56 protein-coding genes and 1 riboswitch (1 of these 57 running past the window's edge) are annotated in these 57,314 nt (G+C 41.1%); of the genes, 41 read left to right on the top strand and 15 right to left on the bottom strand.

Features of this window, described 5'->3' with window-relative positions:
• Positions 1-873 carry the 3' end of an aspartate--tRNA ligase gene (gene aspS, locus QM917_RS08310; protein ID WP_414285449.1) on the top strand. Its footprint begins 891 nt before the window's first position, so the window shows 873 of its 1,764 coding nt (coding positions 892-1,764); the start codon falls outside the window, past its left edge; it ends in the stop codon at positions 871-873.
• Entirely contained in the window at positions 851-1,792 is a 942-nt protein-coding gene (locus tag QM917_RS08305; protein WP_414285448.1) for a YitT family protein, read from the top strand. The genes aspS and QM917_RS08305 overlap by 23 nt, the downstream gene beginning before the upstream one ends.
• A gap of 122 nt (positions 1,793-1,914) precedes the next feature.
• Here QM917_RS08305 and QM917_RS08300 read toward each other — a convergent pair whose 3' ends face one another.
• From QM917_RS08300 to QM917_RS08280, 5 genes are all read right to left on the bottom strand, one after another.
• Complete coding sequence (locus tag QM917_RS08300) at positions 1,915-2,901, bottom strand: LacI family DNA-binding transcriptional regulator (RefSeq protein WP_311522485.1); 987 nt, start codon at positions 2,899-2,901, stop codon at positions 1,915-1,917.
• A gap of 9 nt (positions 2,902-2,910) precedes the next feature.
• A complete protein-coding gene (locus tag QM917_RS08295) occupies positions 2,911-3,711 on the bottom strand; it encodes a DUF1189 domain-containing protein (RefSeq protein ID WP_414285447.1) in 801 nt (266 codons plus the stop codon).
• A gap of 208 nt (positions 3,712-3,919) precedes the next feature.
• Positions 3,920-4,762 carry a sugar ABC transporter permease gene (locus tag QM917_RS08290; protein WP_006149616.1) on the bottom strand — a complete coding sequence of 281 codons (843 nt, stop codon included), beginning with the start codon at positions 4,760-4,762 and terminating at the stop codon, positions 3,920-3,922.
• Between the two features lies 1 nt (position 4,763).
• Positions 4,764-6,053: an ABC transporter permease subunit gene (locus QM917_RS08285; RefSeq protein WP_414285446.1), complete on the bottom strand. Its 1,290-nt coding sequence runs from the start codon at positions 6,051-6,053 to the stop codon at positions 4,764-4,766.
• Positions 6,054-6,149: 96 nt separating this feature from the next.
• Positions 6,150-7,418: an extracellular solute-binding protein gene (locus tag QM917_RS08280; RefSeq protein ID WP_414276417.1), complete on the bottom strand. Its 1,269-nt coding sequence runs from the start codon at positions 7,416-7,418 to the stop codon at positions 6,150-6,152.
• A 418-nt stretch (positions 7,419-7,836) separates the two neighbouring features.
• Here QM917_RS08280 and malQ point away from each other — a divergent pair, with 418 nt between their 5' ends.
• From malQ to QM917_RS08265, 3 genes are all read left to right on the top strand, one after another.
• Positions 7,837-9,354: a 4-alpha-glucanotransferase gene (malQ, locus tag QM917_RS08275; RefSeq protein WP_414285445.1), complete on the top strand. Its 1,518-nt coding sequence runs from the start codon at positions 7,837-7,839 to the stop codon at positions 9,352-9,354.
• Between the two features lie 22 nt (positions 9,355-9,376).
• Positions 9,377-11,635, top strand: coding sequence for a glycogen/starch/alpha-glucan family phosphorylase (gene glgP, locus QM917_RS08270; RefSeq protein WP_414285444.1), 2,259 nt, complete (start codon positions 9,377-9,379; stop codon positions 11,633-11,635).
• 278 nt (positions 11,636-11,913) lie between these two features.
• On the top strand, positions 11,914-12,120 hold the full coding sequence (locus QM917_RS08265; RefSeq protein WP_033675785.1) for a hypothetical protein: 207 nt from the start codon (positions 11,914-11,916) through the stop codon (positions 12,118-12,120).
• Between the two features lie 355 nt (positions 12,121-12,475).
• Here QM917_RS08265 and QM917_RS08260 read toward each other — a convergent pair whose 3' ends face one another.
• Entirely contained in the window at positions 12,476-13,324 is an 849-nt protein-coding gene (locus QM917_RS08260) for a putative RNA methyltransferase (protein ID WP_414273097.1), read from the bottom strand.
• Positions 13,325-13,580: 256 nt separating this feature from the next.
• Between QM917_RS08260 and QM917_RS08255 the strand changes: the two genes are divergently transcribed.
• The gene (locus QM917_RS08255) at positions 13,581-13,859 is read left to right on the top strand and encodes a DUF6110 family protein (RefSeq protein ID WP_000910903.1); all 279 of its coding nucleotides are present in this window, start codon (positions 13,581-13,583) and stop codon (positions 13,857-13,859) included.
• A 1-nt stretch (position 13,860) separates the two neighbouring features.
• On the top strand, positions 13,861-15,924 hold the full coding sequence (locus tag QM917_RS08250) for a heavy metal translocating P-type ATPase (RefSeq protein WP_414285443.1): 2,064 nt from the start codon (positions 13,861-13,863) through the stop codon (positions 15,922-15,924).
• Positions 15,925-16,001: 77 nt separating this feature from the next.
• Here QM917_RS08250 and tyrS read toward each other — a convergent pair whose 3' ends face one another.
• Complete coding sequence (gene tyrS, locus QM917_RS08245; protein ID WP_414285442.1) at positions 16,002-17,258, bottom strand: tyrosine--tRNA ligase; 1,257 nt, start codon at positions 17,256-17,258, stop codon at positions 16,002-16,004.
• Positions 17,259-17,441: 183 nt separating this feature from the next.
• Here tyrS and mutL point away from each other — a divergent pair, with 183 nt between their 5' ends.
• From mutL to QM917_RS08225, 4 genes are all read left to right on the top strand, one after another.
• Complete coding sequence (gene mutL, locus QM917_RS08240; protein ID WP_414285441.1) at positions 17,442-19,391, top strand: DNA mismatch repair endonuclease MutL; 1,950 nt, start codon at positions 17,442-17,444, stop codon at positions 19,389-19,391.
• A gap of 119 nt (positions 19,392-19,510) precedes the next feature.
• Positions 19,511-20,104 (top strand): Holliday junction branch migration protein RuvA, encoded by a 594-nt coding sequence (ruvA, locus tag QM917_RS08235; protein WP_281335264.1) that lies wholly within the window; start codon positions 19,511-19,513, stop codon positions 20,102-20,104.
• 9 nt (positions 20,105-20,113) lie between these two features.
• Positions 20,114-20,677 (top strand): DNA-3-methyladenine glycosylase I, encoded by a 564-nt coding sequence (locus QM917_RS08230; RefSeq protein WP_281335265.1) that lies wholly within the window; start codon positions 20,114-20,116, stop codon positions 20,675-20,677.
• Complete coding sequence (locus tag QM917_RS08225) at positions 20,674-21,348, top strand: lysostaphin resistance A-like protein (protein ID WP_414276423.1); 675 nt, start codon at positions 20,674-20,676, stop codon at positions 21,346-21,348. Before QM917_RS08230 ends, QM917_RS08225 begins: the two co-directional genes overlap by 4 nt.
• Before the next feature lie 45 nt (positions 21,349-21,393).
• Here the strand turns inward: QM917_RS08225 and QM917_RS08220 are convergent, their stop codons facing one another.
• The 4 genes from QM917_RS08220 to QM917_RS08205 all read right to left on the bottom strand — a co-directional run bounded on the left by QM917_RS08220 (position 21,394) and on the right by QM917_RS08205 (position 24,681).
• Positions 21,394-22,431: a S66 family peptidase gene (locus tag QM917_RS08220; RefSeq protein WP_414285440.1), complete on the bottom strand. Its 1,038-nt coding sequence runs from the start codon at positions 22,429-22,431 to the stop codon at positions 21,394-21,396.
• Positions 22,432-22,586: 155 nt separating this feature from the next.
• Positions 22,587-22,850, bottom strand: coding sequence for a SemiSWEET family transporter (locus QM917_RS08215; protein WP_004250486.1), 264 nt, complete (start codon positions 22,848-22,850; stop codon positions 22,587-22,589).
• 199 nt (positions 22,851-23,049) lie between these two features.
• Positions 23,050-23,724 (bottom strand): DUF1129 domain-containing protein, encoded by a 675-nt coding sequence (locus tag QM917_RS08210; protein ID WP_006146142.1) that lies wholly within the window; start codon positions 23,722-23,724, stop codon positions 23,050-23,052.
• Between the two features lie 12 nt (positions 23,725-23,736).
• Entirely contained in the window at positions 23,737-24,681 is a 945-nt protein-coding gene (locus tag QM917_RS08205; RefSeq protein ID WP_000815631.1) for a magnesium transporter CorA family protein, read from the bottom strand.
• A gap of 142 nt (positions 24,682-24,823) precedes the next feature.
• Between QM917_RS08205 and uvrA the strand changes: the two genes are divergently transcribed.
• The 10 genes from uvrA to QM917_RS08155 all read left to right on the top strand — a co-directional run bounded on the left by uvrA (position 24,824) and on the right by QM917_RS08155 (position 36,175).
• Entirely contained in the window at positions 24,824-27,655 is a 2,832-nt protein-coding gene (gene uvrA / locus QM917_RS08200; protein ID WP_414285439.1) for an excinuclease ABC subunit UvrA, read from the top strand.
• On the top strand, positions 27,648-28,709 hold the full coding sequence (locus QM917_RS08195; protein ID WP_414285438.1) for a M24 family metallopeptidase: 1,062 nt from the start codon (positions 27,648-27,650) through the stop codon (positions 28,707-28,709). Before uvrA ends, QM917_RS08195 begins: the two co-directional genes overlap by 8 nt.
• Positions 28,710-28,762: 53 nt before the next feature.
• Positions 28,763-28,916, top strand: a riboswitch (M-box (ykoK) riboswitch).
• A 192-nt stretch (positions 28,917-29,108) separates the two neighbouring features.
• Positions 29,109-31,769: a magnesium-translocating P-type ATPase gene (gene mgtA / locus QM917_RS08190; RefSeq protein ID WP_414285437.1), complete on the top strand. Its 2,661-nt coding sequence runs from the start codon at positions 29,109-29,111 to the stop codon at positions 31,767-31,769.
• Between the two features lie 135 nt (positions 31,770-31,904).
• Positions 31,905-32,303, top strand: coding sequence for a transcriptional regulator Spx (gene spx / locus QM917_RS08185; protein WP_000591165.1), 399 nt, complete (start codon positions 31,905-31,907; stop codon positions 32,301-32,303).
• A gap of 66 nt (positions 32,304-32,369) precedes the next feature.
• Positions 32,370-32,942, top strand: a complete 573-nt coding sequence (locus QM917_RS08180) for an SP0191 family lipoprotein (protein WP_414276427.1) — start codon at positions 32,370-32,372, stop codon at positions 32,940-32,942.
• 96 nt (positions 32,943-33,038) lie between these two features.
• Complete coding sequence (locus QM917_RS08175) at positions 33,039-33,305, top strand: IreB family regulatory phosphoprotein (RefSeq protein WP_000507060.1); 267 nt, start codon at positions 33,039-33,041, stop codon at positions 33,303-33,305.
• A 3-nt stretch (positions 33,306-33,308) separates the two neighbouring features.
• On the top strand, positions 33,309-33,728 hold the full coding sequence (gene ruvX / locus QM917_RS08170) for a Holliday junction resolvase RuvX (RefSeq protein ID WP_153224566.1): 420 nt from the start codon (positions 33,309-33,311) through the stop codon (positions 33,726-33,728).
• Between the two features lie 15 nt (positions 33,729-33,743).
• The gene (locus QM917_RS08165) at positions 33,744-34,055 is read left to right on the top strand and encodes a DUF1292 domain-containing protein (RefSeq protein WP_414285436.1); all 312 of its coding nucleotides are present in this window, start codon (positions 33,744-33,746) and stop codon (positions 34,053-34,055) included.
• Positions 34,056-34,421: 366 nt separating this feature from the next.
• Positions 34,422-35,660: a bifunctional folylpolyglutamate synthase/dihydrofolate synthase gene (locus QM917_RS08160; RefSeq protein WP_414285435.1), complete on the top strand. Its 1,239-nt coding sequence runs from the start codon at positions 34,422-34,424 to the stop codon at positions 35,658-35,660.
• Between the two features lie 77 nt (positions 35,661-35,737).
• On the top strand, positions 35,738-36,175 hold the full coding sequence (locus QM917_RS08155) for an SP_0198 family lipoprotein (protein ID WP_414285434.1): 438 nt from the start codon (positions 35,738-35,740) through the stop codon (positions 36,173-36,175).
• 126 nt (positions 36,176-36,301) lie between these two features.
• On the opposite strand, the gene QM917_RS08150 is transcribed toward QM917_RS08155, so the two are convergent.
• Positions 36,302-37,114: a Cof-type HAD-IIB family hydrolase gene (locus tag QM917_RS08150; RefSeq protein ID WP_414285433.1), complete on the bottom strand. Its 813-nt coding sequence runs from the start codon at positions 37,112-37,114 to the stop codon at positions 36,302-36,304.
• Positions 37,115-37,310: 196 nt separating this feature from the next.
• On the opposite strand from QM917_RS08150, the gene QM917_RS08145 reads away from it, so the two are divergent.
• The 7 genes from QM917_RS08145 to QM917_RS08115 all read left to right on the top strand — a co-directional run bounded on the left by QM917_RS08145 (position 37,311) and on the right by QM917_RS08115 (position 43,707).
• Positions 37,311-38,732 carry an NCS2 family permease gene (locus tag QM917_RS08145; RefSeq protein WP_414285432.1) on the top strand — a complete coding sequence of 474 codons (1,422 nt, stop codon included), beginning with the start codon at positions 37,311-37,313 and terminating at the stop codon, positions 38,730-38,732.
• A gap of 85 nt (positions 38,733-38,817) precedes the next feature.
• Positions 38,818-39,261 (top strand): tRNA (adenosine(37)-N6)-threonylcarbamoyltransferase complex ATPase subunit type 1 TsaE, encoded by a 444-nt coding sequence (tsaE, locus tag QM917_RS08140; RefSeq protein ID WP_153224560.1) that lies wholly within the window; start codon positions 38,818-38,820, stop codon positions 39,259-39,261.
• A complete protein-coding gene (locus QM917_RS08135) occupies positions 39,251-39,772 on the top strand; it encodes a GNAT family N-acetyltransferase (protein WP_281335277.1) in 522 nt (173 codons plus the stop codon). Before tsaE ends, QM917_RS08135 begins: the two co-directional genes overlap by 11 nt.
• A gap of 4 nt (positions 39,773-39,776) precedes the next feature.
• Positions 39,777-40,796, top strand: coding sequence for a biofilm formation/cell division transcriptional regulator BrpA (gene brpA, locus QM917_RS08130; protein WP_315640337.1), 1,020 nt, complete (start codon positions 39,777-39,779; stop codon positions 40,794-40,796).
• A 79-nt stretch (positions 40,797-40,875) separates the two neighbouring features.
• Positions 40,876-42,144: a competence/damage-inducible protein A gene (locus tag QM917_RS08125; RefSeq protein ID WP_414285431.1), complete on the top strand. Its 1,269-nt coding sequence runs from the start codon at positions 40,876-40,878 to the stop codon at positions 42,142-42,144.
• A gap of 41 nt (positions 42,145-42,185) precedes the next feature.
• Positions 42,186-43,340 (top strand): recombinase RecA, encoded by a 1,155-nt coding sequence (gene recA, locus QM917_RS08120; RefSeq protein ID WP_049502853.1) that lies wholly within the window; start codon positions 42,186-42,188, stop codon positions 43,338-43,340.
• Between the two features lie 172 nt (positions 43,341-43,512).
• Complete coding sequence (locus QM917_RS08115; protein ID WP_075232348.1) at positions 43,513-43,707, top strand: PspC domain-containing protein; 195 nt, start codon at positions 43,513-43,515, stop codon at positions 43,705-43,707.
• A 355-nt stretch (positions 43,708-44,062) separates the two neighbouring features.
• On the opposite strand, the gene QM917_RS08110 is transcribed toward QM917_RS08115, so the two are convergent.
• Complete coding sequence (locus tag QM917_RS08110; RefSeq protein ID WP_049549179.1) at positions 44,063-44,617, bottom strand: GNAT family N-acetyltransferase; 555 nt, start codon at positions 44,615-44,617, stop codon at positions 44,063-44,065.
• A 121-nt stretch (positions 44,618-44,738) separates the two neighbouring features.
• Between QM917_RS08110 and QM917_RS08105 the strand changes: the two genes are divergently transcribed.
• Positions 44,739-46,109, top strand: coding sequence for an MATE family efflux transporter (locus QM917_RS08105; protein WP_414285430.1), 1,371 nt, complete (start codon positions 44,739-44,741; stop codon positions 46,107-46,109).
• Between the two features lie 96 nt (positions 46,110-46,205).
• Positions 46,206-46,922, top strand: a complete 717-nt coding sequence (locus QM917_RS08100; protein ID WP_045762594.1) for a YebC/PmpR family DNA-binding transcriptional regulator — start codon at positions 46,206-46,208, stop codon at positions 46,920-46,922.
• Between the two features lie 221 nt (positions 46,923-47,143).
• Here QM917_RS08100 and QM917_RS08095 read toward each other — a convergent pair whose 3' ends face one another.
• Positions 47,144-47,803, bottom strand: a complete 660-nt coding sequence (locus tag QM917_RS08095) for a hypothetical protein (protein WP_075232351.1) — start codon at positions 47,801-47,803, stop codon at positions 47,144-47,146.
• A 197-nt stretch (positions 47,804-48,000) separates the two neighbouring features.
• On the opposite strand from QM917_RS08095, the gene QM917_RS08090 reads away from it, so the two are divergent.
• The 11 genes from QM917_RS08090 to QM917_RS08040 all read left to right on the top strand — a co-directional run bounded on the left by QM917_RS08090 (position 48,001) and on the right by QM917_RS08040 (position 57,169).
• Positions 48,001-48,462, top strand: a complete 462-nt coding sequence (locus QM917_RS08090) for a MarR family winged helix-turn-helix transcriptional regulator (protein ID WP_075232352.1) — start codon at positions 48,001-48,003, stop codon at positions 48,460-48,462.
• Entirely contained in the window at positions 48,446-50,215 is a 1,770-nt protein-coding gene (locus QM917_RS08085) for an ABC transporter ATP-binding protein (RefSeq protein WP_075232353.1), read from the top strand. Before QM917_RS08090 ends, QM917_RS08085 begins: the two co-directional genes overlap by 17 nt.
• Positions 50,205-51,965, top strand: a complete 1,761-nt coding sequence (locus tag QM917_RS08080) for an ABC transporter ATP-binding protein (protein WP_414276432.1) — start codon at positions 50,205-50,207, stop codon at positions 51,963-51,965. The genes QM917_RS08085 and QM917_RS08080 overlap by 11 nt, the downstream gene beginning before the upstream one ends.
• 64 nt (positions 51,966-52,029) lie before the next feature.
• Entirely contained in the window at positions 52,030-52,386 is a 357-nt protein-coding gene (locus QM917_RS08075; protein WP_153224548.1) for a DUF2200 domain-containing protein, read from the top strand.
• A 2-nt stretch (positions 52,387-52,388) separates the two neighbouring features.
• Entirely contained in the window at positions 52,389-52,892 is a 504-nt protein-coding gene (locus tag QM917_RS08070) for a phosphatase PAP2 family protein (protein WP_414273116.1), read from the top strand.
• 118 nt (positions 52,893-53,010) lie between these two features.
• A complete protein-coding gene (locus QM917_RS08065) occupies positions 53,011-53,457 on the top strand; it encodes a LytTR family DNA-binding domain-containing protein (RefSeq protein WP_006155797.1) in 447 nt (148 codons plus the stop codon).
• Positions 53,458-53,461: 4 nt separating this feature from the next.
• Positions 53,462-54,136, top strand: a complete 675-nt coding sequence (locus QM917_RS08060; RefSeq protein ID WP_414276433.1) for a LiaF transmembrane domain-containing protein — start codon at positions 53,462-53,464, stop codon at positions 54,134-54,136.
• 108 nt (positions 54,137-54,244) lie between these two features.
• A complete protein-coding gene (rpmB, locus tag QM917_RS08055) occupies positions 54,245-54,433 on the top strand; it encodes a 50S ribosomal protein L28 (protein WP_001140948.1) in 189 nt (62 codons plus the stop codon).
• A gap of 150 nt (positions 54,434-54,583) precedes the next feature.
• A complete protein-coding gene (locus QM917_RS08050; protein ID WP_000216431.1) occupies positions 54,584-54,949 on the top strand; it encodes an Asp23/Gls24 family envelope stress response protein in 366 nt (121 codons plus the stop codon).
• 2 nt (positions 54,950-54,951) lie between these two features.
• Positions 54,952-56,616: a DAK2 domain-containing protein gene (locus QM917_RS08045; protein WP_248034428.1), complete on the top strand. Its 1,665-nt coding sequence runs from the start codon at positions 54,952-54,954 to the stop codon at positions 56,614-56,616.
• 10 nt (positions 56,617-56,626) lie between these two features.
• Positions 56,627-57,169, top strand: coding sequence for an SP0191 family lipoprotein (locus tag QM917_RS08040; protein WP_248034427.1), 543 nt, complete (start codon positions 56,627-56,629; stop codon positions 57,167-57,169).
• A gap of 49 nt (positions 57,170-57,218) precedes the next feature.
• Here the strand turns inward: QM917_RS08040 and QM917_RS08035 are convergent.
• The coding region (locus tag QM917_RS08035; RefSeq protein WP_414267217.1) for an IS3 family transposase at positions 57,219-57,314 on the bottom strand (96 nt) is incomplete at its 5' end.

Raw genomic sequence — 57,314 nt, 5'->3', positions numbered from 1 at the left:
GACTTGACAGATCTTGTCAAGGGTGTAGATTTCAAAGTCTTCTCAGAAGCACCTGCTGTTAAAGCCATTGTTGTCAAAGGGGCTGCGGACAAGTATTCACGTAAAGACATCGACAAGATGACGGAAGTAGCCAAACAGTACGGTGCCAAAGGTCTTGCTTGGGTCAAGGTAGTTGATGGAGAATTAAATGGACCAGTTGCAAAATTCTTGACTGGTATCCAAGCAGACTTGACAACAGCGCTTGGTCTTGAAGATAAAGACTTGGTTCTCTTTGTTGCTGATACACTTGAAGTGGCTAATGCAACACTTGGTGCACTTCGTGGACGTATTGCTAAAGAATTAGGCTTGATTGATCAGGATAAATTTAACTTCCTTTGGGTTGTTGACTGGCCAATGTTTGAATGGTCTGAAGAAGAGGGACGTTATATGAGCGCCCACCATCCATTTACTCTTCCTCAGGCAGATACTGCTCATGAGTTAGAGGGTGATTTGGCTAAGGTCCGTGCCATTGCCTATGATATCGTCCTAAACGGTTATGAACTTGGTGGCGGTAGCCTTCGTATCAACCAAAAAGAACTTCAAGAACGTATGTTCAAAGCTCTTGGTTTCTCAGCTGAAGAAGCAAATGACCAGTTTGGTTTCCTTTTGGAAGCTATGGACTATGGCTTCCCACCACACGGTGGTTTGGCTATCGGTCTTGACCGTTTTGTCATGTTGCTCGCTGGAGAAGAAAATATCCGTGAAGTCATCGCCTTCCCTAAGAATAATAAGGCAACTGACCCAATGACGCAAGCACCATCAACAGTAGCTCTTAAACAACTAGAGGAACTTAATCTACAAGTAGAACAAGATGAAACAAACGAAACTAACTAAAAAGTGGTACTATTATTTGCGCCGCTTTGCTTATCGAGTAAGGATTTTGCGTGTTTTACAAAGTATTTCTCGAGAAAAATACGATGAAAAAATCTCAGCTTCTCTGGTATATGGTTTTCTATCAGCAGTAGCCGTCAATTTCTTTTTCCAACCAGGGCACGTTTATTCAAGTGGTGCGACAGGTTTGGCGCAGATTATATCTGCCCTTAGTAACCACTGGTTTGGTTTTCATTTCCCGATTTCAGTAGCCTTTTATGCCATCAATATTCCTCTCATGATTTTGGCCTGGTATCAAATTGGGCATAAGTTCACGATTTTTACCTTTATCACGGTATCCATGAGCTCGCTCTTTATCCAGTTTGTGCCTGTGGTGGTCTTAACAGAGGATCCCATCATCAATGCCCTTTTTGGGGGTGTTGTCATGGGATTGGGGATCGGCTTTGCTTTACGTCATAACATCTCCAGTGGAGGAACAGACATTGTCAGCTTAACCATTCGTAAGAAGACTGGTCGTAACGTCGGAAGTATCTCTTTCTTGGTTAATGGTACAATCATGTTGATTGCAGGAGTGACCTTTGGTTGGAAATATGCCCTTTATTCCATGATTACCATCTTTGTCTCAAGTCGTGTGACAGATGCAGTTTTCACCAAGCAAAAACGCATGCAGGCCATGATTGTTACTAGCAATCCAGATGCCGTCATTGAGAAAATCCATAATAAATTGCACCGTGGAGCAACCATGATCCATGATGCTGAAGGAACTTATAATCACCAGCGTAAGGCTGTTTTGATTACGGTTATCACTCGTGCAGAGTTCAATGATTTTAAATTAATCATGAAGCAAGTTGATCCAACAGCATTTGTTTCTGTTTCAGAAAATGTTCATATCCTAGGCCGATTTGTCGAAGTCGAAAACTAAAGATTTCAGGACATCTTCAAATTCCATTAGTGATACCTTGCTCTAGTTTACTAATAGTTATTTATAACAATGAATAGAACGAAAAAACCAACTCTTGAACATATTGTCAGAGTTGGGCTTTTTTATTTTTCAACGATTTTGTGGGCAATCAACTGGCGGTAACAAATTTGTTTGTTGTTTTTAGCATCATTGATGATCTGGAGAATAGTTTCAAAGGAAACACGACCAAGCTCCAAACTATTGATATCGACATAGGCCGCCAAGTTGAGCTTGGGATTGACTGAGTCGAAGCTGAGGACAGGGACATCCAGTTGGTGTTTTGCGATGTAATCACAGACCCCTGCAGCAAGGAGACTATCAATGGTAATAATAGCGTCAATATTTGGATTGTGTTTGAAGAGAAGTCTACTAAAGCGATAACCATTATCTTCAAGAAATTCAGTAGCAAAGTAAGTCAGATTAGTATCGAGAGGAAGTTGGTGTTGTTTTAGAGCTAGCTCGTAACCTGTCAGACGGTCTAGTGTTACGAAGAGTCGCTTAGTACCTCCGATAAAGGCAATTCGCTTGCATCCTTTTTTGATGAAATACTCTGTCGCATCAAAACCAGCTTGGACATTGTCATTATCGACAAGTGGAATGAAGGGAGATAGAGATTTACCTAAGATAAGGAAAGGAAATTGCTCGTCTACTACTAACTTAACCAAAGGGTCCTCTTCTTGGGCATAGAGGAAAATCAAACCGTCTACACGCTTACCATAGACCATCTGAGAAATAGCTTTAAGACGCTCTTTGGCATCTTTACCTGTCGCAATCTGAATGGCGTAGTGGTTTTCAGAGGCGACTTGGGCGATACCACGGAGGACAGATGGGAAGAAAGGATTTTGATAGAAGGCATCTGAGTCGTCAGGAAGCACCAAGCCAATAACTTGGGTATAACTGCTTACCAAGCTACGAGCGTTGAGGTTGGGGTGGTAATTGAGCTCCTTCATAGCCTTGCGAACGCGTTTTTTTGTTTCATCGCTAATGGTTGATTTATTTTGAATAACACGGGTTACGGTTGAAGGTGAAACACCAGCAGCCTTGGCCACGTCTTTAATCGTAACAGGCATAATAATCTCCTACTTATGGTAGTCTGGATCACGGAAATGCGTTTTGTAAAAGATAGTGACCAGGTATAGAACAAATAAAATATTTTGAACAGTAATTAAAGTGGCCATATTTTGGCCTAGGAGACCTAGAATCATAGCAAGTAAGGTTGGTAATCCTAAACAGTTCAAAATGAAATGATAGCACTCTTTGTAGCTTTTAAATGAAAAGAGACGCGATTTTTTCGTGAAGTAGAGCAAGAGGCTAGCACCTAAAGCAACAATAAAAAAATTAAGTCCAAAGAGGAAGCTAGAACCTAGCACAAGAAAGAGACTAATATAGACGCGATTCTGTTGATACCAGTCTTTAGAAATGGCTTGTGTTAAGCTTTCCTTGCTTTGGAAGCTCTCAGTCGTTATCGCGTGATAGCGAATGCTGGTCAATTCTTTTCCTTGCTTACTGATGATGAGTTTCTCAGGTTCAAAGTTCAGAAGTAATTCCTCAGGGAAGTTTGAACTAGAAGGGTCTCCGATTTGGATAGAAGCTTGATGAGGAGATGAACCTGCATAGCTCAACTTACCATCTACAATCTTTGCATTGGCAGCCAAATCCTGAACCACACTATCCGTCAAAGGAGTGTAGACATCATTGATGAAAGTTTCTAAAGGATAAGTTTCCTGATAGCTGTTCTGGATGGCAATAGGGATCATCGACAAGCTAATCAAGAAGATACTGGTAAAAATCAGTTGGAACCAGTTGAGACCAAAACGTTGAGATAGGGGCTTACGGAATCCCCAGATACTATTAAAATAAGAAAATGGATATGGCAACATAATTCTCTTTCTAAGGCATTTTTCTATATGAGTATTATATAGAGAAATGTGTTTAATTTCAAGTGGGGCAGGTACAATGCTGGTTGAAAGTAGGCTTTTGCTTTAAATTGTTCACAAACAAGAAGCATAACCTCAGTAAGCTTTTATTTCTCATCAGATTATCTAAGTAAGGACAAGTTTCAAAATGAAAAAGGGTGGCGGGGGTATATTACCCCTTGTCGCCACCGCTTGTAAGTCCTGAAACGAAGTTCTTTTGCAAGAAGAAGAAAAGTGTACAGATTGGAAGAGCGATGAGGATAGCACCTGCTGAGAAGTAGGCAATCTTCAAGTTCTTCGCATTGCTAACGAAGGTTTGTAGACCAACGGCAACTGTAAAGTATTCTTTCTCACGAAGCAAGAAACTAGAGAGGATGTAGTCTCCGAAAGGTCCCATGAAGGCCCAGAGTGCTTGTACCGCCACCATTGGGCGAACAAGAGGGAGAACGATTTGCCAGAAGCGGCGGAAGTGTCCTGCACCATCAAGTTTTGCAGATTCATCAAGAGACATTGGCACGGTGTCAAAGTAACCTTTCATGAGCCAAGCATTCATCGGAATACCTCCACCAACATAAAGGAAGATGAGGAACCAGCTATGGTTAAGGGCATTTAACATGAGGGCCATAACGAAGAAGGCAGTCAAAGCAGCCATTGTTGGCACCATTTGGATAATCAAGAAGAAGACCAAACTTTGTTTACGAGCCAAGAAGTTGTAACGGCTGTAAGCATAACCAGCAAGCACGATAATACTTGTCTGAACGACCATAGTGATCAAAGCGATGATCAAAGTATTAAGGTACCATGTACCGTATAAGGTTTCTGTAAAGAGCCCTTTGAAGTTATCAAGACTAAAGTTGACATTGCTGTCGAGTTTAAAGGCCACAACGTTACCAGCCTTGAAGGCAGACATAATCGTGATTAAAAGAGGATAGATAATGACGATTGAAAGTCCGATCAAGTATAGGTAAGTGAGGGTTTGAGTCAGTCTACGTTTTAGTTTGATTGAGTTATTCATCTTAGACGTCCTCCATATCAAATGCGTGTAGTTTCTTGAAGGCAATCATAGAAATAGAGATGACGATGATTGAAATAATCAAGGTAACGGCAGCTGCCATAGAGTATTGTGGAGCTGTACCGGTTGTCAAACGGTAAATCCATGAGATCAAGATATCGGTTGAACCAGCTCCACCACCGACACTACCAGGACCACCACCATTGAAGAGGTACATGATAGAGAAGTTGTTGAAGTTGAAGGTGTATTGGCTGATCAAAGTAGGTGCCGCAACTGCCAAAATCATTGGGAAAGTGATGCTGCGGAATTTTTGCCAAGCGTTTGCACCATCGATATAAGCTGCTTCATACAAGTCGTTTGGAATAGACTGTAGGATACCGAGAGTAAGGACATAGATATAAGGGAATCCAAGCCAACCTTGCATCATAATCAAGGCAACCTTAGTCCAAGTAGGGTCTGTTTTCCAAGGGATGAGTGCCCCATCGAGGAATGGAAGAACTTTAGCAAAAAGTGGCAAAACTTGAGTATTGATAGCACCAACACTATCGTTAAACATGTTTGAGAATGTCAAGATAGTGATGAAGGCTGGAACTGCCCAAGGCAGAAGGAAGATGACACCAAAGATACGTTTCCCTTTGATGAATGGTTGGTTAGCAATAATAGCTGTGAAGATACCGATTACAATCTGTAAAGTTGATGCAGACAAAGCCCAGATAATAGTCCAAGAAAGAACGGCACCAAAGGCTGAACGGAAGGTACTCAAGCTCCAGATATTTGTGAAGTTGGTCAATCCAACCCAGTCCAACAATTTATTAGGTGGTAAATGTTGGAAATCATAGTTAGTAAAGGCGATCATCAAGGTTACAATAACTGGGAAGATGATGGCAAATGTCATGGCAACGTAAGATGGGATAATGAGCAAGTATGGGAATCCATTTTCATAGATACCTTTAATCATATCCTTAAGTGTCAATGGGACAGGAATGCCATTATTGATACGTTTTGCAATAGTGTGAGCGTCTTTAATATTGAGAATATAAAAGGCTAGATAAACAATTACAAAAATAGAGTGGAATGCACCACGAATCAACATGAAGAGAGAGTTGTCACGGCCAGGTTTTTCACCGAGCGTGATCAAGTTGCTCAATTCAGGTGCTGCAAGTACTATAAAATAGAGGACAAAAACTAAAGTTACAGCAAGGAAGATAAAACCTTTAGCTTTTTGCTTGTTGTAGATTTGTCCCAACCCAGGAATCAATGAAAGCAAGGCTGCTTTTCTTGGTTGTTGTTCCATGAGTACTCCTTTCATAAGATGTGAACGTCAAGCTGAGTTCTGTTAATATCTAAAAATCAAGGGGGATAAGTTTTAAATCCCCCTTGAATCAATCAATTAGTTACCAAATTTTTGTTGGATTGTTTCTTTGATCAATGTTACAGCATCATTTGCAGCTGTTTTAGCATCTTTCTTACCGCTTACAGCGTCAAAGAGCATTGTTTTAGCTGGGTCCCAAACTGTTGACATTTGAGAGATGTTTGGCATTGGTTGAGCGTTCTTGAACTGTTTGATAACAGCAGTAGTCAACTCATCGTTTTTACCTTCAGCGTAAGTACGAGCTTCAGTGTTAGCTGGGATTTCGTTTGTTGCATCGTAGAATGCTTTTTGTTGGTCAGTTGAAACAAGGAAGTCTACGAATTTTTGAGCTCCTTCAAGATTTTTAGTGCTTGATGGGATGATCCAAGCTTTACCACCACCAAAGGCTGCGTAGTTTTTACCGTTTGGAAGAGTTGGGATAGTTGCAACACCGTAGTTTACTTTAGCATCTTTGAATGCTTGAGCTTTCCAAGGTCCATCAATGATAGCAGCTGTTTTACCTTCTTGGAATTGAGTTTGGATCAAGTTTCCAGCACCTTCAGTATCTTGCATACCTTTAGGCCATTTGTCATACCAAGTTTTAGCGTAGTTGATACCTGCAATAGCACCATCGTTAGCAAGACCAATATCTTTAGGGTCTTTACCGTTTTGTCCAAACACGTAGGCACCATTACCAGCAAGAAGTCCATATGCGTAGTAGAAGTTAGTCCAGTCAGCTAGGAAAGCAGTAGTTTTTCCGTCTTCACCAGCGAAGGCATATTTGCTATCTTTAGCAAGTTCTTCCAAGTCAGCAAATGTCTTAGGAGCTTCTTTCACTAAGTCTTTGTTATAGTACATAACAAGTGACTCGATAACGGCTGGAGCCCCATAAACTTTACCACCAACAGTTACAAGAGATTTAGTAGTATCGTCTGTTTTAGCACCGTCACTCAAAGTTACTTCTGAAAGTTGTCCGTCAGTACCAAGGCTACCTACACGGTCGTATGGTGCCATCATGACGTCAGCAGCTTTACCTGATTGGTTATCAAGTGAAAGATTGTCAAGTCCACCTAATTGGTCCCCTGTTTTAATAGTAACTTTTACACCAGCTTCTTTTTCGTAAGCTTTGGCAGCTGATTCTGCAAAAGCTTTATATTGGTCTTCAACATAGAAAGTGATTTCTTGACTTCCTGATGCAGAAGAGTCAGCAGCTTTGTCAGAAGTTTTACTTCCGCAAGCTACCAAAAGTAAGCTAGCAAGAGTAGCAGTACCAAGTACAGCTGCGCTCTTCATGAATTTAGTTGACATAGTGTATTCCTCCTAAAGAATAACAAATTTTGATTTCGAGGAAACGCAAACGTTTTCTCTTATGAACTTAGTATAGCACAAACAGAAAACGGTTGCAAGCGTTTTTTGAAAAAAATTAAAAAAGCTTATAACTGCTTAATCCCTAAAATTGCTTATATAATAGGAAGAAAAAGATGAAATCATATAAATTTCAATTCAAGAATAATTTAAGGGAAACGATTGCATGGTTTGAAGATGTTTTTGTAGAGGTAAAAAAATAAGAATATAGTTTTTTAAAAAAGCTATAAAGTAAATAAATTGAAAAGTTTTTTGTTGAAACGCTTGCATTTCTTTTTGAAATGGGTTATACTTTACTTGGCGCAAACGTTTGCGCCAAGTAAAAATGAAATATTTAACTACAAACACTTGAGGTGCTATTATGAAAAAACGTCAAAGTGGTGTGTTGATGCACATCTCATCGCTTCCAGGAGTTTACGGAATCGGATCATTTGGTCAAAGCGCCTATGATTTCGTTGACTTCTTGGTTCGTACAAAGCAACGTTACTGGCAAATCCTTCCTTTAGGCACAACCAGCTACGGAGATTCTCCTTATCAATCTTTCTCAGCCTTTGCTGGAAATACTCATTTTATCGATCTTGCTATTTTGGTAGAGCAAGGTTTGTTGGAAGCAAGCGATCTTGAGGGAGTAGACTTCGGTAGTAACCCAACTGAAGTTGATTACGCTAAGATTTACTATGCACGCCGTCCGCTTCTAGAAAAAGCAGTTAAACGTTTCCTTGAAGTTGGAGATGTCAAAGATTTTGAAAAATTTGCTCAAGAGAACCAATCATGGCTTGAACTTTTTGCAGAGTATATGGCTATCAAAGAGCATTTTGATAATCTCGCTTGGACAGAATGGCCTGATGCAGCAGTTCGCACTCGTCAAGCTGAAGCTCTTGCACACTATCGTAATGAGTTGGCTGACAAATTGGTCTACCACCGCGTAACCCAATATCTCTTCTTCCAACAATGGTTGAAATTGAAAGCATATGCTAACGAAAACCACATCGAGATTGTGGGAGATATGCCAATCTATGTTGCTGAAGATTCAAGCGATATGTGGGCAAATCCACATCTCTTTAAAACTGATGAAAACGGAAAAGCAACTTGCATCGCAGGATGCCCACCAGATGAGTTTTCTGAGACAGGTCAGCTTTGGGGGAATCCAATCTATGACTGGGAAGCAATGGATCGCGATGGTTATAAATGGTGGATTGAACGCTTGCGTGAAAGCTTTAAGATTTACGACATCGTGCGTATCGACCACTTCCGTGGATTTGAGTCTTACTGGGAAATTCCTGCGGGTTCTGAAACAGCGGCACCTGGTAAATGGGTGAAAGGACCTGATTACAAACTCTTTGCAGCTGTTAAAGAAGAACTTGGTGACTTGAACATCATCGCAGAAGACCTTGGATTCATGACTGATGAAGTCATCGAGCTTCGTGAGCGCACTGGATTCCCAGGAATGAAAGTCCTTCAATTTGCTTTCAATCCAGAACACGAAAGTATCGACAGCCCACACTTGGCACCAGCAAACTCAGTTATGTATACAGGAACACACGATAACAACACTGTTCTTGGTTGGTACCGTGATGAGATTGATGATCCAACTCGTGAGTATATGGCTCGCTACACAAACCGTAAAGAGTACGAAACAGTGGTGCATGCTATGCTTCGTACAGCTTTCGCATCAGTAAGTTTCATGACGATTGCCACTATGCAAGATTTGCTAGAGTTGGATGGTTCAGCTCGTATGAACTTCCCATCTACTCTTGGTGGAAACTGGTCATGGCGTATGACAGAGGAACAATTGACTCCTGCTGTCGAAGAAACTTTGCTTGACTTGACTACAATTTATCGCCGTATCAATGAAAATTTGGTAGAATTAAAGAAATAAGACATTATCAGGAGACACAAAAATGTTACCATTAAAAGAATTTGTACAAAATCGTTACAATAAATCTATCGCAGAATGTAGCAATGAAGAGCTCTACCTTGCTCTTCTTAACTACAGCAAGCTTGCAAGCAGCCAAAAACCAGTGAACACTGGTAAGAAAAAAGTTTACTACATCTCAGCTGAGTTCTTGATTGGTAAACTTTTGTCAAACAACTTGATTAACCTTGGTCTTTATGACGACGTTAAGAAAGAACTTGCTGATGCAGGTAAAGAGTTGATCGAAATCGAAGAAGTAGAATTGGAACCATCACTTGGTAATGGTGGTTTGGGACGTTTGGCAGCCTGCTTTATCGACTCAATTGCGACTCTTGGTCTGAACGGTGACGGAGTTGGTTTGAACTACCACTACGGTCTTTTCCAACAAGTCCTTAAAAACAACCAACAAGAGACTATTCCAAATGCTTGGTTGACTGACCAAAACTGGTTAGTTCGCTCAAGCCGTAGCTACCAAGTGCCATTTGCACACTTTACATTGACATCTACTCTTTACGATATCGATGTACCTGGTTACAAGACAGCAACTAAAAACCGTTTGCGCTTGTTTGACTTGGACTCAGTTGATTCTTCTATCATTAAAGACGGTATCAACTTTGACAAGACAGATATTGCTCGCAACTTGACTCTTTTCCTTTACCCAGATGATAGCGACCGTCAAGGTGAATTGCTCCGTATCTTCCAACAATACTTCATGGTTTCAAACGGTGCTCAATTGATCATCGACGAAGCAATCGAAAAAGGAAGCAACTTGCACGACCTTGCTGACTACGCAGTTGTACAAATCAACGATACTCACCCATCAATGGTGATTCCTGAATTGATCCGTCTTTTGACTGAGCGTGGTATCGAACTTGACGAAGCAATCTCTATCGTTCGTAGCATGACTGCTTACACAAACCACACAATCCTCGCTGAAGCCCTTGAAAAATGGCCTCTTGAATTCTTGGAAGAAGTGGTCCCTCACTTGGTACCAATCATCAAAGAATTGGACCGCCGTGTTAAAGCAGAATACAAAGACCCAGCTGTTCAAATCATCGATGAGAGCGGACGTGTTCACATGGCTCACATGGATATCCACTACGGATACAGTGTTAATGGGGTAGCAGCACTCCACACTGAAATCTTGAAGAACTCTGAGTTGAAAGCCTTCTATGACCTTTACCCAGAAAAATTCAACAACAAAACAAACGGTATCACCTTCCGTCGTTGGCTCATGCATGCGAACCCAAGCTTGTCTCACTACTTGGATGAGATTCTTGGACACGGTTGGCACCATGAAGCAGATGAGCTTGAAAAACTCTTGTCATACGAAGACAAGGCTGCTGTCAAAGAAAAATTGGAAAGCATCAAGGCTCACAACAAACGTAAATTGGCTCGTCACTTGAAAGAGCACCAAGGTGTGGAAATCAATCCAAACTCTATCTTTGACATCCAAATCAAACGTCTTCACGAGTACAAACGCCAACAAATGAACGCCTTGTACGTAATCCACAAATACCTTGACATCAAAGCTGGTAACATCCCTGCTCGTCCAATCACAATCTTCTTTGGTGGTAAAGCAGCTCCAGCCTACACAATCGCTCAAGACATCATCCACTTGATCCTTTGCATGTCAGAAGTTATTGCTAACGATCCAGCAGTAGCTCCACACTTGCAAGTTGTTATGGTTGAAAACTACAACGTTACAGCAGCAAGCTTCCTTATCCCAGCATGTGACATCTCAGAACAAATCTCACTTGCTTCTAAAGAAGCTTCAGGTACTGGTAACATGAAATTCATGTTGAACGGAGCTTTGACTCTTGGTACTATGGACGGTGCTAACGTGGAAATCGCTGAGTTAGTCGGCGACGAAAACATCTACATCTTCGGTGAAGATTCAGAAACTGTTATCGACCTTTACGCAAAATCAGCTTATAAATCAAGCGAATTTTACGCTCGTGAAGCTATCAAACCATTGGTTGACTTCATCGTTAGCGATGCTGTTCTTACAGTAGGTAAGAAAGAACGCTTGGAACGTCTTTACAACGAATTGATCAACAAAGACTGGTTCATGACTCTTCTTGACTTGGAAGACTACATCAAAGTCAAAGAGCAAATGTTGGCTGACTACGAAGACCGTGACGCATGGTTGGATAAAGTCATCGTTAACATTTCTAAAGCAGGATTCTTCTCATCTGACCGTACCATCGCTCAGTACAACGAAGATATCTGGCACTTGAACTAAGATATAAGATTTATACTAATACATTTTGTAAAAGCGAGTTTCAATTGAAATTCGCTTTTTTGAATGTTGTTAAGTTTATGCTGCTATGTCCTAAAAGAAAAGAGAAAAAATTTGTCTATCATTTGTAGCCTTAAGAATCAAACTTTGAAGGCACTAAAATCGCTGGTTTTTACTGTCTTTCAGCCTCATGTTTCTTCTTATTAGGTTACCTCAAATTTCTTGTATTCGCTTACAAATAGTGTTATAATAGTATTATAGTAAAGAAAGAGGGTGTTCTTATGTGGAAAAAATATTTTTCAAAATATAAATGGACGGATTTATTTTGGATTTTATTTGTTATTTTGACCTGCCTCTATATTGGTAACCATGATTTGTTTCCTCTCAATCATCAAGAATTCTCTTTTCGTGGTAGCGTTTGGGGTCTGGTACTGGCCTTATATCACTTATTGTTCATTGATAAGTTTGTAATTTCGAATCGAAAATAAAGTTTAGGGCTATGCTTAGCTGTGTACCTTTAGGATTGATTTTTGGAGGAAGATTTTGTCTCTATTATTTATTATTTTAAATTTGTTTATCTTGTACAAGATCTATTCTTTGAGGCGGGAGAAATCGAAATACTTGATTTATACGGCCTATATCATATTTGGGGTAAATGTAATATATGGTATTCAATGGTTATTAAGAGAACTGATTTCAAAGATTTCCGCTTAATGTGTATAGAAACTCCAGTGATTTTTGCATAACAAAACGCATAAGATTAAGGTTTTTGAGTACCTGTTCTTATGCGTTTTCGTAATATTGAGGATTTTCGGTAAGTTTTATACCTTTGGGAAGTCTAGTTTAGAATGCTTTCCCAACCAAAATCTCTGCTTCAATGGTAATCTCTGTCAGTTGGCTCCAGTCAATCTTGCTCTGGTCGATATGAAAGAGGAGAGGAGTCATACTGAGTAGGGCTTGGAGCTGATCTGGTGTGATAGTCTTAGTCAGAGAGGCCGTTTGGTTAGATAGGATGGTAAAGTGTTCCTGGAAATGTTCCTTGATATCTTGGTTAGAATAATCCTTGTTTGTCAGCTGGTCTTGTACCTTCTGACGGATTTCCTTGAGGTGATTTTCAGTTGGAATAACCTTTATCAAGATGCCGTCTTTGGATAAAACGCGACGAAATTCTCCATAATTGGCAGGGGAAAAGATATCAAGTAAGATATCCATGCTGGCGTCTTTTATAGGAAGACGAGCTAAGTCACCAACGAACCAATTGACTGCCCAGTTGGGTTCGCTCTTGGCAGCGATTTGGACAGAATCTTTGGAAATATCAAAGGCATAGAAGGTTTTGTCAGGATGACTTTCTTGTAGTTTGCGAGAATAGAATCCTTCACCACAACCGATATCTAAGACTGTGGTGCTAGTTTCTGAATTTGCTAACAAGTCAGATACAGCCTCTAAGATAGCGTGGTAAAAGCCAGATTCTAGGATTTGTTGGCGGTTTTGAAAGTTTTCCTTGTCGTAGTTGGCAGATTGCTTAATTTGAGGGGCTAGATTAACATAGCCGAATTTCGCCAGGTCAAAAGAATGGCGATTGTTACATTTGAGACTGTTCTCTAGCAGAGTCAGATTTTCTTGACAGATAGGACAGGAAAAGGCAGTCGCAGAAGCAAAACGCTGAAGTTTGGGTTTGAGATTTGTATTCATAGTTTAAGTGTATCAAAAGAGGCAAATGAAAGCAACTTTAGGAGTAAGTAGATGGGAGATTCAGTAGAAATAAAACTAATACTCTTCGAAAATCTCTTCAAACCACGTCAACGTCGCCTTGCCGTACTCAAGTACAGCCTGCGGCTAGTTTCCTAGTTTGCTCTTTGATTTTCATTGAGTATAATTCTCCAATTTATAAAATAAAATTGCTTTTATATCTAAATTGCTATATAATAATGATAAGGAGGAAATAAGTATGTTAAAAGAAGTATTGAGCGTCGCAAAAGTTGCGAAAAAATCATCACTCTTTTTGGGTGGTGTCGCATTTGGTACCCTTGGCTTGAAAATCTTAGCAAGTAAGGAAGCTAAAAAAGGTTATTCTAAAGCCTTGGCTAAGGCTTATAAGTTAAAAGACGAGCTAGATGCATCTGTTTCTGTTGTGAAGCAACATGGAGACGATGTCTTGCAAGATGCCAAATATTTGTACGAGCAAGAGAAAAAAGAAGAGCAATTAGATAGCCTTATAGGAGAATAATATGTCTTTTAAAGTGCTACATAGAGGATACCAACATATCCGACTATCATCTTCTTTTTCACTCACCTTGGATATTCAAGACTATCTTCGTTCCTTGGCGAGAGATGAAAAGGGGATTGAGTCTATCCAGTTTTACATGGATCAACAGCACTTTACTCTACGTATAAAAGAAGGCTTTTCTGTATTAGATAATGCAGAAGCCTTTTTAAAAAGAATTGATAAAGGGAAAGTTTCTGAGTTGATGACTCTTCCCATTCGTAGAGAAGAGAGTGCTTATTCTATTGTTTCAGGTGCAGCGATTAAGCGTATGATTTTTCGTAGTTTTGTGCCGTATCCTATTCGCTATATATGGACTTGTTATCAGGCTTTGGGTTATATCAGAGAAGCCTATCAAACACTAGCGCGTAAGGAACTAACGATGGAGGTCTTGGACTGTTCGGCGATTTTATTGTCCTTGTTTATGAGCCAATCCAAGACAGCTAGCAATATCATGTTTATGCTTGATTTGGGGAATCATTTAGATCAGTGGTCCTTGAAAAAAACTGCAACAGATTTAGAACAGAGTCTTCTTGCAAAAGAGAGCGATGTATTCTTAGTACAGGGCGATACGGTTGTTAGTATCAAGAGTTCCGATGTTCAAATAGGAGATGTCTTGGTCTTATCTCAAGGAAATGAAATTCTATTTGATGGACAAGTAGTTTCAGGTTTAGGTATGGTCAACGAAAGTTCCTTGACGGGAGAGAGTTTTCCAGTTGAAAAAAGAGAGTCTGATTTGGTTTGTGCAAATACAGTATTAGAAACTGGAGAGTTACGCATTCGTGTAACCGATAATCAGATGAACAGCCGGATTTTACAACTGATTGAGTTGATGAAAAAATCTGAAGAAAACAAGAAAACGAAACAACGCTATTTCATCAAGATGGCGGACAAGGTCGTCAAATATAATTTCTTGGGGGCTGGGCTGACTTACCTATTGACAGGTTCTTTTTCTAAGGCTATTTCTTTCCTATTGGTCGATTTCTCCTGCGCTTTGAAAATTTCTACTCCTGTAGCTTATTTAACAGCTATCAAGGAGGGGTTGAACCGTGAAATGGTGATTAAGGATGGGGATGTTCTGGAGAAATATCTGGAAGTTGATACTTTCTTGTTTGATAAGACGGGAACAATTACAACTAGTTATCCTATAGTTGAAAAGGTGTTACCTTTTGGGGACTATAGTGAGGAAGATATTCTCAGAATCAGTGCCTGTCTTGAGGAACACATTTATCATCCTATTGCTAATGCTATCGTCAAGCAAGCTGAGATAGAGGGAATTGAACATGAGGAAATGCATGGGAAACTCCAATATATCGCAAGCAAGGGGATTAAATCTCATATAGATGGGCAACCAGTTCTTATTGGGAATTATGTCTTGATGCAGGATGAACAGATTCATATCAGTTCAGAACAAAATGCTTTAATTGAAGAGTACAAGAGTCACTACAATCTCTTATTCTTGGCTTATCAGAATGAATTGATTGGAATGTTCTGCATTCATACTCCTTTGAGAAAAGAAGCAAAAGCAGCCTTGGAGAAACTTAAGGCACAAGGGAAAAAATTGATTCTGGCAACAGGGGACACCTTGGTTAGGACAGAGGAATTAGTCAAAGATTTGCCCTTTGATCAGGTCTATACAGACTTGAAACCTGATGGGAAATTTGAGTTAGTAGAGGAACTGCAGAAAGCAGGTCACACTATTTTGATGGTTGGAGATGGATTGAATGACTCAGCGGCTCTAACCCTATCAGATATCGGTGTGGTGATGAATGAGAGTGCAGATATTTCTAAGCAGATGAGCGATATCTTATTGTTAGATAATCGCTTGGATTTCTTCCAAGAGTTGGATTGGTTATCATCATCTTTGAAAACACTCATCAAGAAGAATATTCAAGATACCGTTGTCGTAAATAGTAGTTTGATTGGCTTTGGCTTATTTAATTGGCTCAGCCCTTCAAACCTCTCTATCCTACATAATCTAACAACCTTGCGCATTGTACTGCGTAGCCTGTCTATTAAAAATAGATAGATGAGAGTTATTAACAGCAAAAAGGAGTTACCTTTATCGAGGTTAACTCCTTTGTTTATAGGTAAATGTTGAACAATTTAGTAAGTCAATACAAAATATTTTTTCTTCCCACGGCGGATAACGGTCAGTTCGTTCTCTAACTTATCTGCATCACTTAAGACATAGTCAAGGTCTTGGATACGGTCACCGTTGACATAGATGGCTCCGTTTTGTACGTCTTCACGGGCTTGGCGTTTTGAGTTAACCACACCAGATGATACGAGAAGTTCTACGATATTGAGGTTTTCGTCTTCTTGTACTTGGTAGTTTGGTACACCACGAAGTCCTTGTTTGAGTTCTTTGACAGAAAGGTTTTTGATATTTCCAGCAAAGAGTTGCTCTGTGATGTTAAGGGCTTCTTTGTAAGCTTCTTCTCCGTGAACAAGTGTTACAACTCCACGAGCTAAGACTTTTTGAGCCAAGCGTTCGTGTGGAGCTGCTTCAAATTGTTTGCGGATGTCTTCAATCTCATCCAGTGACAAGAAAGTAAAGATTTTCAAGAAGCGAACAGCGTCAGCGTCCATAACATTCATCCAGAATTGGTACATTTCGTATGGAGAAGTCTTTTCAGGGTTTAGCCAAACAGCATTCCCTTCAGATTTACCAAATTTCTTACCAGTTGCGTCTGTGATGAGTGGGACAGTGATTACGTGACCAGTCTTGTCAGCCTTACGACGAAGCAATTCTGTACCAGCTGTCATATTTCCCCATTGGTCAGAACCACCGATTTGGAGGGTTACATTGTGCTCTTGGTTGAGGACAAAGAAGTCGTAACCTTGCATGATTTGGTAGGCAAACTCAGTGTAAGAAATCCCTGTTTCAATCCGTTTTTTAACAGACTCCTTGCTCATCATGTAGTTGACAGTGAAGTATTTTCCGATATCACGGAGGAAGTCAATGAAGCTGATGCTGCCAAACCAGTCGTAGTTGTTGACCATGACAGCTTTATTTTCACCATTTTCAAAATCAAGAAAGCGAGAAAGTTGTCCTTGGATAGACTTGACCCAGCCATCTACTGTGTCTTTTGTTTGGAGACTACGCTCAGCATCTTTGAAGGACGGATCTCCGATGAGACCTGTAGCACCGCCAACGAGCGCATAAGGTTTGTGACCTGCTAACTGCAAACGACGACTTGTCAAGATTGCGACAAGGTGGCCTAGGTGAAGGCTGTCAGCAGTTGGATCGTAGCCAGTATAATAAGAAACTTGACCTTCTTCTAGGGCTTTACGCAAAGCTTCTTCATCAGTCGTTTGAAAAATCAAACCACGCTCTTTTAGCTCATCAAAAATGTGCATGTGTCTTTTCTCCTTTTTAAAATATTGTTTCTACCTATTGTACCACAAACTTAGTAAATAACCTAGTAAAATCGGGAAGAAAGTTGCTGCTTGGACTTTTTTGGAAACGAGTGAAATATGGTATAATAGCACTAGCTTATTTTCAGAGAAATAGATAAAAATCGTTAAGAAAGGGGCTGAAAGATGTCTCATATTATTGAATTGCCAGAAGTCTTGGCCAACCAGATTGCAGCAGGAGAAGTGATCGAACGTCCTGCCAGTGTAGTTAAAGAGTTGGTTGAAAATGCTATCGACGCTGGCTCAAGCCAGATTATCGTTGAGATTGAAGAAGCTGGTCTTAAGAAAATCCAAATCACAGATAATGGTCACGGGATTGCCCACGATGAGGTAGAGTTGGCTCTCCGCCGTCATGCTACCAGTAAGATTAAGAATCAAGCGGATCTTTTTCGGATTCGGACCCTCGGTTTTCGTGGTGAAGCTCTGCCTTCGATCGCATCTGTCAGTGTTTTAACTTTGTTGACTGCGGTGGATGGAGCAAGTCACGGGACCAAGTTAGTGGCTCGTGGGGGAGAAGTAGAAGAAGTTGTGCCTGCGACCAGTCCTGTTGGGACCAAGGTTTGTGTGGAGGATCTCTTTTTCAACACACCAGCCCGTCTCAAGTATATGAAGAGCCAGCAGGCAGAGTTGTCTCATATCATCGATATCGTCAATCGTCTAGGCTTTGCTCATCCTGAGATTTCCTTTAGCCTGATTAGCGATGGCAAGGAAATGACACGAACAGCTGGTACGGGTCAACTGCGTCAAGCCATTGCTGGAATCTATGGTTTAGCTAGTGCCAAAAAGATGGTTGAGATTGAGAATTCGGACCTAGACTTTGAGATTTCAGGTTTTGTCTCATTGCCTGAATTGACACGGGCTAATCGTAACTACATCAGTCTTTTTATCAATGGCCGTTATATCAAAAATTTCCTGCTCAATCGTGCTATTTTAGATGGTTACGGCAGCAAGCTCATGGTGGGGCGTTTTCCGCTGGCTGTCATTCACATCCAGATCGATCCGTATCTAGCAGATGTCAATGTGCATCCAACCAAGCAAGAAGTGCGGATTTCCAAGGAAAGAGAACTGATGGCGCTGGTTTCAGAAGCTATCGCAAAGAGTCTAAAGGAACAGACCTTGATTCCAGATGCTTTGGAAAATCTTGCTAAGTCTACGGTTCGTAATCGTGAAAAAGTAGAGCAAACCACCTTGCCGCTGAGAGAAAATACGCTTTACTATGAAAAAACGGAACAAACTAGACCTACTCAAGCTGAGGTGGCAGACCATCAGGTAAACTTGACAGAAGAGAAACAGGATTTGAACCTGTTTGCTAAGGAAACATTGGATCAGTTGACCAAGCCAGCTAAACTGCATTTTGCAGAGAGAAAATCGGTCAGCTACGACCAACTAGACCATCCAGAGCTAGACCTAGCTAGTCTGGATAAGGCTTATGATAAGCTGGAGCGAGAAGAATCTTCAAGCTTCCCAGAGTTGGAATTTTTCGGTCAGATGCATGGAACCTATCTCTTTGCCCAAGGTCGAGATGGGCTCTACATCATAGATCAGCACGCGGCTCAGGAACGGGTTAAGTATGAGGAGTACCGTGAGAGCATTGGCAATGTTGACCAGAGCCAGCAGCAACTCCTAGTGCCTTATATTTTTGAATTTCCTGCGGATGATGCCCTTCGTCTCAAGGAAAGAATGTCTCTTTTAGAGGAAGTAGGCGTCTTTCTAGCAGAGTACGGGGAGAATCAATTTATCCTACGGGAACATCCTATTTGGATGGCAGAGGAGGAAATCGAGTCTGGAATCTATGAGATGTGCGACATGCTCCTTTTAACCAAGGAAGTTTCGATCAAGAAATACCGGGCAGAGCTAGCTATCATGATGTCCTGCAAACGGTCTATCAAGGCCAACCATCGTATCGATGACCACTCAGCTAGACAGCTGCTCTATCAGCTTTCCCAATGTGACAACCCCTACAACTGTCCACACGGACGTCCTGTTTTGGTTCACTTTACCAAGTCGGACATGGAAAAGATGTTCCGTCGCATTCAGGAAAATCATACTAGCCTCCGAGAGCTAGGAAAATACTAATACTCTTCGGAAATCTCTCTAAACTGCGTCAGCCTTACCTTGCCTGACTCAAGTTATGCCTACGGTTAGCTTCCTAGTTTAGATTTGATTTTCATTGAGTATAAATTGAAGGGAAAATTATGTACGAATATCTAAAGGGTATTATTACCAAAATTACTGCTAAATATATCGTCCTTGAGGCAAATGGTATCGGTTATATCCTGCATGTGGCTAATCCCTATGCTTACTCAGGACAAGTTAACCAAGAAGCGCAAATCTATGTGCATCAAGTCGTTCGCGAAGATGCTCATCTCCTTTACGGTTTCCGTTCAGAAGACGAGAAAAAACTCTTTCTCAGCTTGATTTCGGTGTCGGGCATTGGTCCTGTATCAGCTCTGGCTATCATTGCAGCTGATGACAATGCAGGGCTTGTTCAAGCCATCGAGACTAAGAATATAACCTACCTGACCAAGTTCCCTAAAATCGGGAAGAAAACAGCCCAACAGATGGTCTTGGACTTAGAAGGTAAGGTGGTTGTGGCCGGTGACGACCTTCCTGCTAAGGTGGCAGTGCAAACCAACGCTGAAAACCAAGAACTGGAAGAAGCAATGGAGGCCATGTTGGCACTGGGCTACAAGGCAACTGAGCTTAAGAAAATCAAGAAATTCTTTGAAGGAACTTCTGATACAGCTGAAAACTACATCAAATCGGCCCTTAAGATGTTGGTGAAATAGGAGATTTCTATGGCAAAACGTTGTGGCTGGGTTAAAATGACCAATCCGTTATATATAGCTTACCATGATGAAGAATGGGGCCAGGCCCTCCATGATGACCAAGCATTGTTTGAGTTATTGTGCATGGAAACCTATCAGGCAGGCCTGTCTTGGGAAACGGTGCTCAACAAACGCCAAGCTTTCCGAGAAGCCTTTCATGGCTATCAAATTCAAGCTGTTGCAGACATGACGGATGAAGAATTGGAAGCTTTGATGGATAATCCAGCCATCATCCGCAATCGTGCCAAGATATTTGCGACGCGAGCCAACGCTCAGGCTTTTCTACAAGTTCAGGCAGAATTCGGAACTTTTGATGCTTATCTTTGGTCTTTTGTAGATGGGAAGACCATTGTGAATGATGTACCTGACTACAGCCAGGCGCCTGCCAAAACAGCTCTATCTGAAAAATTATCCAAAGAATTCAAAAAACGTGGCTTCAAATTTACTGGACCAGTCGCTGTCTTGTCCTATCTGCAGGCTGCAGGTCTGGTTGATGACCATGAGAATGATTGTGAATGGAAGGGGCTTAAATGAAGTCTACAAAATATAAGGGAGTTCTGATTTTTGGGCTCCTATATACAATTCTCTTTGTATTTGATGGCGTTAGATGGTTGGCTTCCCTGATGCCATCTACCATTGCAAATTATCTAGTCTATGTAGTATTAGCACTATACGGCTCTTTCTTGTTCAAGGATCGATTAATCCAACAATGGAATGAGATTAGAAATTCTAAAAGAAAATTCTTCCTTGGCGTCTTAACAGGATGGCTCTTTCTCATTCTGATGACTGTTGCCTTTGGATTTATATCAGAGTTGTTGAGGCAGTTTTTGGGGCTGGTCGGACAAGGTCTAAACCAGTCGAATATTCAAAGTACCTTTCAAGAGCAACCACTACTGATAGCGGTTTTCGCCTGCATCATTGGACCTTTGGTGGAAGAACTCTTTTTCCGTCAGCTCTTATTGCATCACTTGCAGAAAAGTCTGCCAAGTTGGCTAAGCATTCTTCTGGTAGGAATTGTCTTTGCTCTGACTCATATGCATAATGTAAGTTTATCAGAGTGGGTCGGTGCAGTCGGATACCTAGGTGGGGGCCTCGCCTTTTCTATTATTTATGTGAAAGAAAAGGAGAATATCTACTATCCCCTACTTGTTCACATGTTAGGCAATAGCCTCTCCTTTATTATTTTAGCTATCGGTAGTATGTGATGAAAATGCCAGTAATGATAATGAGAAAAAGCTGAGAAATTCATCTCAGCTTTCTTTGTTATAGTCAAAGCGAATGACTTGTTCCTGTGCATCTACATAGGTGTGGACTCCGAAGGGAACAATGGCTCTTGGAGTTGCGTGGCCGACATTCAGATTATAGACAATAGGGATATTGCTGTCAATGATATCCAATAGCGCCTCTTTATAGTCGTCATAGAAAGTTTCATCTATAGGTTTTCCGACCAGGAGTCCACTGATGACCTCGAATATCCCAGTGTTTTTTAAAGTCCGCAACATCTTTTTGAAGTCTTCTGGTTCAGGCTTTTCTTCGCTTGTCTCTAGCAAGAGGATCTTTCCTTCCCAGTCTGACAAGTCAGGGAAAAGTTTGTATTTTTGACAGAGCTCCGTGCTATCTGCGTATCGAGAGTTGTCAAAGATATCGTAGAGGGATTCGAGGCAACCGCCGAGGATTTCCCCCTCGAACTGGGCATTTCCTTGTAACAAGTCAAAACCAGTATTTGCATGACTGACACGAGGTGTCCCCAGAGCTTTGGGACTGAAGTCAGTCCTTTCCTCATACCAAACATCACTAGGGCGGATTTCTGAGATTCTTCCCGTCTCAATCAATTCTTTGAAGTAGTGAAGGCTATAGGGCAACATCTCCTTGTCTAATTCACAAATGTCAGCTAAAAAGGATTGGCCATAAAAAGTCTTGATTCCTAGTTTATGCAACATGAGATGGTTCATGGTTGTATCCGAGAAACCAAGAAATATTTTTTGGTTGATAACCTTTTGTAGTTGGTCATTTTCAAAAAGATAAGGTAGTAAGCGATAGGTATCGTCTCCACCGATGGCGCATAGGATTATGTCGATGCTATCATCAGAAAAGGCATGAATCAAATCCTCTGCACGAGCTTCAGGATGGTCCTTGATAAAGTCTAATCCTTTTTGCGAATAGGGCAAAAAGATAGGATTGAGTCCCAAGTTCTTGAGACGTTGGACACCCAAGTCCACTTCGTGTTTTACAAAGTCCTCTCCGATAATGCCACTAGACAAGCTCACAATACCAATAGTAGAAACCATATCTTATCCTCCGAGAAATAGATTGAGCTTATTTTATCACAAAAGATGAGGGAAAACAACAAGAATTAGAGTCAGAAGAAGACTTTTAGATCAAGAAAGTAGTAAAAAAGCAACCAATCGTGTGGTTACTTTTTCTTTTTATACTAGTTGCATTCTTATAGAGCAGTAAGGAAGGTCAGTCCGCCAAGGATAACCCCAGCCGAGTTTGGAATGATTAGAATCCAGTCTTTCTTAGGCTCTTTTGTCCATCCATAAATGACCCAGATTAAGCAAGAGACAGCTGCTGATAAAGGTTGAAATGGTTGAGCTTTATTTCCTTGTAAATTGGCAAAAATTTGGGGGATGTAGGCTATAAATACAATAATCCCGATAAAGGCACCAATTGAACCAACAATTTGATTAATTCTCTGTTTAGTCATATATATTTCTCCTTATTACTTTATTAGTATAACAGAAAAACAGCTTGGATTCAAGGGTAAAACCTTGGGATTCTAAGGGAGGACTTTACATTAGAATCTTTTTAGACGTTGCGTCTACTTTTCTTTAGAGAATCAAAAAATGATTTGGAACTACAAAAAAGTAGTCTGTCTACAAAACACACTACTTTTATTGTTTATCTTAATATCTAGCTGGTCCTGCACTTGCGCTCTTAATGTTGAACCGTTTTTTGAGGTAGAAACGTAGGGCAAGGAGAGCTCCTCCAATCACCAACAAAACAAGAGGTGGTAAGCTGATGTTGATGGCTTGTGGAAGGAAGTTACTCAAGAAGAGGATGAAAACCCAGGCAAACATGGTTGCTAACATAACCAAAAGTGATTTCCAGAATGGAGGGCGTTGGCTACGGTCAGTATCTGGTCCGTAGTAGCGGTAGATGAAGTGGTAGAGCAGGTAAAAGGCGACTCCACCAAAGGCCCCTACACTGATAAGTGTTACCAAGCCGTAGGCCACAGGTTGGTTTGAGAAGAAGCTCATCAAGGCGCTAACTACTGCAAATAGTCCTGTGATGAAAAGGGCTGAATCCAACATCATCAATTTTGGATCGTCGTTTTCTTTTGGATGTTCTTTTTCGTACTGCTCTTTTTCGCTGAAACTATGAGCCCAGTGAGTTGGTGCTCCGTAGATAGAACGTGCTGTCACTCCTTTTGGTTGCTCCTCAAGGATATGAGGAATGACTTCTTCAAGGATAGCCTTGATTTCAGCATCTGTTTTTCCGTCCTTGAGAAATTGCTGGGTTGCAATATGGATAAATTCCTGGTTTTTCTTTGTTAATTCTTTTAAATCAATCTGTGACATAATAACTCCTGTTTAGAACCATTTTTTATGGATGAGGTAAAGAGTGAGAGAAACACTCATAGCAAAGGCGATAAAGACGATGAGCCAGAAAGCGTGCGGTTCTCCGTTTAAAGGGATTTCATTGTCCTTAAAGTTCATTCCGTAAGCTGAGAAAATCATGGTCGGGATGGACATAACGATAGTCACAAGTGCCAAGGTTTTCATGATATTGTTCTGGTTATTTGAAATGATAGAAGCAAAGGTCTCTGTCATAGAGTGAAGGACGTTTCCATAGATGTCCGCCATCTCGATGGCCTGTTGCGTTTCAATCAAGGTATCTTCCAGTAAGTCTTCATCTTCAAGGTATTTCTTGATATTGCTAGTTGCGCTGGTCAATTTTTTAATCACGCGCTCGTTTGTCTTCAGAGAGGCTTTGAAGTAGACGATGGTCTTCTCCAACTCCATGAGTTCGATCAATTCTTCGTTTCGAGTAGATTTGTGAAGTTGACTCTCGATCTGCTCACTCTTACGTTCAATCGAACGGAGGGCAGTTAGGTAAATCTCCGCATTGCGGTATAGGATTTGGAAGATGAAGCGCGAACGCATGAAGGTATAGAAATTTCGAAGCCTACGATTGATAAAGACATCAAGAAGTGGTAGAGGCTCCAAGCAGGTAGTGATGATAGCCTCTTCTGTGATGATAATCCCCAAGGGAATAGTCACATAGTAGGTCTGGTTATTTCTTTCCTCTGTTATTGGGACGTCTACGATAATCAAGGTGTATTCATCTTCGATGGTGATACGAGACATTTCTTCGGCATCGAGCGGTGCACGGAGATCGGCGATATCAATATCAAAGGCTGAGGCGATTTCCATCGATTCGCTTTGAGTAGGATTGACGAGATTGATCCAAGTGCCCGGCTGGAGCGTATCGATCTCTTTAAATTCAGTTGTTGTTGAGAGAAAGACTTGTTTCATATCTCCTATCCTTTCCTAATCTAATCCGTGTTTCAGTGATTTTTGACACCGTACTATTATACTACAAAATCGGCTTTTTTGGTAATAGAATTTCACTTTTTTTGGTATAATGGAAAGCAACAATGAACTAGAAAGAAGTAATATGCAAGATAAGATTGTCATCCATGGGGCACGCGCCCATAATTTAAAAAATATAGATGTGGAAATTCCGCGTGACAAGCTAGTTGTGGTGACGGGACTATCTGGATCAGGAAAATCTAGTTTGGCCTTTGATACCCTTTATGCTGAAGGGCAGCGTCGCTACGTTGAAAGTCTGTCAGCCTATGCTCGTCAGTTCTTGGGCAATATGGAAAAGCCAGATGTGGATTCTATCGATGGTCTCAGCCCTGCCATTTCCATTGACCAGAAAACGACTAGTAAAAATCCTCGTTCGACGGTTGGGACAACGACGGAAATCAACGACTATCTGCGTCTCCTTTATGCACGTGTCGGAACACCTTACTGTATCAATGGACATGGGGCTATCAAGGCTTCGTCTGTCGAACAGATTGTAGACAAGGTATTGGAATTGCCAGAGCGCCAGCGTCTGCAGATTTTGGCTCCTGTTATTCGTAAGAAAAAGGGTCAGCATAAGACGCTGATTGAAAAGATTCAAAAGGATGGTTACGTCCGTGTCCGTGTCGATGGAGTTGTCTACGATGTGACCGAAGTTCCTGAACTTGAAAAAAATAAACAACACAACATTGACGTGGTGGTAGACCGTATTATCATCAAGGAAGGTATCCGTAGTCGTCTCTTCGATTCCATTGAAGCAGCCCTTCGTATCGCAGAAGGTTATGTGGTTATCGATACCATGGATGACTCTGAGTTGCTCTTCTCAGAACACTACGCTTGTCCAGTATGTGGCTTTACGGTTCCAGAACTAGAACCTCGTCTCTTCTCTTTCAATGCACCGTTTGGTTCATGTAGTGAGTGTGATGGTTTGGGGATCAAGCTAGAGGTTGATACGGATCTAGTAGTGCCAGATGCTAGTAAGACCCTTTGTGAGGGAGCATTGGCACCTTGGAACCCTATCTCTTCTAACTATTATCCAAATATGCTAGAACAAGCCATGACAGCCTTCGGAGTGGACATGGATACTCCTTTTGAAGCCTTGTCAGAGGAAGATAAGAATCTCATTTTCTATGGTTCAGATGGTAAGGAATTCCATTTCCACTATGAGAATGAATTCGGCGGAGTTCGCGACATCGACATCCCTTTTGAGGGAGTTGTCAATAATATCAAACGTCGCTATCATGAAACCAATAGCGACTACACTCGCACCCAGATGCGCCTCTACATGAATGAGCTGACTTGCGGAACCTGTCACGGCTATCGTCTCAATGACCAGGCCTTATCTGTTCGTGTAGGAGGAGAGAAGGGGCTTCATATCGGAGAAGTTTCTGACCTTTCTATTGCAGACCATTTGGAAGCTATTGATCAGTTGAGCCTATCAAAAAATGAAGCCATTATTGCTCGTCCGATTCTTAAGGAAATCAAGGACCGCTTGACCTTCCTTAATAACGTGGGTCTTAACTATTTAACGTTATCCCGTTCTGCAGGAACATTATCAGGTGGGGAGAGCCAACGTATTCGCTTGGCAACTCAGATTGGTTCCAATCTCTCAGGAGTGCTTTATATTCTAGACGAGCCGTCAATCGGTCTTCACCAGAGGGACAATGACCGCCTGATTGCCAGTCTGAAAAAGATGCGTGATTTGGGGAACACCTTGATCGTAGTAGAACATGATGAAGATACCATGCGTGAGGCTGATTATTTGATTGACGTTGGCCCTGGTGCAGGGGTCTTTGGTGGAGAGATTGTAGCAGCAGGAACGCCTAAGCAGGTGGCTCGCAACAGTAAATCCATTACAGGACAGTATCTATCAGGAAAACGTGCGATTCCAGTGCCGTCAGAACGCCGCGTTGGAAACGGTCGCTTTATCGAGGTGACTGGGGCGCGTGAGAACAACCTACAAAATATCACCGCTCGCTTCCCACTCGGGAAATTCATTGCGGTGACAGGGGTCTCTGGCTCAGGGAAGTCGACACTTATTAACAGCATCCTCAAAAAAGCCATTGCTCAAAAGCTCAATCGAAATTCAGACAAGCCTGGAAAGTTTAAGACTATCTCAGGGATTGAGCATATCGATCGTCTGATTGATATTGACCAGAGTCCAATTGGACGAACACCGAGGTCTAATCCTGCGACCTATACAGGTGTCTTTGATGACATTCGAGATCTCTTTGCTCAGACAAATGAAGCCAAGATTCGAGGTTACAAGAAGGGTCGCTTCAGTTTCAATGTCAAGGGTGGTCGCTGTGAGGCCTGCTCAGGTGACGGGATTATCAAGATTGAGATGCACTTCTTGCCAGACGTATACGTAGCTTGTGAAGTCTGCCATGGAACCCGCTATAACAGTGAAACGCTGGAAGTTCATTATAAAGAAAAGAATATCTCGCAAGTTTTAGATATGACCGTCAACGATGCGGTAGAATTCTTTAAACACATTCCGAAAATTCAACGCAAACTCCAAACAATCAAGGATGTAGGTCTAGGTTATGTGACCTTGGGACAACCAGCTACGACACTTTCTGGTGGAGAAGCTCAACGTATGAAGTTGGCTAGCGAGCTCCATAAACGCTCGACCGGTAAATCCTTCTACATTCTAGATGAACCGACAACTGGTCTTCATACCGAGGATATCGCGCGTCTACTGAAGGTCTTGTCTCGCTTTGTAGATGATGGTAATACAGTTCTCGTCATTGAGCACAATCTGGATGTCATTAAGACAGCAGACCATATTATTGATTTGGGGCCTGAGGGCGGTGTCGGTGGTGGAACCATCATCGCAACAGGAACTCCAGAAGAAGTAGCTGCCAACGAAGCCAGCTACACAGGACACTATTTGAAAGGAAAGTTACATCATGAATAAACGTGTACAAGCATTTCTCGCTAAAATGCAAGAAAAAGAACTAGATGGCATCATCATCAACAATCTTAAAAACGTCTATTATTTGACTGGTTTTTGGGGCTCAAACGGAACAGTTTTTATCAGCCGTGACCGTCAGGTCTTGGTGACAGATTCTCGCTATATCATTGCAGCCAAACAAGAAACCAGTGGTTTTGAGATTGTAGCTGACCGTGATGAATTGGCTGTCATTGCAGGCATTGTTAAGGACATGGGCTTGTCTCGAATTGGTTTTGAGGACGAGATTTCGGTTTCTTATTACCACCGTATGCAGGCAGCTTTTGCAGGTTTGGACTTGCTTCCACAAACACAGTTTGTTGAAGGTCTTCGAATGATTAAAGATGAGGCGGAGATTGCAGCGATTCGTAAGGCTTGTTCTATCTCGGACCAAGCTTTTCGCGATGCGCTTGACTTTATCAAACCAGGAAAAACTGAAATTGAAATTGCTAACTTCCTTGACTTCCGCATGCGTGAATTAGGCGCTGCTGGTTTGTCTTTTGACACGATTCTAGCTAGCGGGATCAACTCTTCTAAACCCCATGCCCATCCAATGCACAAGCCAGTAGAACTAGGCGAAGCTATCACTATGGACTTCGGTTGTCTTTATGACCACTATGTCAGTGATATGACACGTACCATCTACCTAGGTCATGTGAGCGACGAACAAGCAGAAATCTACAACACCGTTTTGAAGGCCAATCAAGCTCTGATAGACCAAGCTAAGAATGGCTTAGGTTTCCGTGACTTTGATAAAATCCCTCGTGATATCATTGTGGAAGCAGGCTATGGAGAATACTTTACTCACGGTATCGGGCACGGTATTGGACTTGATATCCACGAAGAACCTTACTTTAGCCAAACTTCCAAAGAAGTTATCAAAACTGGTATGGTCTTGACTGATGAACCTGGTATTTATATTGAAGGTAAATACGGGGTTCGTATCGAAGATGATATCTTGATTACAGATACAGGTTGTGAGTTATTAACCCTTGCTCCAAAAGAATTAATCGTAATCTAAGAAAAATGAGATAAATCGTTGACTTTTACTAGTTAAAGGTTTATACTGAAAGGCGAAAACGGTAGGTGAGGCTACCATAGGGATACGGATGACTACCGCAAAGCAGTGGAGACACTACTCGTTGGTCAACAGTCCTGGTCGCGAAGGTCAAGACTAAGCTCATTACATCGCCCTATGGAGTTAAAGCTTGAACGAAAACGGATAATAAGTTTTTTAGTCCTGCCATTTTATGGCAGGACTTTCTGCTGTTTTAGAACAAAGAAGGGAGACAAACGATGCAAATTGACGATCATCCAGAACCGCACATACACAGCCAATCGCTGATTTGTGTCGTTCTGTCCTTATAAAGTGATTGGTCCCCGTGTATGAAATCACCATTCATACAGATAGGAGAAACCAATGAAAACTACAAAAGAAAGACTAGCAGCAGCTATTCAAACTCCATTTAAAGATAGTCTAGCTTTTTACCATACAAGTCTAAAAGGCTTAGATTCAGAACAAGTTCAAGAAAATCGTGACCTATATGGTGAAAACACCATCACCAAGGGCCAAGAGGATTCCATCTTAAAAAAGATTTATGAGTCCATTATCAATCCTTTCACAATCATTTTGCTTGTGATTGCCTTTATCTCTCTCGTTACAAACGTCTGGCTTGCCAAACCTGGTCAAGAGGATCCAACGACTTCTATCATTATCGTTGTCTTGGTTTTGATTTCAGGAGGTATCCGTTTTGTCCAAGAATTGCGGAGCGACAAGGCGACAACCAATCTTTCAAAAATGATTGTCAACACTGCAACTGTTATTCGTGATGGTCTTGAACAAGAGTTGCCAATCGATGAGTTGGTTGTGGGAGACCTCGTGAAATTGAGTGCTGGAGATATGATTCCAGCAGATGTCATCTTGTTCGAATCCCGCGACTTTTTCGTTCAACAGTCAGGTTTGACTGGAGAAAGCGATGCAGTTGAAAAGCTTGCTTTAAATAAAGCCACTGGTCAAAATATAGATAGCCTTTTAGAAGCAGAATCCTTGGCCTTTATGGGAACAAACGTTATCTCAGGAAGTGCTACAGCTATGGTCCTAGCAGTTGGGGATGACACCATGATGGGAGCCATCGAGCAAACTCTCAACACCTATGATGAGCCAACTTCTTTTGAACGTGAAATGAACAGCATTTCTTGGCTCTTGATCCGCTTGATGCTTGTCATGGTCCCAATCGTATTTTTCGCAAATGGATTGACCGATGGAGACTGGCTAGAGGCTGGAGTATTTGCCTTGAGCGTGGGTGTCGGACTGACACCAGAAATGCTTCCGATGATTATTACAGCCAGCTTAGCAAAAGGTTCCATTATTATGGCCAAGGAAAAGGTAGTCATCAAAAAACTCAATGCTATCCAAGACTTAGGAGCAATCGATATCCTTTGTACGGATAAAACTGGAACTCTAACGCAAGATGAGATTGTCTTAGAATACCCCTTGGATATCCACGGTGATTTGGACATGGCAGTCTTAAGAAGAGCTTATCTAAATTCACATTTCCAAACAGGTTTGAAAAACTTGATGGATCGTGCCATTATCAGTAGAACCGAAAAAGAAGCCAAAGAACACGCTATTCTACAAGATTTGGATAACATCTTCCAAAAGATTGATGAACTGCCTTTTGACTTTGAACGCAGACGCATGAGTGTCATCGTCAAAGACGACAGCAATGTCGTTAGTATGGTGACCAAAGGTGCTTTGGAAGAAATGTTGACCATTTCGACTCATGTGGAATACCGCGGAGAAATCATTCCCCTAACCGAAGACATTCGCCAAGAAGTATTAGCAGAAGTTGGTCAATTAAACCGTCAAGGTTTGCGTGTTTTAGGTGTTGGTTACAAGTCAGGTCTACGTGAAGATTATGCCTATGCTGTGACTGATGAAAGTGACATGATCCTTACGGGGTATCTTGCCTTCTTGGATCCGCCAAAACCATCTGCAGCACCCGCTATTCAAGCTCTGCTTGAGCATGGTGTCAAAACAAAAATTTTAACTGGGGATAACGAAAAAGTAACTCAAGCCATCTGTGAAAAGGTTGGTTTGGACGTTGAGCATATGCTCTTGGGCTCTGATATCGACAAAATGACAGATCAAGAATTGGCAGAAGCAGTTGAAAGAGTGACAGTATTTGCTAAATTGTCTCCTGACCAAAAAGCTCGTATCATTCTACAGTTAAAGAGAAATGGTCATGGTGTTGGTTATATGGGGGATGGTATTAACGATGCTCCATCTATGAAGGTGTCAGATGTGGGTATTTCTGTAGATACAGCAGTCGATATCGCTAAGGAAACAGCAGATGTTATTTTGCTAGACAAGGATCTCATGGTTCTTGAAACTGGTATCGTTGAAGGTCGTAAGGTCTACGCTAACATGACCAAGTACATTAAGATGACCGTCAGTTCAAACTTTGGGAATATCTTCTCACTTCTTGTTGCGAGTATTTTCTTGCCGTTTTTACCAATGGCTCCTGTACATCTAATCGTCCTAAATCTAGTTTATGATTTGTCCTGTGTAGCCTTGCCGTTTGATAATGTGGATCAAGACTTCCTAAAACAACCCCATACATGGGAAGCAAAATCCATTACCCGATTTATGGTTTGGATGGGGCCTATCTCATCTATCTTTGATATTTTGACCTTTATCTTCCTTTACTTTATCATTGTTCCAATGATAACAGGCCATCATTATGTTCACGGGTCAGAATCTGCCCTTCAGTTTATTATCTTATTCCAGACAGGATGGTTCATCGAATCTATGTGGTCTCAAACCATGGTCATCCATATGCTTCGTACAGCAAAAGTTCCTTTTGTACAAAGCAGACCAGCTTGGCTTGTGATTTTTATGACTCTGATTGCAGCTTTTTTCGTAACCAGTCTACCTTATGGACCGCTAGTAAATATACTTCGTCTGGCACCGTTAGGACTTCCTTACTTCTTATTCTTAATCTGTATTATTTTCTTGTATATGTTTAGCGTCACAGTTATTAAGAAATTTTATATTAAGAAGTATAAAGAATGGTTATAGTTCGTGTTTTGTCAAGAAAAAAGTTCAAAAATTGCCAAAAAAGTTAAAATTTTTTTAAAATAGGTCGCAAGTCCGATGTTTTTTATGGTATAATAGACTAAACTGATAGTAACATGTAGCGAAAGGGGTAGGTACATGATTAAAATTTATACAGTCTCAAGTTGTACTAGCTGTAAAAAAGCGAAGACCTGGCTCAATGCCCACCAGTTAAGTTATAAAGAACAAAACCTCGGTAAGGAAGGAATTACGAGAGAAGAATTACTTGATATTTTGACAAAAACAGATAATGGAATTGCAAGTATCGTATCATCGAAAAATCGTTATGCAAAGGCCCTTGGTGTTGATATCGAAGATTTGAGTGTCAATGAAGTGCTCAACTTAATTATGGAAACACCACGTATCTTGAAAAGTCCGATTCTTGTAGATGAGAAACGCCTACAAGTTGGTTATAAGGAAGATGATATCCGTGCCTTTTTGCCACGCTCTGTCCGTAATGTGGAAAATGCAGAAGCGCGTTTACGTGCGGCTCTATAAAACATCAAGGCTGGGAGTGACTCCTGGCCTTCTCTAATATTTAAATTTGATAACATGTGAGGATTTATGAAAAAGTTAGTCATTGGAACATTCGCAACGCTATTTTTGCTCGTTGGATGTGGTCAGAAAAAAGAAACAGCAGCTTCAACTACTGAGAGTTCTCAAGAAGCCCTACAGTCTACCTTGCCCGTATTAGAAAATGCATCCAAGAATACGGTTGTGACCAAGACCTTGGTGTTGCCAGCTGATGAGAGTGGTGCTCAGCAAACTCAAATCATTACCTACAAAGGCAATCAATTTTTAAGCTTGACCATTCAGCAAAAACGTCCTGTATCAGAAGATTTAAAAGCTTATATTTCTGAACGAGGACTAGAAGAAGCTAAAAAAGCTCTAAAAGAAGCTGAGGACAAAGATGAGTCTGTTCAAGCAGCTCGAAAAATTTCAGGCTTTACCATCGAAACGACTCTTTTAAATGAGAAAGAAATGGAAACTAAGACTAGCTATGATTTCCAAACGATGGATATTAAAAAAGCCAGCGAAAACGAATATTTGAAGAATGTTGGACTGGAAAACCTATTGAAAAACGAACCAGAGGACTATATCGCAAATCGTGTTGCAAATGGGGCAACAGTCAAGTAGAAAGTCACAGAAAATCAACAGAATCAGACTGTGTGATTTGTAGAACGACCGTGAATGTGCTATAATAGTACTATTCTAAGGAAAGAGGGTGTTAGAATGGGATTTACTGAAGAAACCGTACGTTTTAAATTGGACGATTCCAATAAAAAAGAAATCAGCGAAACATTGACAGATGTCTACGCTTCCTTGAACGAAAAGGGCTATAACCCTATTAATCAGATTGTAGGCTATGTTCTTAGTGGTGACCCAGCTTACGTTCCTCGTTATAACAATGCACGAAATCAAATCCGTAAGTACGAGCGAGATGAAATCGTTGAAGAATTGGTCCGCTACTACCTTAAAGGACAAGGAGTCGATCTATAATCTATGAGAATTATGGGATTGGACGTTGGTTCAAAAACGGTAGGGGTAGCGATTAGTGATCCACTTGGGTTTACGGCTCAAGGGCTTGAAATCATCCAAATCAATGAAGAGCAAGGTCGGTTTGGTTTTGAACGTCTCAAAGAATTGGTTGAAGCCTATAAAGTGGAGCAGTTTGTTGTTGGTTTGCCTAAAAACATGAACAATACAAGTGGCCCACGGGTGGAAGCTAGCCAGGCATATGGCGAGAAGTTGGTAGAGCTCTTTGGCTTACCGGTAGATTATCAAGATGAACGCCTAACTACGGTCGCTGCAGAGCGTATGTTGATTGAGCAAGCGGATATTAGTCGCAATAAGCGTAAAAAAGTTATTGATAAATTAGCCGCTCAATTGATTTTGCAAAATTATTTAGATAGAAAATTTTAAGACAGAGGAGAAACTATGTCACACGATCACAATCACAACCACGATCACGAAGAACGTGAACTTATTACACTTGTAGATGAGCAAGGAAACGAAACCTTGTTTGAAATCCTTTTGACCATTGACGGAAAAGAAGAATTTGGTAAAAACTATGTCCTTCTTGTACCAGTTAACGCAGAAGAAGATGAAAACGGCGAAGTTGAAATTCAAGCATACTCATTCATCGAAAATGAAGATGGAACAGAAGGCGAATTGCAACCAATCCCTGAAGATTCAGAAGATGAATGGAACATGATTGAAGAAGTCTTCAACAGCTTTATGGAGGAGTAAAAACATCCGGGGGATGTTTTTAGCCCTGCGCTAGAAAATAGAAACGCAGGTAGTCTGGTAGACTGTATCAGCCCAGTTCCTTGAAATAAGAGAGAACTGGTGAGGCCGGAGAACGTTTTTAGCCCAACTCCTAGAAACTAGAAAGAGTTGGAATACCCAGTGGATGTTTTTAGCCCTGCGCTAGAAATTAGAAACGCAGGTAGTCTGGGAGACTGTATCAGCCCTGCTTCTAGAAAGAAGAAAAAGCAGGAACGTCCAGTGGACGTTTTTAGCACGTATTGCAATAAAATATAGCTAAGTACTAGCTAATTCAGTGAAAAGCGAAGAGAATCTTCGCTTTTTTGTTAAGGATTAAGGAGATTAAGCGTGTTTGAAGTAGAAAAATGGCTTCATAGTCGAATCGGTTTGAATTTTAGATCAGGCTTGGGGCGGATGCAGAGAGCGATAGACTTGCTGGGGAACCCCGAGCAAGCCTATCCTATTATCCATGTGACAGGGACAAATGGAAAGGGTTCAACCATTGCCTTTATGAGAGACCTCTTTGTTTCTCATGGTAAGAAGGTGGGGACCTTTACTTCGCCCCACATTGTTAGCATCCATGATCGGATTTGTATCAATGGTCAACCCATATCGGACGCAGACTTTATCCGTTTGGCAAATCAAGTTAAGGAAATGGAGCAAAGACTTCTAGAAACTCACGATCAGCTATCTTTTTTTGAATTGTTAACTGTGATTGCTTTGCTTTATTTTAAAGAACAAGGGGTGGATCTAGTTCTATTAGAAGTTGGAATTGGTGGCTTACTTGACACGACTAATGTGGTGACTGGAGAGATTGCAGTTATTACTTCAATCGGCCTAGATCACCAAGAGACCTTGGGCGATAGTCTGGAAGAAATCGCTAAACAGAAAGCAGGAATTTTTAAGCCAGAAAGAGTAGCAGTGATTGCAAACTTAGCTCCTGAAGCCCAGCTCGTTTGTCAAAAGATAGCAGAAGATTTAGATGTAACTCTCTATCAAGCTGATAAAGATTTTTCTTTCAAAGAAGGCCAGTTCTCTTCATCTCTTGCGGAACTGAGACAATTAAAACTAGGTTTGGAAGGATCTTATCAAGAGGAGAATGCTGCTTTGGCTTTGCAGGCATTTCAGTTGTTTATGACAGCGAGAGGTGAAAAGGCCAATGAGGAAGTTGTACGGCATGCTTTGAAAACAACCAGCTGGGCTGGGCGTCTAGAAGCTGTTACGGAGCACATTTATCTAGATGGTGCCCATAATCTACCAGCCTTGGAGCGGTTGGTTGAATTTATCCAGCAAAAAATTCAGCAAGGTCATCATCTCCAAATCCTTTTTGGTGCTTTAAAGCGTAAAGATTACAGTGGCATGCTTGGTTATCTGACAGACCATTTACCTGATACAGCTCTCTATGTGACGAGTTTTGACTATCAGGGATCTTTGGGGGAACAAGATTTGAGCGGCCATCATATAGTTTCTTCCTATCGAGACTTTATAGATGATTTTGAAAAGTCTGCAGGTGAGAAAGACTTACTGTTTGTTACAGGTTCCCTCTATTTTATATCTGAAGTTCGTGCCTATCTTGTGAATGTTTGAACCCGCTTGATATAGTAGAGGTGAAATGGCTCAGCAGTATTATGATACTTCATAGTTGTTAAAAGAAAGGAGACATTATGTCACTAAAAAAATTCACACTTTCTCTTGCTACTGTGGTAAGTCTTAGTCTCTTAGTTGCGTGTTTGCCAATAACTAAGTCGACACCTTTATCCCAAGCAAGCACTAGCTCTGAAGCGAGCACTAGTCAAGTATCAGAAATCAGTGCCTCTAGTTCTACTACTAGTGCAAAGACTGACACAACTATTAATATAGATGGGACCTACAAGGGGCAAGACGAGGGTGATAGCATTACTCTTGTAGTCACTGGAAATACCGGAACGTGGACAGAAGTTGAAGCGGACGGAGATCAAGAGGTTAAGAAGGTGACCTTCGAACCAGAAAATCAGAGAGTCTTTATTGGAGACGATATCAAGATTTATGTGGCAGAAGAGAACCAGATTATTATCGATGACATGGACCGCGACGTTTCTGATCGTATCGTTTTAAAGAAATAGATATTTTGTAAGGATTTGAATCTGGCTAAAACAGGTGCAAATCTTTTTTCATTGACTTTGAGCTCAAAAAAATTCCATACTCTTAAGGTAGCTAATGTCTACCCCAAAAGTATAGAATGAGTGAAATTAAAGAAATCGTTCCTGTAAAAAGTGAGCGACGCCATCTTCTTCATTGGTCAATGGTAATTGCTCGTCTGCGAAAGGTAACAGAGCAGGATTTGCGTTTTTCATGGCATAGCCTTTACTTGCAAAAGAAAGCATTTCTTGGTCATTGTGTTCGTCACCAAAGGCAATCAAATTCTGTTTGTCTATATTCATGACATTGAGAAGGTATTCGAGGGCAAAGGCCTTGTGAACTCCTTTGGGAGTGCATTCGAGAATGTTCAAAGGACCACCCCAAGTGTTAATATTGAGTTGCTGCTTGTAAAAGCTGTTCATCTCTTCAGCTAGTGCATATTTATCGTCTGCCCTAGTTTGTAATAAAATACAGTTAGGCCCTTTGGTCACTAAGTTAGACTGGAATTGATTTTCTGGGCGAAAGTTTTCAACACCAAATAATTTAGGGTCGGCAATTTCTTTGTTCGGGGCTGTAATGTAAAACTTTTTACGGTATTCGCCTGCGATAAAGTCTGCTTCAATATCCTCTTTTCGTTTCACGATATCCAAGAGGTATTTTTTGTCCACAGTCAGACACTTTTCATGTTTCCAAGTCTTACCTGGCAGATGAGTGAGTGAACCGTTGAAGTTGATCATAGGGGTTTCAAGTTCAAGTTGATCATAAAAATCTTTAGCCATACGGTAAGGGCGACCAGTTGCGATAACAACTTGGTGGCCTTTTTTAGAGATTTTTTTAATCGTTTCAATAGTAAAATCAGAAAGTTTGCTTTCAGAGTTGAGCAAGGTTCCGTCCAAATCGACGGCAATCATTTTTTTAGTCATAAAATCCTCCCGAATCTAGTTTCAGATAAGATGTTTTCTATTATATCAGAAAGTGACTAGAAAAGCTGATAATAAGTAAAAAGAAGGAGAAAAGTATCGGATAAGATTTTTATGATTCAGTAAAAACATCTTGAAAATATGAATGATTGATGGTATAATAGTCATATTGTTCGTAAAATGACAAAGGAGATTAAAAATGGACAAACTATTTAAACTAAAAGAGCACGGGACAGATGTCCGTACAGAGGTTCTTGCTGGTTTAACAACTTTCTTTGCAATGAGTTATATTCTCTTTGTAAACCCTCAAATGCTTTCACAAACAGGAATGCCTGTTCAGGGTGTATTCTTGGCGACAATTATCGGTTCTGTTGTGGGAACTTTGATGATGGCCTTCTATGCTAACTTGCCATATGCGCAAGCTCCAGGTATGGGACTCAATGCCTTCTTCACATTTACCGTCGTATTTGGGATGGGTTATAAATGGCAAGAAGCTCTTGGGATGGTCTTTATCTGTGGGATTATTTCATTGATTATCACATTAACCAATGTTCGTAAAATGATCATCGAATCTATTCCTACAACTCTTCGTTCAGCGATTTCAGCTGGTATTGGGGTTTTCCTTGCTTATGTTGGGATTAAGAATGCTGGTCTCTTGAAATTCTCGATTGACCCAGGTACTTATACAGTAGCAGGTGAAGGAGCAGATAAGGCTCAAGCAGCACTTACTGCAAACTCAGCAGCTGTTCCAGGATTGGTAGACTTCAACACGCCAGCTGTCTTGGTAGCTCTTGCAGGTATTGCCATTACTATCTTCTTCGTTGTTAAGGGGATCAAAGGTGGTATCATCCTTTCTATTTTGACAACGACAGTTCTTGCCATTGCTGTTGGTCTTGTTGATTTGTCTAGCATTGACTTTGCAAGCAATAATCTTTCATCAGCAGTTAACGACCTAGGAACTTTGTTTGGTGCTGCTCTTGGTTCAGAAGGATTGGGATCTCTGATTTCAAACACTTCTCGTTTGCCAGAAACCTTGATGGCCATTCTTGCTTTCTCATTGACAGATATTTTTGATACTATCGGTACTCTTATTGGTACTGGTGAAAAAGTTGGTATCATTGCAACAAGTGGTGAAAACCATGAGTCAGCTAAATTGGATAAGGCTCTTTACTCTGACTTGGTGGCAACTTCAGTAGGTGCCATTGCAGGTACTTCAAACGTTACAACTTATGTTGAGTCTGCAGCGGGTATCGGTGCTGGTGGACGTACTGGTTTGACAGCTTTGATTGTTGCCATCTGTTTTGCCCTATCAAGCTTCTTTAGCCCGCTTCTAGCAATCGTTCCAACAGCTGCAACTGCACCAATTTTGATTATTGTCGGAATTATGATGCTCTCTAACTTGAAAAATATTCCTTGGGATGATATGGCTGAAGCTGTTCCAGCCTTCTTCACATCTATCTTTATGGGATTCAGCTACTCAATCACACAAGGGATTGCCGTTGGTTTCTTAACTTATACTTTGACGAAGGTTGTCAAAGGTCAAGTGAAAGATGTGCATGTCATGATTTGGATTTTGGATGCCTTGTTTATCTTGAACTACATCAGTATGGCTCTTAACTAATGACAAAAACAAAAAAAGAGGGGAGTCTCCTCTTTTTTTGTTGATGGAAATATCACAAAATAAAACTTTTTGGTATAATAAGTACATGTACACAAAAAATGAAGATGAGTTGATTGCACTTGGGGAAGACCTAGGGCATTTGTTAGAAAGAAATGATGTGTTGATTTTGACTGGTGAATTAGGTGCTGGGAAAACAACGCTAACAAAGGGTCTGGCTAAGGGATTAGACATTCATCAAATGATTAAAAGTCCTACTTATACCATTGTTCGAGAATATGAAGGACGTCTACCCTTATATCACTTAGATGTTTATCGCATCGAAGGGGATGCAGATTCTATCGACTTGGATGAATTTCTTTTTGGTTCAGGTGTAACGGTTATTGAGTGGGGACATCTATTGGGGGAAAATCTTCCATCAGATTATCTGGAGTTAGAAATCCTTAAAAAAGATGAGGGCCGAGAAATCGTCTTTCATGCTCATGGCCAAAGAGCGACAGAACTTTTGAAAGGATTGACGGATGGAGTATGATCTTTTAATCCGTGAAGCGGAAATCCAGGATGCTTCAGCGGTCATTGCTCTCTTGGATCAGATTGGTCAAGAGTCTAATTTTACCAGTCTGGATGAAAATGGGATTGCAATGAGTGAGTCTGAGATGCAACATTTTTTGGATAAGCAGGCCCAGTCGGATAATCAAATTACCCTACTCGCTTTTTTGAATGATGAGTTAGTAGGAATCATCAATATAACAGCTGATCAACGTCCGCGAGTTCGTCATATTGGAGATGTCTTTTTAGGAATAAAAAAAGCTTACTGGGGAAATGGTCTCGGTAGTATCTTGATGGAAGAAACTATTGAATGGGCCAAATCAAGTGGTAGTATTCGACGGTTACAATTGACAGTTCAAAAAAGAAATCTTGCCGCGGTGCATCTGTATGAAAAAATGGGCTTTATCATAGAAGGATTACAGGAACGTGGTGCTTGTATAGAAGGAGGAGAGTTTCTAGATGTTTACCTAATGGGTCAACTGATAGACGAATAAGAGTATGGTAAAAAAAATAATTGGAATGTTTTTGGGTTTGGTCCTTGTGACTGTGCTAGGTGTAGGTGCTTATGCCTATACAATTTATCAGCAAAGTACGCAAACTTTAGCTAAAACCTATAAAAAAATCGGTGAAGAAACCAAGGTCATTGAAGCGACCGAACCTCTGACGATTTTGCTTATGGGCGTGGATACGGGAAATGTTGAGCGTACAGACCCATGGGCTGGGAATAGTGATTCAATGATCTTAGTGACAGTGAATCCTAAAACTAAGAAGACGGTCATGATGAGTTTGGAGCGTGATATTCTCACACAAATCCAGCAACCAGATGGTAGTGTTAGAGAAGCGAAACTCAATGCTGCCTATGCTGATGGCGGAGCAGAGTTGTCTATTTCAACGATTCAAAAGATGATGAACATCCATATCGACCGTTATGTGATGGTCAACATGCATGGTCTTCAAAGAATGGTTGATGCAGTAGGTGGAATTACAGTCAACAACACTCTAGGTTTCCCAATCTCTATCCAAGATCAGGAACCATTTAATACGATTTCTATCGGTGTTGGTGAACAGAAGCTAAATGGTGAAGAAGCCCTTGTTTATTCACGCATGCGTTATCAGGATCCAGAAGGAGACTATGGTCGTCAAAAACGTCAGCGTGAAGTGATTCAAAAAGTTGTCGAGAAGATTCTTAGTCTGAACAGTGTGAGTCACTATCAAGAGATTCTGAAGGCTCTTAGTGACAATATGCAGACAAATATTGAGATTACAACCACAACGATTCCTCAGTTGATGGGTTATCAAGATTCCTTTAAAAATATCGAAACTCAGCAATTACGTGGTGAAGGTGAAATGATTGACGGGATTTCTTACCAGATCGTTTCCGCTGAGCATATACTAGAGATGCAAAATCTTTTACGCCGTTCGCTCGGACAACCAGAGGTTACGAATTTGGAGACCAATATAGTCTTGTATGAGAATCTTTTTGGCCACTTGCCACCATCTTCTGAAGAGTCAGAATAACAAGAAACTATTCATCAAATCGTAGGAATTATCCTGCGATTTTTTCAAAGAAATCCGAATAGGTAAGTAGGAGGAAAAAATGAAAGCAGAAATTATAGCTGTTGGAACAGAGATTTTGACAGGTCAGATTGTCAATACCAATGCGCAATTCTTGTCTGAAAAGTTGGCTGAAATCGGTGTAGATGTCTATTTTCAGACGGCCGTAGGAGATAACGAGTCTCGTCTCATATCCTTGTTAGAAATTGCTCAGAATCGTAGTAGTCTAGTTATTTTAACAGGTGGCTTGGGGCCAACGGAAGATGATTTGACCAAGCAAACTTTGGCCCAATTTTTAGGACGTGACTTGACTTTTGATCCTCAGGCCCAGGCTAAGCTAGATGACTTTTTTTCTCACCGACCAGACTATGCTCGAACTCCAAATAATGAACGCCAGGCTCAAATCGTTCAAGGTTCAACTCCATTACCAAACGAAACAGGACTGGCAGTCGGTGGCATGATTGAGGTGGCTGGGGTAACCTACGTCGTTCTACCAGGACCTCCAAGTGAATTGAAACCTATGGTCTTAAATGAGTTGCTTCCAAGATTGACAACGGGATCTAAGCTCTATTCACGTGTGCTACGTTTCTTTGGGATTGGTGAGAGTCAGCTAGTGACCATCCTATCAGATCTGATTGACCAGCAAACGGATCCAACCTTGGCACCTTATGCTAAAACTGGGGAAGTGACGCTTCGCTTATCGACCAAGGCTAAGAGTCAAGAAGAAGCGGATCGTGTTCTAGATACTTTAGAACAAAAAATCCTTGAAAGAGAAACCTTTGAGGGTGTTTCGCTTCGAGAAATTTGCTATGGCTATGGGGAAGAAACCAGCTTGGCTAGCCTGGTAGTAGAAGAGTTGAAAAAGCAAAAGAAAACCATCACTGCAGCAGAAAGCTTGACTGCAGGTCTTTTTCAAGCAACTTTGGCAGATTTTTCAGGTGTATCTGCTATCTTTAAAGGTGGTTTTGTGACTTATAGCTTTGAAGAAAAATCTAAGATGCTTGATATTCCACAAGCTGAATTGGAAAAACATGGAGTCGTCTCAGCCTTTACTGCTGAAAAAATGGCTGAACAGGCGCGCATCAAAACCCAGTCAGATTTTGGAATTAGTTTGACGGGAGTAGCTGGGCCAGATAGTCTAGAAGGACATCCAGCAGGTACAGTTTTTATTGCTTTGGCGCAAGCTTCGGGGACAGAAGTTATCCAGGCCAATATCGCAGGCAGAAGTCGAGCTGATGTCCGAGAAATTGCAGTCTTACATGCCTTTAACCTAGTTCGCAAAGCTTTATTAAGTGATGGAGATTTGTTATAATAGAAGAAGGTCTAAGGACTATTAGAATACAGGAGAATAAAATGGCGAAAAAACCAACAAAAAAATTAGACGAAATTGGCAAAAAATTCGGTGCTGATCGTGAAAAAGCCTTGAATGATGCCCTTAAATTGATCGAAAAAGACTTTGGTAAAGGGTCAATCATGCGCTTGGGTGAACGTGCAGAGCAAAAGGTCCAAGTGATGAGTTCAGGTTCTTTGGCTCTTGATATCGCACTCGGATCAGGTGGTTATCCAAAGGGACGTATCATTGAAATCTACGGACCAGAATCATCAGGTAAGACAACAGTTGCCCTTCATGCGGTAGCGCAAGCGCAAAAAGAAGGCGGAATTGCAGCCTTTATCGATGCGGAACACGCTCTTGATCCAGCCTATGCAGCAGCTCTTGGGGTTAACATTGATGAATTGCTCTTGTCACAACCAGACTCAGGTGAGCAAGGTCTTGAAATTGCAGGGAAATTGATTGATTCAGGTGCCGTTGACCTTGTTGTTATCGACTCAGTTGCAGCTCTTGTGCCTCGTGCGGAAATCGATGGAGATATCGGAGATAGCCACGTTGGTCTTCAAGCTCGTATGATGAGCCAGGCTATGCGTAAACTTGGTGCTTCTATTAACAAGACAAAGACAATTGCTATCTTCATCAACCAATTGCGTGAAAAAGTAGGGGTTATGTTTGGTAATCCAGAAACAACTCCTGGTGGACGTGCTCTTAAATTTTACGCTTCTGTTCGTTTGGATGTTCGTGGAAGCACACAAATCAAGGGAACTGGTGATCAAAAAGATACGAGCGTAGGTAAGGAAACCAAGATTAAGGTTGTTAAAAACAAGGTGGCTCCACCATTTAAAGAAGCCTTTGTTGAAATCATGTATGGTGAAGGGATTTCAAGAACTGGTGAGCTTTTGAAGATTGCAAGTGATCTGGACATCATCAAGAAGGCAGGAGCATGGTACTCTTATAAAGACGAAAAGATCGGTCAAGGTTCTGAAAATGCTAAGAAATACTTGGCGGATCACCCAGAAATTTTTGACGAGATTGACCACCAAGTTCGTGTCAAGTTTGGCTTGATTGAAGATGATGCAGTAGCCGATGAAAAAGTTGCACCTGTAGAATCAGAAGTAGCTAATCAAGAAGTGACTCTTGACCTTGGCGATGATCTTGAAATCGAAATTGAAGATTAAAAAGTGAAAGTGGTGGAGGAATCCCCACTTTTTCTGCTATATGAGAATAAAGAAACAAGGTTATGAGAGCAGGAATGACAGATTTTCACAGTAAAAATTAGGAAGACTATTGAAAAAGATTTGATTTGGTTATGAAATAAATTAAAAGAAAAATTAGTATAAGGAGATTATTATGGAAAAACGTCTAGTTCGTAATGTTCAAGATAAAAAAATTGCTGGTGTTTGTGCAGGACTTGCTGACTATTTAGACATTGACGCAACACTTGTTCGTGGACTTTGGATTCTTTTCACATTGCTAGGTGGATCAGGAATTCTTGCTTACCTCATTTTTTGGCTCATCATGCCAGAAGTTGGAACAGAAGCGTAAACTTAGTGCATCTTTATGAGATAAATCATGATAAGAGAGTGGGACAGAAATCGGTAATTCGTTAGAATTCGATTTCGTCGTCCCACCTCCGCACAGTTGAGTAGAGATGTAAAAGCTGATGAAATCAGCGTAGTAGAGTCCACTTAACCACTGCGTCTTGCTCGACAATCCAAAGACAATTGAGAGGCTAGGACTTTTGTCCCAGCCTCTTATTTGTGATATGCGGTGATAATTTTGTCCAAGTTTTCATCTTATTTCGGAATCACAAAAAAATCACCTGTAGTGCAGGTGATTGGGTATTCATTGTAGAGAAATTTGCAGTTTCTTACTGGGAAGTTCAAGACTGCAGTATAGGTTAGTGGTCGCTGAAACGACGGTACTCGATGTGGAAGTCGAAATAATTTTCTTCTTGCAATTTTTGGAAGATATCACGGTAGGCTTCTTCATCAAAGTGGTCGCCACGATATAGAATTTCAAAACTAAGACCTTCGTACTCCAAAAAGGCATTGGCGGTTTTGAAGCCATTTTGTTTATAGAATTCCATGCGGGCTTTTCGCTGTTCGAGGTTATCGCATTCCTCATCCAAACGTTCAACTTCAAGAATCATGGTACGCTGGTAAAAATCAATCAGCTTTTCAATGATTTCTTTGCCATAGCCGTGGCTACGCAAATGAGGCATAATGGCAAAAAAGCTTATGTAGAAAGCCTTTTGATTGGAAATGGCAAAGGCAAATCCTACAAATTCCTCTTCGTTGTAAAAGGCGAAAAAGTGGGCATCGTCTCGATCCTGATATTGTAAAAATTCAGACAGGGACACTCGCTCTTCTTCAGGAAAGGCTTCGATATTTAACTTTTCAACTTTCTCAAGGTCTGGAAATACATCTGTAATTAATTGGCTGGTTAAGCTCATGCATAAACTCCTTTTCTGTCACGATTATACCAAATTGTTAGTTTCTAGGCAACCGCTTTCTTGGGAGTTAGAGGCTAAGTCTGACCTTGTTCCTCTTCTAGAAAGCTGATATAATAGCCTTATGAATAAAAAATCAACTGTGGACCTGATTCATGGTCCCATCCTTCCCTCGCTTTTGAGCTTCGCCTTTCCAATCTTGTTGTCTAATATCTTTCAGCAACTCTACAATACGGCTGATATTTTGATTGTTGGACGTTTTCTAGGCCCATCCTCCTTGGCGGCAGTCGGAGCAACGACAGCCATTTTTGATTTGATTATCGGCTTTGCTCTCGGTGTTGGAAATGGGATGGGTGTTGTTATTGCACGTCTCTACGGCGCTCGTAATTTTGAAAAGATTAAGGAAGCTGTCGCAGCAACTTGGATTTTAGGGATTATCTTGAGTGTGCTTGTCATGTTGATGGGCTTTTTTGGTCTTTATCCACTCTTACAGTACCTAGAAACACCTGTAGAAATTCTCCCTCAGTCCTATGAATATATCTCCATGATTGTTAGCTGTGTGGGAGTGAGCTTTGCTTATAATCTTTTTGCAGGTTTGCTACGATCTGTTGGTGATAGCCTTGCTGCGCTTGGTTTTCTTATTTTCTCAGCCATCGTTAATGTCATTCTGGATTTGTATTTTATTACACAATTGCAGTTGGGAGTTCAGTCTGCAGGTCTTGCAACCATTATATCCCAGGGTTTGTCAGCTATCCTTTGTTATTTCTATATCCGAAAGAGTGTTCCAGAGCTCCTTCCTAGGTTGAAGGATTTTAAATGGAATAAGGCCCTCTATGTCGATCTCTTAGAGCAGGGGCTAGCCATGGGCTTGATGGGTTCAATCGTCTCTGTCGGAAGTGTTATTTTGCAATCCTCTGTCAATAGTTTTGGAGCAGTCATTATCAGTGCTCAGACAGCAGCACGCCGAATCATGGCTTTTGCCTTATTGCCAATGACGGCTATCTCAGCATCGATGACGACTTTTATCTCTCAAAACTTTGGTGCAAAACGTCCAGATCGCATTGTCCACGGTCTTCGACTAGGGAGTTATATCAGTATGGCTTGGGCAACCTTTGCTTGTGTATTCCTATTTTTTGCAAGTCCTAGCCTAGTTTCTTTCCTGGCAAGTTCGACAGACGGTTACTTGATTGAAAATGGGGCTTTGTACCTACGCATCAGTTCGGTATTCTATCCGTTTTTGAGTCTTTTATTGATCTATAGAAATAGCTTGCAGGGTCTCGGTCAAAAATTCTTGCCCCTCGTATCAAGCTTTATCGAGTTTTTTGGTAAAATTATTTTCGTCGCTTGGATTATTCCTTGGACAGGTTATACAGGTGTGATTCTATGTGAGCCCCTTCTCTGGCTAGTTATGACTGCCCAACTTTACTTCTCACTTTCCAAACATCCATGGATCAAAGAAGGCAAAAAACTCTTGGCTACTGGCGGGAAATCCTAGCTTAATTTACTAAAGAAAATCCATTTCCTCTAGTGAAAATCAGGTAGACTTGTGTTATAATAAGAAAGATTAAAATGTGAAAAAAGGAGATTCCTAATGGGACGTAAATGGGCCAATATCGTAGCTAAGAAAACGGCTAAAGATGGAGCTAACTCTAAAGTATATGCAAAATTTGGTGTAGAAATCTATGTAGCAGCTAAAAAAGGTGAACCAGATCCAGAACTAAACACTGCTTTGAAATTCGTTATCGATCGTGCCAAACAAGCGCAAGTGCCAAAGCACGTTATTGATAAGGCTATCGATAAGGCAAAAGGAAACACAGACGAAACCTTTACAGAAGGACGTTACGAAGGATTTGGGCCAAATGGTTCAATGTTGATCGTTGATACCTTGACTTCAAACGTTAACCGTACAGCTGCCAACGTGCGTGCTGCCTTTGGTAAAAACGGTGGGAACATGGGAGCTTCAGGTTCTGTATCTTACCTCTTTGACAACAAAGGTGTTATCGTCTTTGCAGGTGAAGATGCTGATGCAATCTTTGAACTCTTGCTTGAAGCAGATGTCGATGTAGACGATGTAGAAGCAGAAGAAGGAACAATCACTGTTTACACAGCTCCAACTGACCTTCACAAGGCTATCGTTGCCTTGCGTGAATCTGGTATTGAAGAATTCCAAGTAACTGAATTAGAAATGATTCCTCAATCAGAAGTTGAGTTGTCAGGTGAAGATTTGGAAACATTTGAAAAACTCTACGGAGTCCTTGAAGACGACGAAGACGTACAAAAAATCTACACAAACGTAGACGGATTCTAAGAATAAAAATAACCCCTTTGAAAATTCAATATTTTCAAGGGGTTTGTTTATCCTGTGATGACAAAAAGGCAGGAAAGAGACGAAAATCTCTTTTGCTCAAAACGTTATTAGTAATCTATAATTGTCCATAATCCAATGGATTGTGGAAATATCGTGGTGTTGGGATTTAGAAATCGAGGCTTGGTCTACCGATTGCTCTTCCCAGTACCTTTTTAGTTATGTTAAACTTTCACTCCAGAATCAGATTGTTCTTTTCGATCCAGTCCGACAGCAAATTTATGAATCAGAAGAAACTGACCATTTTCTTGTTTGACGAACGTGAGCACAACGGTCTTAGGATCTGAACTGATGGAGAGATAGGTGATTCTTTTTATTTCATAGTCTCCCATGACTGAATCAGTTTCTGAATCTGGGATTCCGTGTTTCCTGATAATATCTTTGTAGTTGCTGCCACCTTTCCCGCTATCAGAAGTATCACCTTCTACCAAGGCATCGAACTGTTCTTGAGTCCAGGTAAAGATCTCTTTTTCCTCTTCATATTCATCAATGGTACTATTTGGCCAATCTTCATTTGTTGGTTCTTCCATGAGATAATTAGAAGAGCTGCGATAGCCTCTTATAAAATCAGCGAAGATAGGAGTGAATAGCAATTGGCTTATCAGTACAATGATAATGGAAATGAGGCCAAAGCTTGAACCAATCATAGCTAATGTTTTTTGATTTTGGAGATTGAGGCCGATACCGATGACTCCTAAGATCAAGGCAACAAATCCAAGGAGAAAGGCTAGACTATTGATAATTGGTATCCGAGAGCTGAGAAGAGCACCAGCTCCAAAAATGACAGCAAGGATTCCTAAGGTTTTATACTCTTCTTGTTTCATTTGAAAGTTCTCCCATTTCTAGTGTAATCAGACAAGTTAGTGCCTATTATAGATAAATTATCAACTACTGTCAATTTATATCGAAATAGTTCTCATAGAAACTTTTTTCTTGACATCTTTTCTGAAAATGATAAAATAGTTCTCATGGAAACTTAAATGTTCTTATGGGAACTATTTTTACTTAGAAGGGAGATAGCATGGATAAACCGATGTTGGTCTTTAAACGTTTTGGTCACCAGTTGCATCTGATGGTACAAAAGGAAGCCAAGCGTTGTGGTATTGAATTTATGGGGGGACCGCAAGGGCAGGTCATTCGTTTTTTAGAACGTCGTGAGCATGAACAAGAATTAACACTCATCAAAGATATTGAACAAGAACTCAATATTACCAAGTCAGTTGCTAGTAATTTGGTTAAGCGTATGGTGCAAAATGGTTTGGTAGAGTTGGAGGCGAGTCCAAGTGATAAACGGGCGAAATTTGTTCATTTGACCGAAAAATCACGCTCTCAAATGAAGCAAGTTAAGTCTTTCTTTGATCGAATTGACAGTAGTTTACTTGATGGCATTTCCGAAGAGAATCTCCTTATCTTTGAAGAAGTCATGGGCCAACTACAAGCAAATGTAGAAAAAATAGGAGGGAAGAATGAAGAAACTCGCTAAGCGTATCACAGGAAAAGAGTGGGGCATGATTCTAATAACTGTTCTCTTTACCTGTTGCTCGGTCTATCTAGAGTTAGAAGTACCGACTTACGTTTCAAAAATAACAGAATTACTCGGAACGCCAGGTACGGAATTGGGAGACCTTTGGTCGCCAGCAACTAAGATGATGGGTTTGTCATTCTTAGCCTTCCTATCATCTGTAACAGTTGGATTTTTTGCCGCTCGAGTTGCAGCATCCTATACGGCTCATCTACGAAGCGATATTTTTAATCGTGTTTTGGATTACTCTCAGACAGAAATTAAACGTTTCTCAATCCCCAGTCTATTGACTCGGACGACTAATGATATCACGCAGATTCAGATGCTCTTTACCATGGGACTCCAAGTGGTCACTCGCGGACCAATCATGGCGCTTTGGGCTATTGGGAAAATCCTTGGCAAGTCTGAATACTGGATTTGGGCAGTAGTGGTGGCAGTCATTGTCAATGTTCTGATGACAACTGTCTTGATGACTTTGGCCTTTCCTAAACAATCTGTCATTCAAAAATTGACAGATAAGCTGAACAGTATTACTCGTGAAAGCTTGACAGGGATTCGGGTTGTTCGTGCATACAATGCTGAGGAATACCAAGATAAGAAATTCGAAGAAGCCAATGATGAAGTCACACGAATCAATCTCTTTGTCAGTCGCTTAATGGCTATTATGAATCCTATTATGATGGCGATTTCTAGCGGCTTGGTCCTTGCCATTTACTGGATTGGTGCTTATCTTATCAACGACGCTAGCTTGACAGAGCGTCTACCCCTCTTTAGCGATATGGTGGTCTTCATGTCCTATGCTATGCAAGTGGTAATGGGCTTCTTACTCATGGGTGCTCTCTTTATCGTTCTTCCTCGTACCTTGGTTTCTGCAGGTCGTATCAATCAAGTCTTGGACCTTTATTCCTCTATTGAAAATCCTAGTCACCCACAGACGGCAAACTCTTCTGTAAAAGGTCAAGTGGAATACCGCGACGTAACCTTCCGCTACTCTAAAAACTCAGAAGCAGTTGTGGAACATGTCAGCTTCAAGGCAGAAGCAGGGCAAACCATTGCCTTTATCGGCTCAACTGGTTCTGGGAAATCTACTCTAGTTAATCTCTTGCCTCGTTTTTATGATGTGTCAGAGGGAGAAATTCTAGTAGATGGCGTCAATGTGAAAGATTACTACTTGGAAGATTTGCGTAATAAGGTTGGCTATATCCCTCAAAAAGCTGTGCTCTTTTCTGGAGATGTTAAGGACAATCTCGACTTTGGTAAGAGTCAAGAAACGCCACTAAGTGAAACGGCCATGTGGCAAGCTTTGGAATTGGCTCAATCTAAAAACTTTATAGAGGATAAGGAAGCTGGTCTTGACTCAGAAGTGGCTCAAGGTGGGACCAATTTCTCAGGTGGACAGAGACAACGTTTGGCCATTGCACGCGCCTTGGCTCGTAAACCAGAGATTCTCATTTTTGATGATTCGTTCTCAGCCTTGGACTACAAGACAGATCGTATCTTGCGTCAAGTATTAGCTGAAAAAACACAATCCATGACCAAATTAATCGTTGCCCAACGCATTTCAACCATTATGGATGCAGACCTGATCTTAGTCTTGGATCAAGGTAAAGTCGTGGGGCAAGGCACCCACAAGGAACTTCTTGCAAGCAATGAAGTTTACCAAGAAATTGCCTATTCACAACTATCGAAGGAGGAATTGGAACATGGAAAATAAGAAAATGTCCTTATGGAAACAGTGTAGACCTTTTCTAGCAGGTCTCCAACTTCCCCTACTAATCGCAGTTGTGACGGCTATCTGTTCAAGTATTATCACGGTTTATGGACCAACTAAGATCAAAGAAATTACCAATTTGATTTCAGATGGGTTAATGACAGAGATTGATCTAGAGGCTGTCTCAAGTATTGCTAGCTTTTTGGTTATCCTCTATGTGCTTGGGATTATCCTGAACTATACGCAAGCCTACATTTTCTCAACTAGTATCCAACATTTCTCAAAACGTTTGCGGACAGCTATTGCTGAGAAAATCAATCGCTTGCCACTTGCTTATTTTGACCGTCATTCTCAAGGGGACACTCTTTCACGTGTAACCAATGACGTTGATACAGCAGCACAGTCCCTCAACCAAAGTCTAGGGACCGTTATCTCAGCTAGCTTCTTGCTAATCGCTGTTTTGATTACCATGTTTGGCATGAACTGGATTTTAGCACTGGTAACCGTTGTTTCAACTCTTGTTGGATTTGCGGCTGTCTCAGTCATTATGGCTAAGTCACAGGGTTACTTTAAAGCCCAACAAAATAATTTAGCAGCTGTAAACGGTTATGTGGAAGAAATGTACTCAGGTCACAATGTGGTGACCAGCTATAACGCTGTGGATACTACTAAAGAAACATTCGCAGGATTGAATCGAGACCTACATGATAGTATCTGGAAATCTCAATTTATTTCTGGAATCATGATGCCAGCAATGATCTTTGTTGGGAACTTTAGCTATGTTTTGGTGATCATCGTCGGTGCAGTCCTAGCTCTTGAAGGACATATCAGTATTGGTATCATCGTAGCCTTCATGGTTTATGTTCGTACCTTCTCTCAACCCTTATCACAGATTGCCCAAGGGATTACCAGCTTACAACAAGCCAGTGCAGCTATGACCCGTGTCTTTGAATTTCTAGGTGAAACTGAGATGGAAGATGAATCTCATAAGGAAACGCAATTGTCTGGTATGAAGGGTGAAGTTGTCTTTGACCGAGTTTCCTTTGGTTACATTCCTGAGCGAACCATCATTCATGACTTTTCTGCGACAGCTCATGCGGGTCAAAAGGTTGCCATTGTCGGGCCGACTGGAGCTGGGAAGACGACCATTGTCAATCTTTTGATGAAATTTTATGAGATTGATAAGGGAAGCATTCGCATTGATGGTGTGGATACCAAGAAGATGAAACGTTCAGAAGTGCACGATGCCTTTTCAATGGTCTTGCAGGATACCTGGCTCTTTGAAGGAACCATTCGTGATAATCTCATCTACAACCAAACAGGGATTAGTGATGAACGAATGATCGAAGCAGCAAAAGCAGTCGGAATCCATCACTTTATCATGACTCTACCAGATGGTTACGATACTGTTTTAGATGATACAGTGACCTTGTCAGTCGGACAGAAACAGCTCTTGACCATCGCTCGTGCCCTTCTCAAGGATGCTCCGCTCTTGATTCTTGATGAAGCGACATCTTCAGTTGACACACGTACAGAGGAGTTGATTCAGAAAGCCATGGACCGTTTGATGGAGGGACGCACATCCTTTGTCATCGCCCATCGCTTGTCAACTATTCGTAATGCCGATTTGATTTTGGTTATGAAGGATGGAAATATCATTGAGCAAGGCAATCATGAAGAGCTTATGGCTCAGGGTGGTTTCTATGCTGACCTCTACAATAGTCAATTTACAGAAGATGAAGTAGAAGAATAAAACCAAAGAAGGCTTGACGGCCTTCTTTTTCTTCTTTATACTGGTATAATAGAAAGAGGAATGTATGAGTCAGAAATTATACAATATGAAATTTTCTGCGGTCTATCCAGCCTTGATTGCAAAGGTTGAGCGAAAGGGTGGAAGGGCAGAGTCCGTTCACCAAGTGACCAGTTGGCTGACAGGGTATGAAGTGAGTGAGATCCTTGCTTGTCTGGATAGGGACCTTACCTACGGAGATTTTTTTCGACAGGCACCGTCTTATGCACCTGAACGGATTGCGATAACAGGAAAAATTTGTGGTGTTCGTATTGAGGAAATTGATGATCCTCTGATGCAAGAAATCCGTCGTCTGGACAAATTAGTGGACTGGCTTGCTAAGGGGAAAACAGCCCAGCAGGTCCTAGAAAAGTATGAGAAATAGACATGAAAAACTATCAAGAGTGGTACGATAAAAGGAAATCAAGTCTCCTTCGACACCCACAACTATTGCAATTGATGCGAGTTTTTAATCGCATAATGACAGTTCTGATGCCCCTAGCCTACATGGCCTTGTTGGGGACAAGCTCTATGAGCAAGGGATTGGGGAAAGAATTTTCCACCTATATCTTAGTGCCAGCTTCTGGCTTTGTCCTATTGACGCTAGTTCGTAAGTGGATCAATCAACCGCGTCCTTATGAGACTTGGGAAATTATTCCGCTACTAGACAAGGACAGTTCTGGTAATTCAATGCCTAGTCGCCATGTCTTTTCAGCAACTATCATTTCCATGGCTTGTTTTCACGCAAGTTTACCAGTGGGATTGATTTTATTGGTCTTATCAGCTCTTCTCGGTCTTGTGCGGGTCTTAGGAGGCGTTCATTATCCCAAGGATGTTCTGGTTGGCTATGTCTGTGGGCTTCTCTGGGGAATTCTTTTCTTTATTTTCTAAAAAGTTAAGCAAGTGGGCTTGGCCTCGTAACCACTTACAGGCTAAAAGTGACCACTTGCTTTTTTGCCCTTGTAAAGTCTTCTGGCCTTTGGTATAGTAGATGCAGAAAGGAGATAGGATGAAGTTACGAATCGAGATTGATAGTGAATTAACTGAGACAGAGATTGTCATCAAGGCTGCAGCCCTGACAGATGAAATAGCTGACTTGCAACGACTCTTGCAAGAAACCAAGGCTCCTAGGTTGATCTTTTATAAGGGGACGGGTGAGTATTACTTAGACTTGGCAGAAATCCTCTTCTTTGAGACGGAAGGTAGCAAGATTTACGCCCATACCCAGAAAGAGGCCTACGAGGTGAGACTCAAGCTCTATGAACTAGAGTCCATCCTGCCACGCTATTTCAGTCGGGTATCCAAGTCGACCATAGCCAATCTTCGGCAGGTCTACTCGGTTGACAAGTCCTTCTCAGGGACGGGCACTATTTCCTTTTATCAGACCCACAAGGAGGTACACGTGTCACGACACTACCAATCCCTCCTAAAAGAAAATCTAAGAAACATGAGGTAAGAACATGAAAAAGAAAGCATTTGGTATTGTGTTGCTAGTATTGGCAGCTTTAGTATTGTTACAGGGGAATTTTGGAATCCCTTCATTCGGTGGGCAAATTTGGCCCTTGCTTGGTATTGCATTTTTTGCCTATCAATCAGTTGGAGCTTTGTTGCGTCGACACTTAACTTCGGCCTCTTTTACAGCTTTAGTAGCCTTAATGATTGCTAACCACTTTTATGATATTTTACCGATTCCAAATCATACACTAATCTGGGCAGGAGTTCTAATTGTTCTCGGAGTAAATATGCTGACTCATACTAACAGAACTTGGAATGGGAAAAAATGGTGGTATGACGGTGAAAAGACTATTCTGACAGACAAGGAAGTCGCTTTTGGGGCGGGTACATTTTACAAGCAAGACCAAGAATTGGTAGAAGACGAGTTTGAAGTCGGATTTGGGAATGCCAAAATCTATTATGACAATGCAGAGATGTTAGGTGATTTTGCTACTCTGAATATCGAAGTCGGATTTGGGAATGCAGTTATCTATGTGCCCCAACACTGGAGAGTGGACCTGAAGGTGGAAACTTTTTGTGGTGCGGCCAAGGCAGATGCTCCTGTAGCCCCAACCAGCAAAACTTTGATTATCCGTGGAGACGTAGCTTTTGGGAAATTGGGAGTTGTTTACGTTAAATAAAAAAAAATATTCCAATCTCCTTGCCAAAAAAGAGAAAGTGTGATAACATAGTACAGTATGTGGTGCTAGCACATCCGCTATATTAGATCTAATAGGAGGAAAACACAAATGGCTAAAGTATGTTACTTTACAGGTCGTAAGACTGTATCAGGAAACAACCGTTCACACGCGATGAACCAAACAAAACGTGCCGTAAAACCAAACCTTCAAAAAGTTACTGTACTTATCGATGGTAAACCTAAAAAAGTTTGGGCTTCAGCTCGTGCTTTGAAATCAGGTAAAGTAGAACGCGTTTAATAAAGAGTAAAAGGCCATCAGGTCTTTTTCTTTTGCTCTGAGTTCAAAAAGCCTCGTCAAAGGAGTAAATATCCGCCGATACAGTATTCTGCTTTTACACTTGGCTTGAAATATGATAAAATAGAGTATCAACTAGTTGAGGTAGAAAAAATGACTGTAAAAATTAATACAAAAGATGGTCAAATCGAACTAACAGATGAAGTGATTGCTACCGTTGTAGGCGGTGCAGCAACTGAGATTTTTGGTGTGGTCGGTATGGCAAGTAAGAAAGCCCTCAAAGATAATTTCCAAGCCCTTCTTGGAAAGGAAAATTATTCTAAAGGTGTCGTTGTAAAAGCGGCCGAAGATGGTAGCATTGCAGTTGATGTATATACCGTGTTGAGCTACGGAACAAAAATCAGTGAAGTCTCAAAAAACATCCAAGAGCGTGTACGCTTTAGTTTGGAAAACCAACTTGGCATCACTGCTCAAACTGTGAATGTCTACATTCAAAATATCAAAGTTGTAGGAGAATAATCGTGTCAAATATTACTACAAGCTTATTTCAAGAAATGGTACAGGCTGCATCTACTCGTTTGAACAAGCAAGCCGAATATGTCAACTCATTGAACGTCTTCCCAGTTCCAGATGGAGATACAGGAACAAACATGGGAATGACTATCGAAAATGGTGCCAAAGAAGTAGCAGACAAACCAGCTTCAACTGTTGGTGAGGCTGCAAGTATCTTGGCTAAAGGTCTTTTGATGGGTGCGCGTGGGAACTCAGGAGTTATCACTTCACAGCTTTTCCGCGGATTTTCACAAGCCATCAAGACAAAAGAAGAGTTAACAGGAAAAGACCTAGCTCTTGCCTTCCAATCAGGTGTTGAAGTAGCCTATAAGGCCGTTATGAAGCCAGTTGAAGGAACAATCTTGACTGTATCACGTGGTGCTGCCATCGGTGCTAAGAAAAAAGCCGAGCAGACAGATGATGCTATTGAGGTGATGCGTGCAGCCTTGGAAGGAGCTAAAACAGCCCTTGCGAAGACTCCAGATATGCTTCCAGTCTTGAAGGAAGTTGGAGTTGTAGACTCAGGTGGTCAAGGTTTGGTTTTCATCTATGAAGGCTTCCTTTCAGCTCTTACTGGTGAATATAGCGCTTCTGAGGACTTTGTAGCGACTCCAGCCAACATGAGTGAAATGATCAATGCTGAACACCACAAGTCTGTAGCTGGACATGTGGCAACAGAAGACATCACCTTTGGTTACTGTACAGAGATCATGGTTGCCCTTAAGCAAGGCCCAACTTATGCAAAAGACTTTGACTACGAAGAATTCCGTAACTACTTGAACGAACTTGGGGACTCATTGCTTGTTGTCAATGACGATGAAATCGTTAAAGTTCACGTCCATACAGAAGATCCAGGTCTTGTCATGCAAGAAGGTCTCAAATATGGTAGCTTGGTTAAGGTTAAAGTCGATAACATGCGTAACCAACACGAAGCGCAAGTGGAAAAAGAAGCTAAAGTCAGCAAACCAGCTGAAGAAAAAGAATATGCTCTTATCGCAGTAGTAGCTGGACAAGGATTGGCAGACATCTTCCGTGCTCAAGGTGTGGACTATGTCATCGAAGGTGGACAAACCATGAACCCTTCGACAGAAGACTTTATCAAGGCTGTTGAGCAAGTCAATGCTCGCAACATCATTTTCTTGCCAAACAACAAAAATATCTTTATGGCAGCTCAATCTGCAGCTGAAGTCTTAGAACAACCAGCTGTTGTGGTAGAAGCTCGTACCCTTCCTCAAGGATTGACTAGCCTTCTGGCATTTGACCCAAGCAAGTCTATCGAAGAGAATAAAGAACGCATGACTGCAGCCCTTGGTGATGTGGTCAGTGGTAGTGTAACAACAGCCGTTCGTGACACGACTATCGATGGTTTGGAAATTCATGAAAATGATAATCTTGGTATGGTAGACGGTAAGATTCTCGTATCAAACCCTGATATGCACCAAACTCTGACTGAAACATTGAAACATATGTTGGATGAAGACAGTGAAATCGTAACCTTCTATATCGGTGAAGATGGAAGCGAAGAATTGGCTAACCAAATTGCCCAAGAAATCGCAGAAGAATTCGAAGATGTAGAAGTAGAAATCCACCAAGGTCAACAACCGGTTTATCCATACCTTTTCAGTGTGGAATAGGAGACTTTGAATGAAGAAAGTTTTAGGATTGATTTTTGCAGCGTTACTTGCTCTTGCTGGCTGTGGTCAAACCAACACCGCAACAACAGAGTCAAGTAGTACAGCAAGTTCGGTTGATTCATCTAGTCAGTCGAGTCAGGTAAAAGAAGAAAAAACAAAAATCCTTAAAGGGAAAATGGATGAATTTGATGTCACTATGACATTTGTTTATACGGATGTTGTTAAACACTTCAAGATGGAGATGCTCGGGAAAATGAACATGGAGATTCCTGCTGGAGTTACTCCTGAAGAATTCCAAGCAATCTTCCGTGAAGCTATGGAAGATAGTCCAGAGTATCTTGAAATCAAGGACGAGCCTGGTGTTAATGTAGAATATTTTATCACCGAGGACAAAAAGATGAGAGTCGTTATGGAACTCGATCTTGAAAAAGCAGATTTAGATAAAGTAAAAAACACATATTTCTTTAAATCACTAGCGGATGGTATAGAAGACTTTAAAAAGCCTAATGCACTATTCGCTGCATTAAAATTACAGGGATTTAAAGAAGAATAAAAAAAGAGGTCGGGATTTTGTACTGACCCCAAAAAGTTAGACAATTAATTTAAGCAAAGGATTTAATTCTGTATTGTACAGGACTAAGTCCTTTTAGTTTTACCTTAATTCGTTTGTTGTTGTAGTAATCAATATAGTCTACAAT

Origin of the sequence: Streptococcus infantis (genome assembly GCF_047460685.1) — a bacterium.
GTDB lineage: Bacteria > Bacillota > Bacilli > Lactobacillales > Streptococcaceae > Streptococcus > Streptococcus infantis_AD.
This window is presented reverse-complemented; position numbering and strand designations above follow the sequence as displayed.

What these genes read in the sequence shown, in the direction of transcription:
- QM917_RS08215 (WP_004250486.1), bottom strand. Translation starts at nt 22,850, where the DNA reads ATGACTAAACAGAGAATTAATCAAATTGTTGGTTCAATTGGTGCCTTT.
- malQ (WP_414285445.1), top strand. Translation starts at nt 7,837, where the DNA reads ATGAAAAAACGTCAAAGTGGTGTGTTGATGCACATCTCATCGCTTCCA.
- mutL (WP_414285441.1), top strand. Translation starts at nt 17,442, where the DNA reads ATGTCTCATATTATTGAATTGCCAGAAGTCTTGGCCAACCAGATTGCA.
- QM917_RS08150 (WP_414285433.1), bottom strand. Translation starts at nt 37,114, where the DNA reads ATGACTAAAAAAATGATTGCCGTCGATTTGGACGGAACCTTGCTCAAC.
- QM917_RS08125 (WP_414285431.1), top strand. Translation starts at nt 40,876, where the DNA reads ATGAAAGCAGAAATTATAGCTGTTGGAACAGAGATTTTGACAGGTCAG.
- QM917_RS08155 (WP_414285434.1), top strand. Translation starts at nt 35,738, where the DNA reads ATGTCACTAAAAAAATTCACACTTTCTCTTGCTACTGTGGTAAGTCTT.
- QM917_RS08265 (WP_033675785.1), top strand. Translation starts at nt 11,914, where the DNA reads ATGTGGAAAAAATATTTTTCAAAATATAAATGGACGGATTTATTTTGG.
- QM917_RS08090 (WP_075232352.1), top strand. Translation starts at nt 48,001, where the DNA reads ATGGATAAACCGATGTTGGTCTTTAAACGTTTTGGTCACCAGTTGCAT.
- QM917_RS08205 (WP_000815631.1), bottom strand. Translation starts at nt 24,681, where the DNA reads ATGAAACAAGTCTTTCTCTCAACAACAACTGAATTTAAAGAGATCGAT.
- QM917_RS08225 (WP_414276423.1), top strand. Translation starts at nt 20,674, where the DNA reads ATGAAGTCTACAAAATATAAGGGAGTTCTGATTTTTGGGCTCCTATAT.
- QM917_RS08075 (WP_153224548.1), top strand. Translation starts at nt 52,030, where the DNA reads ATGAGTCAGAAATTATACAATATGAAATTTTCTGCGGTCTATCCAGCC.
- QM917_RS08210 (WP_006146142.1), bottom strand. Translation starts at nt 23,724, where the DNA reads ATGTCACAGATTGATTTAAAAGAATTAACAAAGAAAAACCAGGAATTT.
- QM917_RS08290 (WP_006149616.1), bottom strand. Translation starts at nt 4,762, where the DNA reads ATGAATAACTCAATCAAACTAAAACGTAGACTGACTCAAACCCTCACT.
- QM917_RS08070 (WP_414273116.1), top strand. Translation starts at nt 52,389, where the DNA reads ATGAAAAACTATCAAGAGTGGTACGATAAAAGGAAATCAAGTCTCCTT.
- QM917_RS08085 (WP_075232353.1), top strand. Translation starts at nt 48,446, where the DNA reads ATGAAGAAACTCGCTAAGCGTATCACAGGAAAAGAGTGGGGCATGATT.
- QM917_RS08080 (WP_414276432.1), top strand. Translation starts at nt 50,205, where the DNA reads ATGGAAAATAAGAAAATGTCCTTATGGAAACAGTGTAGACCTTTTCTA.
- QM917_RS08180 (WP_414276427.1), top strand. Translation starts at nt 32,370, where the DNA reads ATGAAAAAGTTAGTCATTGGAACATTCGCAACGCTATTTTTGCTCGTT.
- QM917_RS08220 (WP_414285440.1), bottom strand. Translation starts at nt 22,431, where the DNA reads ATGGTTTCTACTATTGGTATTGTGAGCTTGTCTAGTGGCATTATCGGA.
- tyrS (WP_414285442.1), bottom strand. Translation starts at nt 17,258, where the DNA reads ATGCACATTTTTGATGAGCTAAAAGAGCGTGGTTTGATTTTTCAAACG.
- QM917_RS08165 (WP_414285436.1), top strand. Translation starts at nt 33,744, where the DNA reads ATGTCACACGATCACAATCACAACCACGATCACGAAGAACGTGAACTT.
- QM917_RS08050 (WP_000216431.1), top strand. Translation starts at nt 54,584, where the DNA reads ATGACTGTAAAAATTAATACAAAAGATGGTCAAATCGAACTAACAGAT.
- QM917_RS08135 (WP_281335277.1), top strand. Translation starts at nt 39,251, where the DNA reads ATGGAGTATGATCTTTTAATCCGTGAAGCGGAAATCCAGGATGCTTCA.
- QM917_RS08195 (WP_414285438.1), top strand. Translation starts at nt 27,648, where the DNA reads ATGAATAAACGTGTACAAGCATTTCTCGCTAAAATGCAAGAAAAAGAA.
- recA (WP_049502853.1), top strand. Translation starts at nt 42,186, where the DNA reads ATGGCGAAAAAACCAACAAAAAAATTAGACGAAATTGGCAAAAAATTC.
- QM917_RS08230 (WP_281335265.1), top strand. Translation starts at nt 20,114, where the DNA reads ATGGCAAAACGTTGTGGCTGGGTTAAAATGACCAATCCGTTATATATA.
- glgP (WP_414285444.1), top strand. Translation starts at nt 9,377, where the DNA reads ATGTTACCATTAAAAGAATTTGTACAAAATCGTTACAATAAATCTATC.
- QM917_RS08115 (WP_075232348.1), top strand. Translation starts at nt 43,513, where the DNA reads ATGGAAAAACGTCTAGTTCGTAATGTTCAAGATAAAAAAATTGCTGGT.
- QM917_RS08175 (WP_000507060.1), top strand. Translation starts at nt 33,039, where the DNA reads ATGGGATTTACTGAAGAAACCGTACGTTTTAAATTGGACGATTCCAAT.
- spx (WP_000591165.1), top strand. Translation starts at nt 31,905, where the DNA reads ATGATTAAAATTTATACAGTCTCAAGTTGTACTAGCTGTAAAAAAGCG.
- QM917_RS08295 (WP_414285447.1), bottom strand. Translation starts at nt 3,711, where the DNA reads ATGTTGCCATATCCATTTTCTTATTTTAATAGTATCTGGGGATTCCGT.
- QM917_RS08305 (WP_414285448.1), top strand. Translation starts at nt 851, where the DNA reads ATGAAACAAACGAAACTAACTAAAAAGTGGTACTATTATTTGCGCCGC.
- QM917_RS08280 (WP_414276417.1), bottom strand. Translation starts at nt 7,418, where the DNA reads ATGTCAACTAAATTCATGAAGAGCGCAGCTGTACTTGGTACTGCTACT.
- QM917_RS08065 (WP_006155797.1), top strand. Translation starts at nt 53,011, where the DNA reads ATGAAGTTACGAATCGAGATTGATAGTGAATTAACTGAGACAGAGATT.
- QM917_RS08285 (WP_414285446.1), bottom strand. Translation starts at nt 6,053, where the DNA reads ATGGAACAACAACCAAGAAAAGCAGCCTTGCTTTCATTGATTCCTGGG.
- mgtA (WP_414285437.1), top strand. Translation starts at nt 29,109, where the DNA reads ATGAAAACTACAAAAGAAAGACTAGCAGCAGCTATTCAAACTCCATTT.
- QM917_RS08060 (WP_414276433.1), top strand. Translation starts at nt 53,462, where the DNA reads ATGAAAAAGAAAGCATTTGGTATTGTGTTGCTAGTATTGGCAGCTTTA.
- QM917_RS08105 (WP_414285430.1), top strand. Translation starts at nt 44,739, where the DNA reads ATGAATAAAAAATCAACTGTGGACCTGATTCATGGTCCCATCCTTCCC.
- uvrA (WP_414285439.1), top strand. Translation starts at nt 24,824, where the DNA reads ATGCAAGATAAGATTGTCATCCATGGGGCACGCGCCCATAATTTAAAA.
- brpA (WP_315640337.1), top strand. Translation starts at nt 39,777, where the DNA reads ATGGTAAAAAAAATAATTGGAATGTTTTTGGGTTTGGTCCTTGTGACT.
- QM917_RS08095 (WP_075232351.1), bottom strand. Translation starts at nt 47,803, where the DNA reads ATGAAACAAGAAGAGTATAAAACCTTAGGAATCCTTGCTGTCATTTTT.
- QM917_RS08040 (WP_248034427.1), top strand. Translation starts at nt 56,627, where the DNA reads ATGAAGAAAGTTTTAGGATTGATTTTTGCAGCGTTACTTGCTCTTGCT.
- QM917_RS08110 (WP_049549179.1), bottom strand. Translation starts at nt 44,617, where the DNA reads ATGAGCTTAACCAGCCAATTAATTACAGATGTATTTCCAGACCTTGAG.
- rpmB (WP_001140948.1), top strand. Translation starts at nt 54,245, where the DNA reads ATGGCTAAAGTATGTTACTTTACAGGTCGTAAGACTGTATCAGGAAAC.
- QM917_RS08300 (WP_311522485.1), bottom strand. Translation starts at nt 2,901, where the DNA reads ATGCCTGTTACGATTAAAGACGTGGCCAAGGCTGCTGGTGTTTCACCT.
- ruvX (WP_153224566.1), top strand. Translation starts at nt 33,309, where the DNA reads ATGAGAATTATGGGATTGGACGTTGGTTCAAAAACGGTAGGGGTAGCG.
- QM917_RS08250 (WP_414285443.1), top strand. Translation starts at nt 13,861, where the DNA reads ATGTCTTTTAAAGTGCTACATAGAGGATACCAACATATCCGACTATCA.
- QM917_RS08255 (WP_000910903.1), top strand. Translation starts at nt 13,581, where the DNA reads ATGTTAAAAGAAGTATTGAGCGTCGCAAAAGTTGCGAAAAAATCATCA.
- QM917_RS08260 (WP_414273097.1), bottom strand. Translation starts at nt 13,324, where the DNA reads ATGAATACAAATCTCAAACCCAAACTTCAGCGTTTTGCTTCTGCGACT.
- tsaE (WP_153224560.1), top strand. Translation starts at nt 38,818, where the DNA reads ATGTACACAAAAAATGAAGATGAGTTGATTGCACTTGGGGAAGACCTA.
- ruvA (WP_281335264.1), top strand. Translation starts at nt 19,511, where the DNA reads ATGTACGAATATCTAAAGGGTATTATTACCAAAATTACTGCTAAATAT.
- QM917_RS08145 (WP_414285432.1), top strand. Translation starts at nt 37,311, where the DNA reads ATGGACAAACTATTTAAACTAAAAGAGCACGGGACAGATGTCCGTACA.
- QM917_RS08100 (WP_045762594.1), top strand. Translation starts at nt 46,206, where the DNA reads ATGGGACGTAAATGGGCCAATATCGTAGCTAAGAAAACGGCTAAAGAT.